The sequence below is a fragment of the Pantoea sp. M_9 genome, from assembly GCF_008631385.1.
GTDB classification, from domain to species: Bacteria; Pseudomonadota; Gammaproteobacteria; order Enterobacterales; family Enterobacteriaceae; genus Pantoea; species Pantoea eucrina.
Genome location: NZ_VWUF01000016.1, coordinates 1 through 57,671, shown reverse-complemented (window position 1 = coordinate 57,671; position 57,671 = coordinate 1). Strand labels below are relative to the sequence as shown.

The following is a 57,671-nucleotide window of genomic DNA, read 5'->3' as shown; positions in this document are numbered from 1 at the left end:
ACAGACAGCCAGGATGTTGGCTTAGAAGCAGCCATCATTTAAAGAAAGCGTAATAGCTCACTGGTCGAGTCGGCCTGCGCGGAAGATGTAACGGGGCTAAACCATGCACCGAAGCTGCGGCAGCGACGCTTGCGTCGCTGGGTAGGGGAGCGTTCTGTAAGCCGCAGAAGGNCGCTGGAGGTATCAGAAGTGCGAATGCTGACATAAGTAACGATAAAGCGGGTGAAAAGCCCGCTCGCCGGAAGACCAAGGGTTCCTGTCCAACGTTAATCGGGGCAGGGTGAGTCGACCCCTAAGGCGAGGCCGAAAGGCGTAGTCGATGGGAAGCAGGTTAATATTCCTGCACTTGGTGTTGCTGCGAAGGGGGGACGGAGAAGGCTAGGTTATCCGGGCGACGGTTGTCCCGGTTTAAGCGTGCAGGTGTGAAGACCAGGCAAATCCGGTCTTCTTTAACACTGAGGCGTGACGACGAGGCTCTACGGAGCTGAAGTAACTGATGCCCTGCTTCCAGGAAAAGCCTCTAAGCTCCAGGCAACACGAAATCGTACCCCAAACCGACACAGGTGGTCAGGTAGAGAATACCAAGGCGCTTGAGAGAACTCGGGTGAAGGAACTAGGCAAAATGGTGCCGTAACTTCGGGAGAAGGCACGCTGGCGCGTAGGTGAGGGGACTTGCTCCCGGAGCCGAGGCCAGTCGAAGATACCAGCTGGCTGCAACTGTTTATTAAAAACACAGCACTGTGCAAACACGAAAGTGGACGTATACGGTGTGACGCCTGCCCGGTGCCGGAAGGTTAATTGATGGGGTTATCCGCAAGGAGAAGCTCTTGATCGAAGCCCCGGTAAACGGCGGCCGTAACTATAACGGTCCTAAGGTAGCGAAATTCCTTGTCGGGTAAGTTCCGACCTGCACGAATGGCGTAATGATGGCCAGGCTGTCTCCACCCGAGACTCAGTGAAATTGAAATCGCTGTGAAGATGCAGTGTACCCGCGGCAAGACGGAAAGACCCCGTGAACCTTTACTACAGCTTGACACTGAACATTGAGCCTTGATGTGTAGGATAGGTGGGAGGCTTNCGCCAGTCCGCGTGGAGCCATCCTTGAAATACCACCCTTTAACGTTTGATGTTCTAACGTGGGCCCGTTATCCGGGCTGCGGACAGTGTCTGGTGGGTAGTTTGACTGGGGCGGTCTCCTCCCAAAGCGTAACGGAGGAGCACGAAGGTTGGCTAATCCTGGTCGGACATCAGGAGGTTAGTGCAATGGCATAAGCCAGCTTGACTGCGAGAGTGACGGCTCGAGCAGGTGCGAAAGCAGGTCATAGTGATCCGGTGGTTCTGAATGGAAGGGCCATCGCTCAACGGATAAAAGGTACTCCGGGGATAACAGGCTGATACCGCCCAAGAGTTCATATCGACGGCGGTGTTTGGCACCTCGATGTCGGCTCATCACATCCTGGGGCTGAAGTAGGTCCCAAGGGTACGGCTGTTCGCCGTTTAAAGTGGTACGCGAGCTGGGTTTAGAACGTCGTGAGACAGTTCGGTCCCTATCTGCCGTGGGCGCTGGAGAATTGAGGGGGGTTGCTCCTAGTACGAGAGGACCGGAGTGAACGCACCGCTGGTGTTCGGGTTGTCACGCCAGTGGCACTGCCCGGTAGCTAAGTGCGGAAAAGATAAGTGCTGAAAGCATCTAAGCACGAAACTTGCCCCGAGATGAGTTCTCCCTGGCTCCCTGAGAGCCCTGAAGGGACGTTGAAGACGACGACGTTGATAGGCCGGGTGTGTAAGCGCAGCGATGCGTTGAGCTAACCGGTACTAATGACCCGTGAGGCTTAACCTTACAACGCCAGAGGCGTTTTGAGAGACNAGAATTTGCCTGGCGGCCACAGCGCGGCGGTCCCACCTGACCCCATGCCGAACTCAGAAGTGAAACGCCGTAGCGCCGATGGTAGTGTGGGGCCTCCCCATGCGAGAGTAGGGAACTGCCAGGCATCCATCCAGTAAGAGAGCCCTGAACGTCTGTTCAGGGCTTTTTTACGTCTGCAGAAAATAACTTTTAGGTTTTCTCTCGAGTATTGCTGAAGCATCAGCATGCTATGCGTACTTTTTTCACCTCAAAAAACATCTTATCTTCCGGCATTTAGTGCCGGCGCATTTTTCTCTCTTCTCTGCCGCTGCCGGGTATGCCACATTAAGCTGAAACATTTTCATAAATGGCATGAAGTCTCGACATTCCGCGTATGCCAGGCTAATCTCGGGCATCTGGATGTCTAAACGTTTATATGGTTATCAGCAAGAGGTGAGCAGGTTATGCCAATCAGGGTGCCCGACGAATTACCGGCAGTGAATTTCTTACGTGATGAAAATGTGTTTGTGATGACCTCATCGCGCGCCCGTGTTCAGGAGATCCGCCCGTTAAAAGTACTGATCCTTAACCTGATGCCAAAGAAGATCGAGACTGAAAATCAGTTTTTACGTCTGCTCTCTAACTCACCGCTGCAAATTGATGTGCAACTATTGCGGATAGACAGCCGCGAATCACGTAATACCCCTAGTGAACATCTGAATAACTTTTACTGCAATTTCGAAGAGATACAGCACGATAACTTCGATGGCCTGATTGTGACAGGTGCGCCGCTGGGCCTGGTTGACTTCAACGACGTAGCCTACTGGCCGCAGATCCAGCGCGTGCTGCACTGGGCAAATGAGCATGTTACCTCTACGCTGTTTGTCTGCTGGGCGGTACAGGCTGCGCTGAACATTCTGTATGGTATTCCCAAGCAGACGCGGCAAAACAAACTGTCCGGCGTCTATGAACATCAGATTCTGCATCCGCATGCCTTACTGACGCGCGGCTTTGATGACAATTTTCTGGCGCCGCATTCGCGCTATGCGGATTTTCCCAGCCAGCTTATACGCGACTACACCGATCTCGAACTGTTTGCTGAATCTGAGGCAACCGGCGCCTATCTGATGGCGAGTAAAGACAAGCGGCTGGCCTTTGTAACCGGGCACCCGGAATATGACGCGCTGACCCTTGCAGGTGAGTTTCATCGTGACAATGACGCAGGCCTGCAGCCGGAAGTGCCGTTTAACTATTTCCCGCAGAACAATCCGGCCCTGCCGCCACGTGCGACCTGGCGCAGCCATGGTAACCTGCTGTTTTCTAACTGGCTGAACTACTATGTTTACCAGATCACGCCGTTTGATCTGCGCCATATGAATCCGACTCTCGACTGATCTCTTTTTAGCTTCTCTCCACCGCGATCGCCTTCGGGCCATCGTGGTTTTTTTTGCATTTTTTCTGTCAGAAATCATTGCCTTTATTTCGATACTTTAAATAACTGCATTTACAGTGAGTTAGTGTCTATTAAATAACAAAATGGAAATAGTTTTTGAAATAAAAATCAAAATGCATATGCTCTGATCCTGTCGGTTACCAAACATCCAGCATTCCGATCCCGGCAGTAAACCAGGATCGCTTCAGGAGAGAGCCAGCATGACAGACACGGTTATTCACTCTACGCTCACCTTCACTCAGCCCTTCTCAGACGCGGAAAAGCAACTGCTGACGCCGGCGGCTATCGATTTTCTGCAGGCGCTGGTCGTGCGCTTTGCCCCGGAACGCGATCGACTGCTTAAGGCGCGGCAGCAGCGCCAGCGGGACTACGATCGCGGAGCGCTACCTGACTTCAGTACGGAAACCACTTCCATTCGTGAAAATGAATGGCAGGTGCGCCCGCTGCCTGAGCTGCTGTGCGATCGCCGGGTTGAAATTACCGGGCCACCCGATCGCAAAATGACGATTAACGCCCTGAATGCCAATGTCAAAGTCTTCATGGCTGACTTTGAGGATTCGCTGGCCCCGTGCTGGAGCAAACTGATTGAAGGGCAGCAGGTGCTGCGTGAAGCGGTCGCCGGTACGCTGCGTTTTACCCGCGATGATGGCCGGATCTACCAGCTGCGCTCCGATCCTGCACTGCTGATGTGCCGGGTGCGCGGATTACATCTGGCTGAAAAACATGTGGAGTGGCGCGACAAAGCGATTCCGGCTGGCCTGTTTGATTTTGCTCTCTTTGTCTTCCATAACGTGCGGGCGCTGCAGGAAAAAGGGCATGCGCCGTGGTTTTATCTGCCTAAAACCGAGCACGCCAGTGAGGTAGCGTGGTGGCGTGAGATCTTCCGCTTCAGCGAAGATCGTTTTGATCTGCCGCGTGGCACGATCAAAGCCACGGTACTGATTGAAACGCTGCCCGCGGTGTTTCAGATGGATGAAATTCTGTGGGAGCTGCGCGACCACGCCGTGGCGCTTAACTGTGGCCGCTGGGATTACATCTTCAGCTACATCAAAACGCTGGGGCAGCACGGCGATCGCATTCTGCCCGATCGACAGCAGATCACCATGGATCAGCCATTTCTGGATACGTACTCCCGGCTGCTGATTAAAACCTGCCACCGGCGCGGCGTACTGGCGATGGGCGGCATGTCTGCACTTATCCCGGCGCAGGAAGAGACGCGCAATGCGTGGGTAAAAGAGAAAGTTGAGGAAGATAAAGCGCGCGAAGCGGGTAACGGCCATGACGGAACCTGGGTTGCGCATCCGGGTCTGGCAGATATTGCCATGAAGGTGTTTGATCGCCAGCTGGGCGACCGCGCCAATCAGCTGCACGTGACGCGTAATACCGATTCGCCGGTAACGGCTGAGCGGCTGCTGCGCCCCTGCCGTGGTTTACGTACTGAAGCGGGTATGCGCGCAAACATCCGCGTTGCGCTGCAGTATCTGGAAGCGTGGATTAGCGGTAACGGCTGCGTGCCGATTGAGGGACTGATGGAAGATGCGGCAACGGCTGAAATCGCCCGCGCCTCTATCTGGCAGTGGATCCGTCACAAACAGATCCTGAGTGATGGCCAGCTGGTCACCGCTGCCCTGTTTGAGCAGTTTCTTGACGAAGAGCTGGCCGCGCTGCGTCAGCGCTACGGCGATATACGTTTTCAGCAGGGACGCTTTGAAGATGCAGCCGCGCTGATGGCGCAAATCACCACGGATAACGAGCTGGTTCCATTTCTGACGCTGCCAGGCTATCGCCTGCTGCCCTGACCCCGGAGAGAGTGCTATGAATCGGACACAACAGATCACACAGCTGGAAATGAGCTGGCAGGATGCGCGCTGGAACGGTATCACGCGTCCCTATCGGGCGGAAGAGGTCATCAGCCTGCGCGGATCGGTGACGCCCGCCTGCACGCTGGCAGAGCGGGGCGCCGTCAGGCTCTGGTCGCTGCTTAACGGCGGCGCGGCAAAAGGTTATATCAATAGCCTCGGCGCATTAACCGGCGGTCAGGCGCTGCAGCAGGCGAAAGCGGGTATCGAAGCTATTTATCTCTCTGGCTGGCAGGTGGCGGCGGATGCGAACCTCGCCGGTCAGATGTATCCCGATCAGTCGCTCTATCCGGTTAACTCTGTACCGGAGGTGGTGCAGCGGATTAACCAGAGCTTTCAGCGCGCCGATCAGATCCAGTGGGCCAGCGGCCTGTCGCCGGAAGATGACGCGTATGTCGACTATTTTCTGCCGATAGTGGCCGATGCGGAGGCGGGATTTGGCGGCGTACTGAACGCTTTTGAGCTGATGAAATCGATGATTGTGGCCGGGGCTGGCGCCGTGCATTTTGAAGATCAGCTGGCGGCGGTAAAAAAATGCGGCCATATGGGCGGTAAGGTGCTGGTGCCAACGCAGGACGCGATTCAGAAACTGGTAGCCGCACGCCTCGCGGCTGATGTCATGAATGTGCCAACCGTGCTGATTGCGCGCACCGATGCGGATGCCGCTGACTTAATTACTTCTGACTGCGATCCGAACGACAGCGCGTTTATCACCGGTGAACGTACGCCGGAGGGATTCTTTCGCACCCGTGCCGGGATTGAGCAGGCGATCAGCCGCGGTATTGCCTATGCGCCCTATGCCGATGTTTTATGGTGTGAAACCTCCACGCCCGATCTGGCGCTGGCGCAGCGCTTTGCTGACGCGATACACGCGCGCTATCCCGGCAAACTGCTGGCTTATAACTGCTCGCCCTCATTTAACTGGAAGAAGAACCTCGACGATCGCACCATCGCCCGCTTTCAGCAGGCGCTGAGCGACATGGGCTATCGCTTTCAGTTTATTACGCTGGCCGGCATCCACAGCATGTGGTTCAGCATGTTTGACCTGGCGCACGCGTACGCGCAGGGCGAGGGGATGCGCCACTACGTTGAAAAAGTGCAGCAGCCGGAATTTGCGGCGCGCGACAAAGGCTACACCTTTTCATCGCATCAGCAGGAAGTGGGCACCGGTTACTTTGACCGCATCACCACGGTGATTCAGGGCGGCGCATCTTCTGTGACGGCCCTGACCGGCTCAACGGAAACCGCGCAGTTCTGATCGGCTCAGTAAGAGAGGCGCCGCTGGCGTACAGCGGCTCATGGCTACAGCTTATCGGAGGTAACGGATGTCACCCGGAGAATCCCTTATTGCCCATACCATCCTGCAGGGCTTTGATGCGCAGTACGGACGTTTTCTCGATATCACCGCCGGCGCGCAGCAGCGGTTTGAGCAGGCGGACTGGCCGGCGGCGCAGCGTGCCATGAAGGAGCGCATACATCTGTATGATCACCATGTCACCCTGGTAGTCAGTCAGTTGCGCGTGCTGAACGGGCAGGCGGAGTGGGATACCGCCTTCTGGCTGCGGGTAAAGGCGCACTATGAGACGCTGCTGCCGGGCTATCCGCGCCACGAAATTGCAGAGAGCTTTTTTAACTCCGTTTACTGCCGGCTGCAGGGGCACAGCCATCTGTTTCCGGAGCAGCTGTTTATTCACTCCTCGCAGGCGGGTCTGCAACAACCGGAAGCGCAGCGTCCGCTGTCGCGTCTCTATTTTCCCCGGCCGGACTGGCAGAGTGCGCTGCGGCAGCTGCTGGCCGATCTTCCCCTGCGGCTGACGTGGCAGGATCGGGCACGCGATATCCGCTGGATTGCGCGGCATCTGGAGGAGCAGTTCAGCACGGCGCAGCTGGCCGGTGCCGTGCTGGAGGTCGCCAGCGAACTTTTTTTTCGTAATAAAACCGCGTGGATTGTCGCGCGGCTGCAGTTCCGCAGCGGTGAGATCCTGCCCTGTCTGCTGCCGATCCAGCGCGACAGCGATGGAGAGCTGTGGATCGATACCTGCCTCACGGATCGCGATGAGGCGAGCATTGTATTTGGTTTCGCCCGCGCCAGCTTCATGGTTTACGCCCCGGTGCCCGCGGCGCTGGTGGCGTGGCTGCAGCCGCTGCTGCCAGGCAAAACCCTCGCCGAACGCTATATCGCCATCGGCTGCCAGAAGCACGGTAAAACGGAGAGCTACCGCGAATATCTGCACCATCTGGCACACCACGATGAGGCCTTTGCGCCTGCGCCTGGCGTACGCGGCATGGTAATGCTGGTGTTTACTCTGCCGGGCTACGATCGGGTATTCAAGGTCATTAAAGATCGTTTCGCGCCGCAAAAGGAGGTAACGGAAGCGCAGGTGCACGACTGTTACCGGCTGGTCAAAGAGCACGATCGCGTCGGACGCATGGCGGATACGCAGGAGTTTCGCTATTTTGCCCTGCCGCGCGCGCGGATCCCGGACGCGCTGATGGCGGAGTTTATGCGCGATATACCGGAAAAGATCACGCTGCGCGATGAGAGCGTGATCGTTCGTCACCTCTGGCTGGAGCGCCGCATGGAGCCGCTTAACCTCTGGCTGCAGCACGCCAGCGAGGCGCAGCGCCGGCATGCGCTGGAGGAGTATGGCAATGCCATCTGTCAGCTGGCGGCGGCTAACATTTTTCCCGGCGATATGCTGTTTAAAAATTTCGGTATGACGCGCCACGGGCGCGTGGTGTTTTATGACTACGATGAAATCCGCCTGATGACCGAGCTGATATTCCGTGACGTTCCGCCTGCGCGTTATGAAGAGCAGGAGCTGCAGGCAGAGCCCTGGTACAGCGTCGGGCCGGATGACATATTCCCGGAGACGTTCCGTTACGCGCTCTGCAGCGAACCCGCGACCGGCAGACTGCTGCAGGCGCTGCATCCGCAGCTGTTTGACCCCGGCTGGTGGCGGTCGCTGCAGGCGCAGATCCGCAATGGTCATGTTGAAGAGGCGATGGCGTGGCGTAACGCCCGGCGCTTCAGCGTGCGCTACGCCACGGTAGCGGTTTAACGCCCGGCATAAGCCTGCGTGACCGTTCGGGCGGCGCGGATCACCAGCGCACCCAGCTCAGTGATGCGATCGTCCGTCATACGGGCCAGCGGGCCTGAAATCGAGATCGCGGCAAACGCGTCGCCGTGCTCGTCATAAATAGGTGCCGCTACGCAGCGCAGCCCCAGCGCATGCTCCTCATCATCGTGCGAGAAGCCCATTTTGCGGATCAGCGCCAGATTCTCTTTCAGCGTATGCGGCGACATCAGCGTTTTAGGCGTATAGCCGTGCAGGCCTTTCTGATGCAGCAGTGCAGTTACCTGATCGTCATTCAGATGGGCCAGAAAAGCTTTCCCGGCGCCGGAAGCGTGCATCGGCAGCTTACCGCCAATCGGGGCTGACATACGCATCAGCTGCGTGCACTGCACCTGATCAACAATGACCGCCTGATAATCACTCAGGTCCAGCACCGCCAGATTCACCGTCTCGCCGGCTTCCTCCATCAGTCGCCGCAGCACCGGATGCACAATGGCCAGCAGATTGCGGCTCTGCAGAAAACTGCTGCCCACCACAAAGGCGTGGGCGCCAATCGTCCAGTAGCCCAGATCGCCCACCTGATGCACAAAGCCCTGCTGCTGCATCGTGGAGAGCAGACGATGCGTGGTTGAGTTTGGCAGGCCCGCCTGCTGCGCCAGCTCGGTCAGCGCCACGCTGCCGTGCGCGTCGGCAATCAACTCCAGCAGACGCAGGCCGCGCGTCAGCGACTGAACCTGACCGCCAGCCGGCGGCGTAGCCGCAGAGGGTGTGACGCGAGGTTTTTTCCCGCGTTTAGCCGGTACCGGGGTAGCCATAGTTGCTCCATTTCAGCGTTGTACGTGGAAACCATTTTCGTTTTAACCATTATGGAGGCAAATACAGCTGTGCTGGTCGGATCTGTGAGTAAAGAGGAAAGAAACCGTGCGAGGTCTGGCTGACGCCAGCGGGAGGAGAAGTGGAGTGCGTATCAGCACAGATAGAGTGCGCGGGTATTACCCCGCGCATGATCTTAATTAAACCGCGCGTCGCGATCGGCGGTCAGATCGTAGAGCTGATATTTACGACTCAGCATCTGGCCACCATCACGCGTCAGCGGCACCCAGTTCACCTGTGCACGGCCGCGCGTTGGCGTGACGGTAAACAGATCCATCGGAATCGAAATATAGAAGCCCTTGGTAAAGTCGCCTTCGCCATACGCTTCGGATGAAACATTGGTTTTGGTAGCGTAGAAGCCCACGGCAATACCGCTGTCGTAGCGTTTGGAGATATCCAGCGTGGCGCCTTTATCCTTCGCCAGGTATTGCCCCACGCTCGCTTTTACCAGCACATCCTGCATAAACCACGGACGCCAGTAGGCGGTCAGATGACCGGTTGGCGCTTTGTAGTCGCGGAACTGCATCATGTTGTCCCAGTCGCGCTGTTTGACATAGTTGGCGTCAACGCCCACCGCCCAGTTGCTGTCTACCGGGCGGTAGAGCACTTCAGCACCGGCGCCGCCATACATGGTCTCCAGATAGCCGCCATAAACCTGACCATAAATGTTGTTACCGAGGTAACGCATATAGTTGGCCTGCAGATCGTTGACGTAGACATTGTTCTTCACATAATCGCGGATATGGGTACGCACGCGCGGTAGCGTGGAGTCAGATGGCGCGCCGTTATAATTGAAGCGGTCATAGTTGTTCACGATATTGCCAAACAGGCTGCCGCCCACCAGCAGGTGATCGGTCAGCCAGTAATCCGCGTTTGCCATCGCGCCAACCTGATACATATAGAAGCTTTCCGGCCCACCAACTGACTGGTTGAGCACCGGTGACAGGCTGTAGTTCAGGCGATCTTTCCGCATAAACAGGCCCTGCTCGGTTGCGCCCGGATCGACCGGATTAACGCGCGACTGCTGCAGCGGCTGCTCATGCCCCAGCGGATAGCCGCTGAGCGTATTATGCAGGCTGGCCACCTGCGTGCGCGTCGTCACCTGCGGCATATTAAAGCGCGACTCCGTGACGGCAATCGTGTCAATGCCGGCCGGCAGATGATTCATCATAATACGATTGGCGCGATCAACGCCTTCGCGCGTATCGCGATATTTAATCTGCTCGCCGCTGACGTAAAGGGTAGCGCCTTTGGTCTGAATGCGCGGGCCATTGAATCCGGCGTCATACTTCAGTGCGCTGAGCTGGCTGGCGACCACGGCAGAATCCAGCAGATCGCCCTGCGGATGCGGGTCGTAAGCAGGCTTCGGCGTATCAATATGCGTCTGGCGCAGATCGTTGAAGTTGGTGCGAAGGGTGACGCCAAACATAAAGGTGTTGCCGCGCTCATAGCTGGCATTGATATCTGCCCAGTCAGTAAGGCGATAAATCGCACCGGCGTTGACTTTGCTGCGCTGCTCCAGTCGTCCGGCAAAGTCATCCTGATAGTCGTTGCCCTCATACTCCAGCTTAAGGCGCAGCGGCTGCCACGGCGTCTGATACTCCACGCCGCCAAACAGGGCGGCGGGGCCATGAAACAGCTGTGAGCCATTGACTGAACCAGCCGTGCCGCCACCGGTGCGGCTGCAATAGCTGTCGCTGTAAGAGCAAAACGGGTTTTTCACGGTGCCGCTGTTGCCGAGATAGCCCCAGCCAAGGCCCAGCGTAAAATCAAACGGCCCCCAGGCTTTAGACGCCACCAGATATTCGCTGTCAAACAGCCCGGTGCCGCCGAGGTCGCGCGAACCTATCGCCACCTCCGGCAGCCAGTAGCTCTCCTGCCAGAGGCGCAGTTTCAGATCGAACGCTTTGTCTTTATAGCTCTGGTTGCCGCTGAAATCTTCCACACCGCTGTAGCGACGGGTTCGCACATCGGTATAGCGTACGGTGGTTTCCAGCCACGACAGAAGCTGAAGCGAGGCGGAGTAGTAGCGATACTGATCGTTATCCCGCGCGTTAAGGCTGAATTCGCCCTCTTTCGCCATGCGGGCGGTAGGCGTCTGCAGCAGGCCAACGCCGCCGAAATCAGATTGTGAAGGACCCACCGGCTGTGGCCAGGTTTCAGCCTGCACCTGGCAGGCGGCAGAGACGGATGCAGCCAGCAGGCTGAGCAGTAGTTGTTTTTTCATTATTGCGGGATCCGGTGAGTCAGAACAGAAATCAGACGCGTATTTAAATCTGCCTGGCCCCACGGCAGGCTCCATGAGGTAAAGCCGAGCCAGATAAGGCTGCCGGGTTCGACTTCAGCATGGCGCTGATTCCAGTAGGCGACCGGCACCTGACGGACTTCGCCAGAGGGTGCAATAACGGTGACCACGCTGCGATCGCCGCCGGTCAGGCGTTCGTGTGCGGCGAGATAGTCGCGTACGCTGCGTCCGGGCTGCCAGCTCTCTGCGCCAGGCCGGGCGAGGGCGCCCATAATCAGTACCTGGTGCGGTTCCGGCAGGGTATAGAGGTCATAACTGCCCTGCAGCGCACGATCCGCTTCCGGATGCAGCCGCAGCCAGTCGATATCCAGCGAGGTAAACTGCCGGCCGGTAACCGGCAGCGCGTCGAGCTGCCGGATCACTGCACCGATGGTTGCGCCCAGTGCGGCATCGCTGCTGCTCTGCCAGGCGCGCAGATCGGCTAGCAGCTGGTGGCGCTGTTGCTGTACGGCAGCGGTGGCACCGCGCTCTGCTATGACGGTGCCAGGCCACCAGGTATTGAGGCCGGGATGCGTCAGCAGCTGGCTCAGACGCTGAAGGTCATCAATTTGCATACTGCTATCGCCTGTCGCAGCGTGCACGGTAATCTGGCCTGCGGCCAGCGCGTTGCCTGCCGCAGGCAGAGCCAGTGCAGCCAGCAGAGTGATTATTTTTTTCATGATTTAGCCGGCTTCAGAAGAGTGGTTACAACAGGAAACTGGTCAGCGGCAAGCATCTGCTGCGCCTGCAGCACCGTGCCGTCGCGGTTGTCGATCCAGAACGTGTTCTGCCAGGTGCGGTTCAGGCTCGCCATCGACACATTTTCCTGCCAGACGCGGCACGGTATCGCTTCTCCCGCCAGCGTCAGCACTTCATCGGTGCCACGCTCAAACTGCGAGACCGCCGTTACGGCGCGTACCCGATCCTGTTCACGCCACTGTACGACGCGTGTCCAGCTGGCACCGTTCTGCAGATGCAGCGCGTCAGCCAGCGGATCCCCGGCGAGGTTGCTGACCGCCTGCAGGTTGTCGCGCAGCCCCAGCGTTTTCACCAGGCGGCCATGCTGCATCACCAGCATGGCTTTATCCTGGGTCACCCACTTTTGCTGACCCGCTTCGAGATAGCCGAGCACCACAAAGATACGTGCGCCATTGTCGACGCGGGCGTACATACTGGCGTAAGGGAGTTTCTGAATCTGTTCGGCACTGACCGTCACGTCGTCGGGACCATTGACGGCAAGCATGACGGTCTGCTCAAGACCTTTTTGCGTCTGTGTGCAGGCCTGCAGCAACAGACAAAGCAGCAGCAAAGAGAGTTGGCGCACTGTGTGTATCCCTGTCTAAAAAACAAAAGCAAAAAATAACCACACGGCGGTGTGGTCAGGAGTCAAAGCGTATTATCAGCGGGTCGTGCCCGTTGTGGTTGTTGTTGTACCGGTATTTGCGCCATCACCGCCGCCGCCGCCAGCAGCGGCAAGGCCGAGACCCACCAGCGCGCCGAGCGCGCCAATCCCCACCGCGGTCGATGCGCCAGAAGAGATCGCGCCCGCCTGTGCGCCGGCTGCCGCACCGGTCTCTTCCGGTACGGCGTGGGCGGCAGAAGCGACCGCGAGATATAACAAGGCTGCACCGGCAGCCACGAGTTTTTTCATAACAGCGTTTCCTGCATTTAGAAAAAAATGAATGAAGGAGCTATCCTGGTTTCAGGCGCATTTACGTCAGAGCAATGAAATATCAGCCTGTAGCAGGCTAAAAAGCGCGCCCGTATCCGGCTGCTGTGGTATTGCAGTCAGAAAAAACCGGCGTGAATAGCTTTTTTCCGTGGCCCGTTTGCTGCTGTCTGAAGCGTAAATATGACGACATTATATACGGCAGGATTTTACACTTTTTTAGTAAAATTTGGCACGGAATAGGAATTATCGGATTTTCCTGATGGGTTGTAAATTTAAATCCGCATGGATTCAGAGGGGCTGGGCGCCTGCTGCACGCAATCAGATCCGGTAAAATCTGTGGTTTTTGCAGAGGCTTAGCGCAACATCAGATTTTGTGTAGCCAGCCGAAGGGATATTTCATCAGCAATCAATGGCCGTATTAAAACCGGCAAATAAGCGGAATAAAAAAGGCGGCCAGCGGCCGCCCTGATAACCCTAATGCAAATTAACGCCAGGATTTGTAGCGATTGATCAATCCATTGGTTGAGCTGTCGTGACTGGCAATATCTGCGTCATTTTCCAGTTCAGGCAAAATACGATTCGCCAGCTGTTTGCCCAGCTCCACGCCCCACTGATCGAACGTGTAAATATTCAGAATGGCACCCTGCGTGAAAATCTTGTGTTCATACAGCGCAATCAGCGCACCCAGGCTGTAAGGGGTAATTTCGCGCAGCAGAATGGAGTTAGTCGGACGGTTACCTTCAAACACTTTAAACGGCACAATGTGGGCCACCGACTCCGCCGATTTACCGGCATCGGTAAACTCTTTCTCTACCGTATCGCGTGACTTACCAAATGCCAGCGCCTCGGTCTGAGCAAAAAAGTTCGACAGCAGCTTCTGATGATGATCGGCCAGCGCGTTATGGGTAATGGCCGGTGCAATAAAGTCGCACGGCACCAGCTTGGTTCCCTGATGGAGCAGCTGATAAAACGCATGCTGACCATTGGTACCAGGCTCGCCCCAGATAATCGGGCCGGTCTGATAGTCGACCGGATTGCCTTCACGATCGACATACTTGCCGTTCGATTCCATGTTGCCCTGCTGGAAATAGGCAGCAAAGCGATGCATATACTGGTCATAAGGCAGAATCGCTTCGGTTTCGGCACCAAAAAAGTTGTTGTACCAGATACCAATCAGCGCCAGCAGCACCGGCAGGTTCTGCTCCGCCGGAGCGGTGGCAAAATGCTGATCCATCGCGTGTGCACCGCTGAGCAGCTGCGTGAAGTTATCAAAGCCGATGGAAAGAATAATAGAGAGGCCGATGGCCGACCAGAGCGAGTAGCGCCCGCCAACCCAGTCCCAGAACTCAAACATGTTGCTGGTATCAATACCAAACTCGCTGACCGCGTTGCCGTTGGTAGAGAGCGCGGCAAAATGTTTTGCCACGTGCTGCTGATCGCCCGCCGTTTTCAGGAACCAGTCGCGTGCGCTGTGCGCATTGGTCATGGTTTCCTGCGTGGTGAAGGTTTTTGAGGCCACCAGGAACAGCGTGGTTTCCGGATTCAGATCTTTCAGCGTCTCAGCAATATGCGTGCCGTCAACGTTAGAGACAAAGTGCATATTCAGATGGTTTTTATACGGGCGCAGCGCCTCAGTTACCATAAACGGACCGAGATCGGAGCCGCCAATGCCGATGTTGACCACATCGGTAATGGGCTTACCGGTGTATCCCTTCCATTCGCCGCTGATGATACGCTCAGAGAAGCCTTTCATCTTATCCAGCACGGCGTTGACTTCCGGCATCACATCTTTGCCATCAACCAGAATCGGCATATTGCTGCGGTTGCGCAGCGCCACGTGCAGCACGGCGCGCTCTTCCGTACGGTTGATCTTCTCTCCGGAGAACATCGATTTAATGGCACCCGCCAGGTCAGTCTCTTTAGCCAGCGCCTGTAATTTTGTGAGGGTTTCCTCAGTGATACGGTTTTTTGAGAAATCCACCAGCATCTGATCATCGAACGTAGCGGAGAATTTCGCAAAACGATCGGCATCCTGCTGAAAAAGATCGGCGATCTGCACTGATTTCATCTGTTCAAAATGCTGCTGCAGCGCTTGCCACGCTGCGGTTTGTGTCGGATTGATATTTTTCATGGCAACACTCTTGTTGATATAAGAACCGTCATTTCATCCGGGCGCGTTCCGCTGGCCCGGCATGCTTAGTTTCTCTTACGGCGCGCTGCTGATGCCCTGGTGTGCGCCTGTTTATCAGGAACATAACCGCGTCGGGTACAGTTGAACAGGCATCGCGCAAACGCATTTCAGTATGACCATAGTTGCGGGCGAAAGGAAAAATTTTGTGACCCTGGCCGCACGGTTTCAGTGAAATCCAGGCGCCAGTATGCCGCATGCGGAAAAGATAAATTCTGCGGCGCGTCAGTAAAAAGCCGCGTAAGCGGGCGCTTTTGTATCAGGGATCCCGCGCCGGGCGTGGCGCGTATTTACAGCGGGGCTGCACACGTTAAAAAATCATTTCTCCGGGTGCCACAAGGCTGGACAGCAGCACAATTTGTCGATAATTTATGCCCGCGACTTGCACCTCCGGGTGCAAGCCAGAAGAGGCGCGTCGCCCAGGCAGTGTGTTTGAGGATCCGTATCCGGCGAAAACACATCAGGGGGTGCGACGCCGAGATGGCACAACACGCGGAGTGTTGCGCTGTCGGCTGCAGGGGCTGAATCCTCTGGGTTGTCACCAGAAGCGTCCGCAGTCGGACGTTTCGCAAGGTGAAGTGCTTTTGGTGACTCATCTCCTGATCTTGTCTGTCCAATTCCGCTCTTCTCTTGTGCCAAGGCTGTTATCCCTGTCTTCTGAACCGAATTCCCGGCGGAAGATAACCTGACACGAGGTTTGTTACATGTCTCAACCGTTGATTGTGGCAAAATTTGGTGGCACCAGCGTTGCCGATTTCGATGCCATGAACCGCAGCGCAGACGTTGTGCTGTCCGATGCCCACACCCGTCTGGTCGTTCTCTCTGCGTCTGCTGGCGTGACGAATCTGCTGGTCGCGCTGGCCGAGGGCCAGGAGCAGGCAGAGCGTACCCAGATGCTGGATGAAATTCGCCGTATCCAGTACGCCATTATCGATCGCCTTGCTGCGCCGGATGTGATCCGTGAAGAAATTGACCGCGTGCTGGAAAACATCACCATGCTGTCAGATACCACGGCGCTGGCTAATTCTCTGGCTCTTACCGATGAGCTGGTCAGCCACGGCGAACTGATGTCAACGCTGCTGTTTGTCGAGATCCTGCGCGAGCGCGGTATCAATGCAGAGTGGTTTGACGTACGCAAAGTGATGCGCACCAGCGATCGTTTTGGCCGGGCAGAGCCGCAGGTGGCTGAGCTGCAGACGCTGGCAGCGGCGCAGCTGCAGCCGCGCATTGCCGAAGCGCTGGTGGTGACTCAGGGCTTTATCGGCAGCGAGAGCAAAGGGCGCACCACCACGCTGGGCCGCGGCGGCAGCGATTATACTGCTGCGCTGCTGGGCGAGGCGCTGCAGGCTGAGCGCATCGATATCTGGACCGACGTAGCAGGTATCTATACCACCGATCCCCGCGTGGTGCCGGCTGCGCGCCGTATCGAAGAGATCACCTTCGAAGAGGCGGCAGAGATGGCCATTTTTGGCGCGAAAGTGCTCCATCCCGCCACGCTGCTGCCGGCGGTACGCAGCGATATCCCGGTGTTTGTTGGCTCCAGTAAAGATCCGGCCGCCGGCGGCACGCGCGTCTGCAATGAAACGCGTAATCCGCCGCTGTTCCGCGCGCTGGCACTGCGTCGCAAGCAGACGCTGCTGACGCTGCACAGCCTGAACATGCTGCACGCGCACGGTTTTCTGGCTGAGGTGTTTGCGATTCTGGCGCGCCATAATGTTTCTGTGGATCTGGTTACCACTTCTGAAGTCAGCGTGGCGCTGACGCTGGATAACACCGGCTCCACCAGCAGCGTGGATAGCCTGCTGACGCAGGCGCTGCTTACCGAGCTCTCTTCGCTGTGCCGCGTGGAAGTTGAAGAGAATCTGGCGCTGGTCGCTATTATCGGTAACAACCTGTCGAAAGCCTGCGGCGTGGGCAAAGAGGTCTTTGGTGCGCTGGAGCCGTTTAATCTGCGCATGATCTGCTACGGTGCCAGCAGCTACAACCTCTGTTTCCTGGTGCCGACGCCAGATGCGGAAGCGGTGGTGCGCGCGCTGCATCACAACCTGTTTGGTGCCTGATCCCCCCTTTATGATGCTGATTAGCCGGACGCTGTCCGGCTTTTTTTTCGCTTAATCCCGTCATATCTGCTGGCGTTTGCCGCAAAGCGCAGTGTTATTTCCCGCCTCAGGGCGCAACAGGCAGCAGCTGATAGGCAATTGCCGCCGGCACCGTCGGCGGCGATAACGAAATGTTATGATCCCTGCCGATTGCAGCGGTCGTTCCCCGGGCAATCTTTCACCTGTGGCACATCATCTAAAACCTCTCCGGCTCGCTTTTATAGCGGACAAAGGTCTCTGAAAAAGGAAGTGTTTCATGCTCGCCAGTCTCACCCGCCTGTTTCCACTCTGGGCTGTACTGCTCTCAGTCGCCGCCTACTACTCGCCATCCACCTTTACCGGTATCGGTCCGTGGGTCTCTTATCTGCTGATGCTGATCATGTTTGGCATGGGCGTTACGCTAAATATTGACGATTTTAAACGCGTGCTGGTGCGTCCGGCTCCGGTGATTGCCGGCACCTTTCTGCACTATCTGGTGATGCCGCTGGCCGCATGGGCGCTGGCAAAGCTGTTTCAGATGCCGCCCGATCTGGCAGCCGGCATGATTCTGGTCGGCAGTGTCGCCAGCGGAACCGCGTCAAACGTAATGATTTATCTGGCGAAGGGCGATGTGGCGCTCTCGGTGACGATCTCTTCCGTCTCTGCGCTGGTGGGCGTGTTTGCCACGCCGCTGCTGACCCGTTTTTACGTTGATACGCATATTCAGGTCGACGTGGTGGGGATGCTGCTGAGCATAGTGAAAATTGTGGTGATCCCGATTTCACTCGGGCTGATTATTCATCACACCATGAACAGCGTAGTGCGCCGCGTTGAACCCTGGCTGCCGGCGTTTTCCATGCTCTGTATTTTGCTGATTATCAGCGCGGTGGTGGCGGGCAGTCAGAGCTTTATCGGCTCGGTGGGTCTGATGGTGATTCTGGCGGTGATCCTGCATAACGCCATTGGTCTGCTCGGCGGCTACTGGGGCGGCAAGCTGTTTGGTTTTGATGAGTCGACCTGCCGCACGCTGGCGCTGGAGGTGGGGATGCAGAATTCGGGGCTGGCGGCTACGCTCGGCAAACTCTATTTCTCACCGCTTGCTGCCCTGCCGGGTGCGCTCTTCTCGGTCTGGCACAACCTCTCCGGCTCACTGCTGGCAGGCTACTGGTCCGGTAAACCCATAAAGAAAAAATCCTGAATGGATGATGCGGGCGAGGCCAGTCGCCCGCAGCCATAGCGGGCGGTTACAGCTTCAGATACGCACGGATCCCATCCAGAAACATCTGCGTCGCCAGCATAATCAGGATCAGCCCCATTAGCCGCTCAAGCGCGTTAACGCCCTTGTCGCCCAGCAGGCGCAGAAACAGTCCCGACAGCAGCAGAATGATAACCGTAGCCCCCCAGGCGATCAGCAGCGCGCCGACCAGATGGCTCATCTGATGCGGATACTGGTGCGACAGCAGCATCAGCGTGGCGAGCAGTGAGGGACCCGCGACCAGCGGGATGGCCAGCGGCACCAGAAACGGCTCCTCGCCGGCCGGCAGGCCGCTGCTGCCGGTGTCGCCGGAGGGAAAAATCATGCGAATCGCGATCAGGAACAGAATAATGCCGCCGGAAATAGAGACCGTTTCGGTGCGCAGATTCAGGAACATCAGAATGCGTTCACCGGCAAACAGAAACAGCAGCATCAGACCGAGCGCAATCAGCATTTCGCGCATCAGCACCACGCGACGGCGTCTGGGTTCCAGATGTTTCAGCACCGACATAAAAATAGGCAGGTTGCCGAGAGGATCCATGATCAGCAGCAGCAGCACGGTCGCAGATATCATTTCAGTCATGGGCGGTAAACCACTCCTTTCTGTTGGTGTTCACTATTATTAGCTCTGTTGCTGAAAAAACAGGTGTAATCGAATTAATTCACTTGCCAGAAGTGCAGCATTTTGTAGAGTTGAAGGTCGCAGGTAAACCTGAATATTACGCAGGCTCGCGCACCTTATGCGCCGGGCCTGATACATGCACTATACAGGCCTCGGCCCGAGCTCCTGAGACGGACAGAAAATGAAGAATGTAGGTTTTATTGGTTGGCGTGGCATGGTCGGCTCTGTGCTGATGTCACGAATGAGCGAAGAGCGCGATTTTGACGTGATCAATCCGGTGTTCTTCTCTACGTCGCAGCTGGGTCAGGCTGCGCCCGCGTTTGGCGGTAAGTCAACCGGTGCGCTGCAGGATGCGTTTGATATCGACGCGCTGAAAGCGCTCGACATCATTATTACCTGCCAGGGCGGCGACTATACCAGTGAAGTCTATCCAAAGCTGCGCGAGAGCGGCTGGCAGGGCTACTGGATTGATGCAGCTTCTACGCTGCGCATGAAAGATGACGCCATCATTATTCTCGATCCGGTCAACCATCAGGTTATTCGCGACGGCCTGAACAACGGCATCAAAACCTTCGTCGGTGGCAACTGCACCGTCAGCCTGATGCTGATGTCGCTGGGCGGCCTGTTTGCGAACGATCTGGTGGAGTGGGCTTCGGTGGCGACTTACCAGGCGGCGTCCGGCGGCGGCGCGCGTCATATGCGCGAACTGCTGACGCAGATGGGTATGCTGCACGATCATGTCGCACCGGCACTGCAGGATCCCGCTTCCGCTATTCTGGAGATTGAGCGCAGCGTGACTGATTTTACCCGTTCCGGCACGCTGCCGACGGATAACTTTGGCGTGCCGCTGGCGGGCAGCCTGATTCCCTGGATTGACAAGCAGCTCGACAATGGCCAGAGCCGCGAAGAGTGGAAAGGGCAGGCCGAAACCAACAAGATTCTCAACACCGGCAACATCATTCCGGTCGACGGCCTCTGCGTGCGCGTGGGTGCGCTGCGCTGCCACAGCCAGGCGTTTACGCTGAAGCTGAAAAAAGATCTGCCGCTGGCAGAGATTGAGCAGCTGCTCGCGGCGCATAACGAGTGGGTAAAAGTGGTGCCAAACGATCGCGAGATCACGATGCGCGAGCTGACGCCCGCCGCGGTTACCGGTCGCCTGACCACGCCGGTTGGCCGCCTGCGCAAACTCAACATGGGACCGGAGTATCTTTCCGCTTTCACCGTTGGCGATCAGCTGCTGTGGGGTGCCGCAGAACCGCTGCGTCGCATGCTGCGTCTGCTTATCGACTAAGCGCAGCGACATCAGACAGGCCGGGGTTTTCCCGGCTTTTTTTTAATCAGCTGATGGGCAAAACATAAGGCAAATTGCCGCCAGCGAGTGATCGGCTTCCCTTTTTTGTTTTTCTGATAACAATTTTTCATGTTCCTCCCTGGCTTCTGCCAACCCCAAGCTATGATTTAACTGAGAAGTACCGATTGTTAACAGGTTGTACTTTGTAAGCGAATTAGTAGTGGTACCTGGCAACGAATTTTCCCATGGAGGGTGGCCTCTCTTGCCAGCGTACGTATGACTCAATGAAAAGCAGCGCACTTACAGCGGCACAGCTGCCTCTGCGGTCGCCTGCACAAAATCATAGGAAGAAAGTCATGTCAGAGTTTCCCGATCGCGATGCGATCAATGCGCTCTTTGCCGGGGATTACGCCGACCCCTTTTCTGTCCTGGGAATGCACCAGACCGTTCAGGGCCTTGAGGTCCGCGCGCTGCTGCCGGATGCGTCTGAAGTCTGGGTGATTGAAACCAAAACCGGCCGCAAATGTGGTCAGCTGAAGTGTCTGGACTCACGCGGCTTTTTCAGCGGAGTGATTCCGCGCCGCAAAAACATGTTTCGCTATCAGCTGGCGGTGAACTGGCATGGTCAGCAAAATCTGATTGATGACGCCTACCGTTTTGGCCCGCTGCTGGCCGATATGGACGCCTGGCTGCTGGCTGAAGGCACGCACCAGCGTCCATATGAAACCCTGGGGGCGCACGGCGCGACCATTGATGGCGTCAGCGGCACGCGCTTTGCCGTATGGGCACCGAATGCCCGGCGCGTCTCTGTGGTCGGGGATTTCAACTTCTGGGACGGCCGCCGTCATCCGATGCGCTTCCGGCGCGAACTCGGTATCTGGGAGCTGTTTGTGCCGGGTGCGGTAAACGGACAGCTCTATAAATATGAGATTATCGATTTACACGGGCAGATGCGTATCAAAGCTGACCCGTTTGCGTTTGAAGCGCAGATGCGCCCGCAGACAGCATCAATGATCTGCGGCCTGCCGCCGAAGGTTGAGATGCAGCCAGCGCGCAAAGCGGCGAACGGTTTTGATCAACCCATCTCTATTTATGAGGTGCACCTCGGCTCATGGCGACGCCACACCGATAACAACTTCTGGCTGAGCTACAAAGAGCTGGCTGAGCAGCTTATCCCTTATGTCAAAGAGATGGGCTTTACCCATATTGAGCTGCTGCCGATTAATGAGCATCCGTTTGACGGCAGCTGGGGTTATCAGCCGCTGGGCATGTATGCGCCGACGCGGCGCTTCGGCACGCGCGATGAGTTCCGTCAGTTTGTTGCAGCGGCACATGAAGCGGGCATCAACGTACTGCTGGACTGGGTACCGGGCCATTTTCCTGATGACGATTTTGGTCTGGCGAAATTTGACGGTACTGAACTCTATGAGCACAGCGATCCGCGTGAAGGGTACCATCAGGACTGGAATACGCTGATCTACAATTTTGGCCGGCGTGAAGTCAGCAACTATCTCTCCGGTAACGCGCTTTACTGGCTGGAGCGGTTTGGCATTGACGGCCTGCGCGTGGATGCGGTGGCTTCAATGATCTACCGCGACTACAGCCGTAAAGCGGGCGAGTGGATCCCGAATCATCTGGGCGGGCGCGAAAATCTGGAAGCGATTGCGTTTCTGCGTCATACCAACCAGACGCTGGGCACGGCGGTGCCTGGCAGCATCACCGTGGCGGAAGAGTCAACTGACTTCCCCGGCGTCACGCGTCCGGGCGAGAACGAAGGGCTGGGCTTCTGGTTTAAGTGGAACCTGGGCTGGATGCACGACACCCTCGACTACATGAAGCTCGACCCGGTACATCGCCGCTATCATCACAATCTGATGACATTTGGCATGGCCTACAACTACAGCGAAAACTTCGTGCTGCCGCTCTCCCATGACGAAGTGGTGCACGGCAAGCGCTCTATTCTCGATCGCATGCCGGGTGACGCCTGGCAGAAGTTCGCTAACCTGCGCGCCTACTACGGCTGGATGTGGGCGTTCCCGGGTAAAAAGCTGCAGTTTATGGGCAATGAGTTTGCTCAGGGGCGCGAGTGGAACCATGACGTCAGCCTCGACTGGCACCTGCTGGAAGGCGATGACAACTGGCATCACGGCGTGCAGCGTCTGGTACGCGATCTCAACCACACCTATCGGCACTATGCGCCACTTTATCAGCTCGACTTTGATCCGCAGGGCTTTGAGTGGCTGGTAGTGGATGACCACGATAACTCGGTGTTTGTCTTTGTACGCCGCGACCGCGAAGGCAATGAGATCATTGTTGCCAGCAACTTTACGCCGGTTACGCGCCAGGATTACCGTTTTGGCGTTAATCAGGCGGGCAGCTGGCGCGAAGTGCTGAATACCGATCAGCACGACTATCACGGCAGCGACGTGCGCAACCACAGCATTGCCCGCACCGACGAAATTGCCAGCCACGGCCGCGCGCAGTCGCTGAGTCTGACCCTGCCTCCGCTGTCGACCATCTGGCTGGTGCGGGAGGCGGACTGATGATCGAAGCGGGCCAGCCTGCGCCGCACGGGGCCCGCTATGATGGACGCGGCGTCAACTTCACGCTCTTCTCGCGTCACGCAGAGAAGGTGGAGCTCTGCCTGTTCAGCCGTGAAGGAGAGGAGCAGCGCCTGACGCTGCCCGCCCGCAGCGGCGATATCTGGCACGGCTATATCGCCGGGCTGAAGCCGGGCCAGCGCTACGGCTATCGCGTTTATGGCCCGTGGGATCCGCAGCGGGGACACCGTTTTAATCCGGCTAAACTGCTGGTGGACCCCTGCGCTAAAGCCGTCACCGGCAGCGTGGCGGATGACGCAGCGCTGTATGGCGGCATCGCGCAGCCTGACAGTCAGGACAGCGCTGGCTGCATGCCCAAATCGCTGGTTATCGCTGAAGACTTTGACTGGGAAGACGATCGGCCACCGCGTACGCCCTGGGGTAAAACGGTCATTTACGAAGCGCACGTGCGCGGTCTGACGCAGCTGCATCCGGAAATTCCTGAAACGCTGCGCGGGACGTATGCGGCGCTCGGCCACCCTGCTATGGTGAAGTACCTGCGTCACCTCGGCATTACCGCGCTGGAGCTGCTGCCGGTGGCGGCGTTTGCCAGCGAGCCGCGGCTGCAGCGGACAGGGCTGCAAAACTACTGGGGCTACAACCCCTATGCGCTCTGGGCGGTACACCCGGATTATGCGTCAGGAGAAGCGGGCGTCACGGCGCTGCAGGAGTTTCAGCAGGCGGTGAAGACGCTGCATGCAGCGGGGATTGAAGTGATCCTGGATGTGGTATTTAACCACTCCGCAGAGCTGGAAGAGATTGGCCCGACGCTGTCGCTGCGCGGAGTGGATAACGCCAGCTACTACTGGCTTGATGAGCAGGGGAACTATCAGAACTGGACCGGCTGCGGCAACACGCTGAATCTCAGCGATCCGCAGGTGGTAGCGTGGGCGCTGGAAGCGCTGCGCTATTGGGTACAGCACTGTCACGTTGATGGCTTTCGCTTTGATCTCGCCAGCGTGCTGGGACGTACGCCGGACTTTTGCGCTGAAGCACCGCTGCTGGCGGCGATTCGCGCCTGTCCGGTTCTGTCACAGGTCAAGCTGATTGCTGAGCCGTGGGATATTGGCGAAAACGGCTATCAGGTGGGCCGGTTTCCGCCAGGCTTTGCCGAATGGAACGACCATTTTCGCGACGCCGCACGCCGCTACTGGCTGTATGACGAACTGAACAACGGCGAGCTGGCGCGTCGGTTTGCCGCCTCAGCCGATCTGTTTCAGCAGGCAGGGCGCCGGCCGCACGCCAGCATTAATTTTATTACCGCGCATGATGGCTTCACGCTGCGCGACCTGGTGAGCTATAACCATAAACATAATCAGGCTAACGGCGAGGATAACCGCGACGGCAGCAGTGATAACTTCAGCCATAACCACGGGCATGAAGGGCTGAAAGCGAATCCGGATGTCCTGCAGCGGCGGCGGCACAGCGCGCATGCGCTGCTGACCACGCTGCTGCTGGCGCAGGGCACGCCGATGCTGCTGGCGGGCGATGAGCGCGGCCAGAGCCAGTACGGCAATAACAACGCCTACTGTCAGAATAACCTGCTGACGTGGCTTAACTGGCAGCAGGGTGATGAAGGACTGGTCGACTTTACTGCGGCACTGATCCAGCTGCGCCAGCGCATTCCGGCGCTGACGGCAGACTGCTGGTGGCAGGAGGGGGATGGTCAGGTGCAGTGGTTCAATGCCAGCGGCAAACCACTGGAACCAGAAGAGTGGGAGCGGGGTGCGCATCAGATGCAAATCCTGCTGTCGGACCGCTGGCTGATAACAATAAATGCAACAGATGCAATCAGTGACCTAGCCTTACCAGACGGAGAATGGCATGCCATACCTCCTTTCGCCGGGGAAGATAATCCCATTTTGACAACTGTCTGGCACGGGCCCGCACGCGGCGTGTGTGTGTTCCTAAAGCAATCATAAGGAGTCAGACATGGTGAAGTTAGACAGAAACGATCCTCTGATGCTGGCGCGTCAGCTCCCTACCCAGACAGTTGCCCTGATCCTTGCTGGCGGACGCGGTACGCGTCTGAAAGATCTGACCGCAAAACGCGCGAAGCCTGCCGTTCACTTTGGCGGCAAGTTTCGTATCATCGACTTTGCCCTTTCCAACTGCATCAACTCAGGCATCCGGCGCATCGGCGTCATTACTCAGTATCAGTCGCATACGCTGACGCAGCATATTCAGCGCGGCTGGTCACTGTTTAACGAAGAGATGAATGAGTTTGTCGATTTGCTGCCTGCTCAGCAGCGTGCCGCGACGGAGTACTGGTATCGCGGCACTGCCGATGCGGTGACGCAGAACCTCGACATTATCCGGCGCTATAACGCGCAGTACATCGTGATCCTTGCCGGCGATCACATCTACAAAATGGACTACTCGCGTATGCTGCTCGACCACGCTGAACGCGGCGCGAAGTGCACTATTGCCTGTCTGCCGGTTCCGCTGGCGGAAGCGACCGCCTTTGGCGTGATGGCGGTAGATGCTGAAAACAACGTGGTCGATTTTGTTGAAAAACCCGCGACGCCTCCCGCTATGCCTGGCGACGCAGATAAAGCGCTGGCAAGTATGGGTATCTATGTTTTCAATGCCGACTATCTTTATCAGTTACTGGAAGAAGATTTGCTGGCAGAGAACTCCAGCCACGACTTTGGCAAAGATCTGCTGCCAAAAATTGTGGCGAGCGGTGAGGCGTATGCACATTCATTCACGCTCTCCTGCGTGCAGAACGATGAGAATGCAGAACCCTACTGGCGTGATGTAGGTACGCTGGAGGCCTACTGGCGTGCGAATCTCGATCTGGCATCCGTGACGCCAGAGCTGGATATGTATGACCATGAATGGCCCATCCGGACCCATATGGAGCCACTGCCGCCGGCTAAATTTGTGCAGGATAGATCCGGCAGTCATGGCATGACCATGAACTCGCTGGTATCGGGCGGCTGTATTATTTCCGGCTCCGTAGTCGTGAATTCAGTGCTGTTTCCGCGCGTGCGCGTAAACTCATTTTGCAATATTGATTCAGCGGTGCTGCTACCGGATGTTGTGGTAGGCCGTTCGTGCCGGCTTCGCCGCTGTGTAATTGACCGTGCCTGCGCAATCCCGGAGGGCATGGTGATTGGAGAGAATCCGGATGAAGACAGCCGGCGTTTTTACCGATCGGAAGAGGGCATCGTACTGGTGACGCGCGCCATGCTGGCCAGGCTGGCCACCGCGGGTCAGTGAGTGGCGACAAGCATACAAAAAAACCGCCGCGTGGAACGCGCGCGATAACATAATAGGGGTTCAGGATGCAGGTTTTACATGTCTGTTCAGAGCTTTTTCCGCTGCTGAAAACGGGCGGGCTGGCTGATGTCGTCGGCGCATTACCGCAGGCGCAAATAGCCGATGGTACGGATACGCGGGTACTGATCCCGGCGTTTCCGGATCTGCGTAAAGGAATTCCTGATACTGACGTGGTGGCGGAGCTGCAAACTTTTGCCGGGCCCGTGCGCCTGCTGTTCGGGCAGTACAACGGTGTCGGTATTTATCTGATTGATGCGCCAGGACTGTATGACCGTCCCGGCAGCCCCTACCACGACACGTCGCAGTTCGCATACGTAGACAACTATCTGCGTTTCGCACTGCTGGGCTGGATGGGCGCCGAGCTGGCCAGCGGAGTAGATGGCCTGTGGCGTCCGCAAATCGTGCATGCGCATGACTGGCATGCCGGTCTGACCTGCGCCTATATCGCCGCGCGCGGTAATCCGGCTAAAACGGTCTTTACCGTGCACAACCTTGCCTACCAGGGGCTGTTTAATGCCCGGCATCTGGATGAGATTCAGATCCCGCGGGAATATTTTGGCATGCATGGCCTGGAGTTTTACGGCCAGATCTCCTACCTCAAGGCTGGCCTGTTCTTTGCCGATCACATCACGGCAGTCAGTCCGACCTATGCGCTGGAGATCACCCGCCCGGAGTTTGGCTATGGCATGGAAGCGCTGCTGGAGCAGCGTTTGCGTGAAGGTCGCCTGAGCGGCATTCTCAACGGCGTGGATCCGGGCATCTGGGATCCGGCTCATGACCTGCTGCTGACCGCCCGTTATGACCGCGAAACCCTGGAAAGCAAAGCGGAAAACAAACGTCAGCTGCAGATCGCTATGGGACTGAAGGTCGATGATAAAGTGCCGGTTTTCTGCGTCATCAGCCGGCTGACAAAACAGAAAGGGCTCGATCTGGTGCTGGAAGCGCTGCCGGGTCTGCTGGCACAGGGCGGGCAGCTGGTCCTGCTGGGTCAGGGCGACGCCGAACTGCAGCAGGGTTTTCTTGCAGCCGCGGCGGAGCATCCTGGCAGCGTGGGCGTACAGATTGGCTATCACGAAGCGTTCTCACACCGCATTGTTGGCGGTGCCGATGTGATTATGGTTCCCAGCCGCTTTGAACCCTGCGGGCTGACGCAGCTCTATGGCCTGAAATATGGCACGCTGCCGCTGGTGCGTCGTACCGGTGGCCTGGCTGATACCGTACAGGATAGCTCTCTGGAGAACCTGGCGGATGGCGTCGCCAGCGGCTTCAGTTTTGAAGACAGCAACGCCTGGTCACTGCTGCGGGCTATTCGTCGCGCCTTTGTACTCTGGTCACGGCCTTCACTGTGGCGCTATGTTCAGCGCCAGGCCATGGCGATGGATTTCAGCTGGCAGGTGGCTGCGCAGGCCTACCGCGATCTTTATCAACGTATGCTGTAATTGAAAGATTGGGAGTCCGGATATGAATGCACCTTTCACCTACGCCTCACCCACGCTGACGGTTGAAGCGCTGAAGCACTCAATCGCCTATAAGCTGATGTTTACGATTGGCAAAGATCCTTCAATCGCGAATAAGCATGAGTGGCTGAACGCCTCGCTGCTCGCGGTGCGCGACCGTATGGTGGAGCGCTGGCTGCGTTCCAGCCGTGCGCAGCTGTCGCAGGACGTGCGTCAGGTTTATTACCTGTCGATGGAGTTCCTGATGGGTCGCACGCTGGGCAATGCGCTGCTGGCGATGGGCATTTATGACGATCTCAATCAGGCGCTGGATGAGATGGGACTCAATCTCAGCGAACTGATGGAAGAGGAGAACGATCCCGGACTCGGCAACGGCGGCCTTGGTCGTCTGGCCGCCTGCTTTTTAGATTCGCTGGCAACGTTAGGCCTGCCGGGACGCGGTTACGGCATCCGCTATGACTACGGTATGTTCCGGCAGAACATTGTTGACGGCCAGCAGCGTGAGTCGCCGGACTACTGGCTGGAGTATGGCAATCCGTGGGAGTTTCAGCGCCATAATACCCGCTATAAAGTGCGTTTCGGCGGGCGTCTGCAGCATGAGGGCGCGCGCGTCCGCTGGATTGAAACGGAAGAGATCGTCGCGATGGCGTACGATCAAATCATTCCCGGTTTTGATACCGATGCCACCAATACCCTGCGGCTGTGGGGTGCGCAGGCGAGCAATGAGATCAATCTCGGCAAGTTTAATCAGGGCGACTACTTTGCGGCCGTCGAGGACAAAAATCACTCCGAGAACGTCTCACGCGTTCTCTATCCGGATGATTCAACCTACTCAGGACGCGAGCTGCGGCTGCGTCAGGAGTACTTTCTTGTCTCCTCGACGGTGCAGGATATTCTGCATCGCCACTGGAAAATGCATGAAACCTGGGACAACCTTGCTGACAAAGTCGCTATCCACCTGAACGACACGCATCCGGTTCTGGCGATCCCGGAGCTGATGCGGCTGCTGATTGATGAGTATAAATTCAGCTGGGATGACGCATTTGAAGTCACCTGTCAGATCTTCTCCTATACCAACCATACGCTGATGAGCGAGGCGCTGGAGACCTGGCCGGTGGATATGATCGGCAAAATTTTGCCGCGTCACCTGAGCATTATTTTTGAGATCAACGACTACTTCCTGAAGACGATTCAGGAGCACTATCCCGACGACTGGGATCTGATGTCGCGCATCTCGATTATCGATGAGAATGATGGCCGCCGCATCCGTATGGCGTGGCTGGCGGTGGTGGTCAGTCACAAAGTAAACGGCGTCTCTGAGCTGCACTCCAATCTGATGGTGCAGTCGCTGTTTGCCGACTTTGCCCGGCTTTTTCCGGGACGTTTCTGCAACAAGACAAACGGTGTGACGCCGCGTCGCTGGCTGGCGCTGGCGAATCCGGCACTCTCCGGCGTGCTGGATGAAACCATTGGTCGCAACTGGCGCACCGATCTGTCACAGCTCAGCGAGCTGCAGCCGCATATCGACTATCCGGCGTTTATTCGTCAGGTTGCCGATGCCAAATTTGCCAACAAGCAGCGGCTGGCGGCATGGGTCGCCAAAAATATGGATATCGTGCTCAATCCGCACGCGCTGTTCGATGTACAGATCAAGCGTATTCACGAATATAAACGGCAGCTGCTTAACGTGCTGCATGTGATCACCCGCTATAACCGGATCAAAGCCGATCCCGATGCCAGCTGGGTGCCGCGCGTAAATATTTTTGCCGGCAAAGCCGCCTCGGCCTACTACGTGGCAAAACATATTATTCATCTGATCAATGATGTGGCTGACGTGATCAACAACGATCCGCAGGTAAAGAACAAGCTGAAAGTGGTGTTTATCCCTAACTACGGCGTCAGCCTCGCGCAGATCATCATTCCGGCGGCCGATCTTTCTGAGCAGATCTCCACGGCGGGTACTGAGGCCTCCGGCACCAGCAACATGAAGTTTGCGCTAAACGGCGCGCTGACCATCGGCACGCTGGATGGGGCAAACGTGGAGATGCGCGAGCACGTAGGCGCAGAGAATATCTTTATCTTCGGTAACACCACTCCGCAGGTTGAGCAGCTGCGCAAAGAGGGCTACAACCCGCGCAAATACTTTGAGGAAGATGCTGAGCTGCATCAGGTGCTGACGCAGATTGCCACCGGCGTGTTCAGCCCGCAGGAGCCGGGACGTTATCGTAACCTGTTTGATGCGCTGGTGAACTTTGGTGACCACTATCAGCTGCTGGCGGATTACCGCAGCTATGTGGATACGCAGGATAAAGTGGATAAGCTTTACCGGCAGCCGGATGAGTGGCAGCGCCGTGCAGCGCTGAATATCGCCGGTATGGGCTACTTCTCGTCAGATCGCACCATTCAGGAGTATGCGGATGAGATCTGGCATATTTCGCCGGTAAGGTTATAAAAAAGGTCGCCATGAATGGCGACCCTGGAAAATATGGCCTGGTGCGCATCAATGCGCATCGGGTAACGGCTTACTTCAGCGTAATGCTCTTCACAATGCTGTCTGCATCGCTCTGCGCCTGCTGCTGATTCTCCGCCGGCAGGGTGATCTGCAGCGTCAAAAGCTGGTTATCGACTTTTGCCAGCACTACCGTTGACCACGATGTCTGATTGTTAGCGGAAATCACCGTATCCAGCTGCTGTGCCGGCTGGTCTTTCAGCGTTACCGCTTTATTCGACACCACCTGCAGCTGCGGATCGCGATTGCGCTGCTGCTGCTCCAGACGTTTTGAGAGCGTCTCAAGTGAGTCACTGGTCGGGTCGCCGGCGATCACAATAATGGCGCGCTGGCCGGTTTCATTAGCGTAGACGTGCATATTGGTGGATTCAGAGCCGAGTTTACCGCTCTTATCAGACATGCCTGCAGGCAGCGTAAAGCTCAGTTTCCCTTCCATCAGATTCACCGTCTGAGCGGACTGGCTGACGCTGGAGCCGCTATTGTCAGCAGCATCCTCTTTTTTCTGATCGCACGCCGCCAGGCCCAGCACCAGCAGGCCGATACCTGCATACTTCACTACGTTGCGCATTCTGTTCCCTTTTACAATTCCAGTCTGGCTTATACAAACGGAATCGGCGGTCAAAAGCAACCGCCGATGTGTCAGGAAATCTTAGCGCACCGCGCCATTTCGTCTATGGCACATTAGCCGAAATTGATCTGGCGCGCCTGATACCGTTCCGCCATGCGCTTCAGGGCGGCATTCAGCAGCAGGCCGTAGGCGGGCAGGAAGAAGATCAGGCAGATCAGCACTTTGAAGCTGTAGTCTACCAGCGCAATCTCGACCCAGTGCGCTGCCATGAAGGGATCCTGGCTCTTATAAAAAGCGATAAAGAAAAAGGCCAGCGTATCGCTGACGTTGCCGAGAAACATGGCGCAGGCTGGCGCTATCCACCACTGCGGCAGCTGGCGCAGACGGTTAAAGACGTGAACGTCGAGGATCTGACCCAGCGCATAGGCCATAAAGCTGGCGCAGGCGATACGGGCGACAAAGAGATTGACCTGCTGCAGCGACGCCCAGCCCTGCCATGCCCCCTGATAAAAGAGGCAGGAGATAGCGTAGGAGATAAACAGCGCCGGGATCATCACCGCGAGAATAATGCGCCGCGCAAGCGGAGCGCCGAAAATACGCACGGTCAGGTCGGTTGCGAGAAAAATAAAGGGAAAGCTGAACGCACCCCAGGTGGTATGAAAACCGAAAATAGCGACCGGCAGCTGAACCAGATAATTGCTGGAGGTGATCACCAGCAGATGAAACAGCGACAGCCAGAAAAGGGCGTGCATGCGCTGACGCGCAGAAAAAGCGATCATAGTGAGCCTTTTTTAACAATGGGGTGAGGGAACCCATCCCTTCATCGTTCGCATTTTTGCTGCGCTGACTGCGCGTGCCAAAAGGCGTAGGATTTTGGGGACTAAGCAACGGTATTGAAAAATCGGACGGCATCTTAACCCGTTGCGCAATTTATGCAACGGTTAATTTTAACGCAATCGTTGTCGCCTTGCGCTGCGGAAATGGCGAGCTAGAATGAGCATCCCTGTTACTGACCGATAAGAGAATCATGAGCGATCCTTTCTCCGCACCCGACCATACGCTGGATGCGCTGGGCCTGCGCTGCCCTGAACCCGTGATGATGGTACGCAAGACGGTACGCACGATGCAGGCGGGTGAAACGCTGCTGATTATTGCCGACGATCCGGCGACCACGCGCGATATCCCCGGTTTCTGCCGCTTTATGGATCACGATTTACTGGCACAGCAGACGGAAGCGCTGCCGTACCAGTATCTGATCAGGAAAGGCGCGGAGGCCTGACGGGGGGCTGGCGCAGCAGACGCAGAGCGTTTGCGGTCACCAGCGCCGTAGCACCCGAATCGGCCAGCACCGCCAGCCACAAGCCGGTTAAGCCGAGCAGCGTCGTGAGCAGAAACAGCGCCTTCAGCCCCAGCGCCAGCGTAATATTCTGCAGCACGATGGCGCGGGCGCGCCGCGCCAGCGCGACAGTCTGCGGCAGAAGGGTCAGGCGATTCTGCGTCAGCGCAGCGTCAGCCGTTTCCAGCGCCACGTCGGTGCCGCTGCCCATAGCAATCCCGATAGCCGCCGCTTTCATCGCTGGCGCATCGTTAATGCCGTCACCCACCATCGCCAGCGGCTGCTGCTGGCTCAGCGCGCGTACGGCACTGACTTTGTCTGCCGGCAGCAAACCCGCCCGATATTCAATATTAAGTTCTGCCGCTATGGCGGCGGCCGCACGCGGGTTATCACCGGTCAGCATGACGCTGGCGATCCCCGCGGCTCTGAGCTGATCGATAGCCGCCGCAGCCTCTTCACGCAGCCGATCCTGCAGCGCCAGCAGCCCCAGCGGCCGATCTGCCTGCAGCAGGATCACCACCGTGTTGCCCTCGCGCTCGTACTCCATCACCCGCTGCCGCTGCTGCTCGCTTAATCCCGGCGCGGCACGCGGTGTCAGCAGCTGATAACGAACGCCGTCGATGCTCGCGCGAATGCCGCTGCCCGCCAGCGTCTGCTGCTGTTGCGCTTCCGGCAGAGTCAGCTGCCGTTTCGCAGCTTCTGCGACAATCGCCTGCGCCAGCGGGTGCCCGGACCCGCGCTCTGCCGCCGCCGCGAGGCGCAGCAGCGCCGCTTCGTCAGCCTGACCAAAAGCGTGGATCGCCGTAACCTGCGGTTTACCCAGGGTCAGCGTGCCGGTTTTGTCGAAGGCGATAACCTGCACGCGGCTCAGCTGCTCCAGCGCGGCGCCGCCTTTGAGCAGCACGCCCTGACGCGCGGCGGAGGCCAGCGCTGAAGTCACCGCCGCCGGCGTTGAGATCACCAGCGCGCAGGGGCAGCCAATCAGCAGCAGCGTCAGCCCTTTATAGATCCACGGCTGCCACTCTCCCAGGCCAGAGAGCGGCGGGATCACCATCACCAGTAGCGCCAGCAGCATAATGGCCGGCGTATAGATGCGGCTGAAGCGATCGATAAAGCGTTCTGCCGGTGCGCGATGGCTTTCCGCTTCATCAATCAGCTGCAGAATACGATCGATAGCGCTCTCTCCCGGCAGGGAGGTCACTTTTATCTGCACCAGCCGATCAACGCTGGTGGCGCCCGCCATCAGCCGATCGCCGGGCTGATGGCTCACCGGCAGGGACTCACCGGTCAATGCGCTTTCATCAAAGCTGGCGCTGGACTGCAGCAGCTCGCCATCAACCGGCAGGCGGCCGCCGGCGGCAATTTCAATAATGTCGCCCGGCTGCAGCGCCGCCAGCGGGACCGTAACGCGCTGCGCGCCCTGCAGCCGTGTCGCACGCTCCGGACGCAGCGCCATCAGAGCGGTCACACCGCGTCGCGCCTGCGCTGCGGCCCAGGCCTCAAGCCGCTCACCGATTAAAAACAGCAGCAGCACCATCGCAGCTTCGGCATGAGCGCCCGTTACCAGCGCGCCGGCTGCAGCCGCCGTCATCAGCGTTTCGATTGAGAAAGGCGAGCCGCTGCGGATCCGCTGCCAGGCGCTGTTCGCGACCGGCAGGAGACCGGCCAGCGCGGTCGCGACAAACAGGCGATCGCCCCAGATCGGTGACTGCTGACTTATCAGCCAGCTCGTCAGCATCAGCAGTGCCAGCAGCAGCAGCGCAGCGCGATCGCGCCAGTGTGAAGCCGCAGGCGGGAGAGCGGGGGCATCAGCGGCGTGCAGCCTGAAGCCCGCCTGTTTTACCGCCTGTTCTATGGCAGCCTGCATGGCGACGGGAGCGCAGACTTCCAGCTTTTCACTGGCAAAAATCACGCGCGCCTGCGTGACCTGCGGCAGCTTTTGTACGGCGGTTTCGATAGTGCATGCGCAGCCCGGGCAGTCCATCCCGGTGATTCGCCAGCGCAGTGCAGGCTGCACGCTGGCAGAGTCTCTGTTTGCATCCGCGTCAGCTGACGTCGCGCATCCGGCACAGCAGGCGGTGCTGGCGGGCGTGGTCAGACGGGTGAAGCGGGCCGCGGGCAGGGGACGCACGGCAGCGTGTGGCTGCAGTTTGCTGCCCGGCCGGTCACAGCCGCAGGGGGAAATCTGTTGATGCATGAAGCCTCCGGTATCAGTAACGGGCAGCTGCCCGTTACTGAAGGCTACACTCTGGAGTCAGCTCCAGAGTCAAGCCCGGAATGGCCGGTTTATCAGGAGAGCCAGAGTGAACGCACAATCATAAAATGACCGGCAAAATAGCAGGCGGCGACAATGGCGCTGTCAGCGCTGAAGCGGCGGCGATAGTGGGTGATAAACCAGATAATATTGGCCAGCAGCAGCAGGCCCGCACCAATCAGCAGCGAGAAGCTGTAGTCGGTCGGACGGAAAAAGTAGTTTTCAGCCGCCATCCAGTTCATCACCAGCGTCATGCCAATCAGGGTACAGATCGGCCAGCGCAGCTCCTCCAGCCGCGTCCAGAGCAGCGCAATGACCACAACGCCGATAATCAGGAACGTCAGCGGAATGGGCCAGTAGAAGCTCATGGTCATATGGGCGGTAAAACTGATGGTGTAGAGCAGATGCGAAAGGAAAAACGCGCCCAGCGCATAAAGCATTTGCTGCCGGGGCAGCAGCATCAGCGCATCGCCTGCCAGCGTGGCAATCAGTCCGGCAAGGATCAGATAGTCAGTGGTGTTTACGGCAGGTGCCTGCCAGGCCCAGGCAACCAGCAGCAGCAGGGTAACAGGTTTAAACAGCCAGCGTTGCCACTGCGGACCGCGATAGGAGGCATCCACATAGAGCCAGCCGGAAAAAAGTACTGCAAGGAAAGACCAAAGCATTTTTTCTCCCTTTTGTAGACGAGATGTCCACACTGTTGAAATATCCCAGACTCTCTTTGAGTTTAAGTTACCGCTGGCAAATGTGACAATCGGGCAACTCTGGTTGTATGCTTTAGCTTCTTTTTAAATGATCAAATGAAGTGAAGTGCGAGCAAAAACATGAGCAAACCACCGCTAATCTTTTTTATCGTCCTGGCGATTATCGCCATTCTGGCGACCCGGCAGTTTATCAAGCAACGGCGGGAAGCTGCGGTTAACGACGCCTCACCGGTACGATCGCTGACCGTACAGGTAAAAACCAAGCGTGAGTATCCGGCACCGAATCGCCGTTCGCGTCAGCGCGAAGAGATTGCCGGTGAAGAGATGAAATATGAAGCCTGGTTTCATCCGCTGAACGGGGCGAGCGACATTAAAACCGCGGTCAGCGCCAGCGATTACCACCAGATGGACAAAGGCGTAAAAGGCGAGCTGAAGATGCAGGGCAGCCGCTTTGTCAGCTTTACCCCCGCGCGCTGAAACCGGAGCGCCGGTAAAGGTGCCCCGGTTAGCGCCGGATCACATCTTCGGATAGTGCTTTTTCTGCCAGGCGAGCAGCTCAAATACCCCGAAAAAGAAAATCTTAGCCTGCGTGGCGCCGCTCAGCTTCGGCGCCTCTTTAGGCTGGGTAGCGCGCAGCAGCACCAGCTGCAGTCCATGCATAATCACCATGAAAAACAGGGCGACATGCACAAAATAGCGCAGCGGTGTGGGGAAAGGGTGCACCAGGTTAAGCAGCAGAAAAGCCCAGACGCAAATCATCAGTAACCGTCCCAGATTAAGCCACATCGTGCGCCTCCTGTTGGCGTTGATAGAGTCGATAGGCGACCTGACCGGCGATCTTTTCCCGGTAAAGCTGCCAGCTGGCGGGCACGTCAGGCGCCCCCTGTTCCACTTCACTTTCCACGTAAATCAGCGCGTCTGCGCTCAGCCACTGATTACGCTCCAGCAGCGCCAGCGTCTCCGCCAGCAGCCCTTTGCGAAAGGGCGGATCGACAAATACGATATCAAAAGCTTCGCCAGGCTGAGCCAGCCACTGCAGCGCGCTGGTCTGCACCACCGTCGCCTGCGTGGCGCGCAGCGTGTCGACGTTGCGCGCCAGCTGCTGCGCTACGCTGCGCTCCAGCTCCAGCAGCGTGACTGAATCTGCATAGCGCGACAGCGCTTCGAGACCCAGCGCGCCGCTGCCGGCGAAGCAGTCGAGGCAGCGTGCCTGCGCAAGATAAGGCGCCAGCCAGTTAAAGAGGGTTTCACGTACGCGATCGGTCGTGGGACGCAGGCCTGCGCTATCCGGCACCGGAAGTTTACGGCCGCGCCACTGGCCGCCGATGATGCGGATCTGGCCAGCGCCGCCGCTGCTGCGGGATGATTTACTCATTTTGCTCACAACTCGTCATAATTTGTTGCGTAGTTTAACGGGCGCGACAGGCAGAAGAAACGTAAAAAAGGGTGCTGTGGTGCGCTGGCCGGAAAGTGTTAGACTATTGAACGATACAAGCGTGCGTAATTCGCTGATTTTACGCCGCAGAAAGTTAAAAAACTGAATTTATATCCCCTGGGGACAGCGTGCTACCGGGAATAAGCCATCGAGGAGTGTAGTTACACAATGGCAAAAGAGAAAAAACGCGGCTTTTTTTCCTGGCTGGGATTTGGCAAGGAAGAGCAGGCACCCGCCCCGGCTGAAGAGCAGGTAAAAGAGCAGCCTGCAGAGGAGGTTCAGCCCGCTGCCGCTGAAGAGAGTGCGTCAGAGCGTGCCGAAGCGCAGGCAGCAGAAACCGTTGCGCTGACGGAGCAACTGGCGAAAGAGCAGGCCGCAGCAGAGCAGGCAGCCCCGCATGCGCTGCCCTCTGAAGAGGCCATCATCACCGCTCAGCCGGAGGAGATCCTGCCGGAAGAGGAGCCTGAGCTGGCGCCGCTGCCGGTCAATGAAGAGATCCTGCCGGAAGAGGAGCCTGAGCTGACCCCGCTGCCGGCCGATGAAGAGATTGTACCGGAAGAGGAGCCTGAGCTGGCGCCGCTGCCGGAAGAGATGCCGGCGGCCGTTGCGGAGGAGCCACCGCTGACAGCCGCCGTCGCGCCGGAGCCGGTTCTGCCCGGCGATGAAAGCCAGCTGGCGGAAGCGGAACCTCTGGCTGATGAGGATGCGCCGCTCAGCGATGAAGAGCTGGAGGCACTGGCGCTGGCGGAGACCTACGCTGAAGACGCCGCTGCAGACTCTGCAGACACCGTAAGCGATCTTCCGCTGGCGGCAGCGCCCATTGTGGCGCAGGAGCAGGAGCGCCCGACCAAAGAGGGCTTTTTTGCGCGTCTCAAGCGCAGCCTGGTTAAAACGCGCACCAACCTTGGCTCCGGTTTTATCAGCCTGTTTCGCGGTAAAAAGATTGATGACGACCTGTTTGACGAGCTGGAAGAGCAACTGCTGATTGCGGATGTGGGCGTGGAAACCACTCGCCGGATTATTACCAGCCTGACTCAGCAGGCAAGCCGCAAACAGCTGCGCGATGCTGAAGCGCTCTATGGGCTGCTGAAAGCGGAAATGGCCGGCATTCTCAATAAAGTCGATGCGCCGCTGGATGTCAGTGGCAAAACGCCGTTTGTGATCCTGATGGTGGGCGTAAACGGCGTCGGCAAAACCACCACTATCGGTAAACTGGCGCGTCAGTATCAGGCGGAAGGCAAATCGGTGATGCTGGCTGCCGGCGATACCTTCCGTGCCGCTGCGGTCGAGCAGCTGCAGGTGTGGGGCGAGCGCAATCATATTCCGGTTGTGGCACAGCATACCGGTGCGGATTCCGCCTCGGTGATTTTCGATGCTATTCAGGCGGCGAAGTCGCGCAATGTGGATGTGTTAATTGCCGATACAGCCGGTCGCCTGCAGAACAAATCGCACCTGATGGAAGAGCTGAAAAAAATCACCCGCGTGATGAAGAAGCTGGATGAGGATGCGCCGCATGAAGTGATGCTGACGTTGGATGCCAGCACCGGACAGAATGCGGTCAGCCAGGCAAAACTGTTTAATGAAGCGGTAGGGCTGACAGGTATCGCCCTGACCAAACTGGACGGCACGGCGAAAGGGGGCGTTATCTTCTCCATTGCCGATCAGTTCGGCATTCCTATTCGCTATATCGGTGTCGGAGAAGGCATCGAAGATTTACGGCCATTCAAGGCCGAAGACTTTATTGAGGCACTGTTTGCCCGAGAGGAATGATTGGCATGATTCGCTTTGAAGAAGTCAGTAAGGCTTATCTGGGAGGGCGCCAGGCGCTGCAGGGCGTTGATTTTCATCTGCGTCCCGGCGAGATGTCCTTCCTGACCGGACACTCCGGCGCGGGTAAAAGTACCCTGCTGAAGCTGATTTGCGGCATTGAGCGTCCGAGCGCCGGACAGATCTGGTTCAGCGGGCACGATATCTCCCGCCTGCGTCACAGCGAAGTGCCGTTTCTGCGGCGCCAGATTGGCATGATTTTCCAGGATCACCATCTGCTGATGGATCGCTCTGTCTATGACAATGTGGCTATCCCGCTGATTATTTCCGGCGCCAGCGGCGAAGATATCCGCCGTCGTGTTTCAGCGGCACTGGATAAAGTCGGCCTGCTCGACAAAGCGAAAAGTTACCCGATTCAGCTCTCCGGCGGTGAACAGCAGCGCGTGGGTATTGCGCGCGCGGTGGTTAATAAACCCGCCGTCCTGCTGGCAGATGAACCCACCGGTAACCTCGATAATGCGCTGTCAGAAGATATCCTGCGCCTGTTTGAAGAGTTTAACCGGGTCGGGGTAACGGTACTGATGGCAACCCACGATCTGGGGCTAATCGCGCGGCGTAACTACCGCGTGATGACGCTGAATCAGGGACGTCTGCACGGAGGCCACGATGGTCAATAAACGCAACAAGCGCCCGGCGGCGGCCAGAGCGGCAAAGCAGCCTAAAACGCCGTCAAAGCGCAAAGCGCTGAAAGGTGGCTGGCAGGAGCAGTGGCACTACGCCCTGCGCGGTACCCTGTCCGATATGTGGCGCCAGCCGCTGGCAACGCTGCTAACCGTTATGGTTATCGCGATTTCACTGACGCTGCCCAGCGTCTGTTACATGGTGTGGAAAAACGTCAGCCAGGCGGCCACCCAGTGGTATCCGGCGCCGCAGCTAACGGTCTATCTCGACAAGACGCTGGACGACACTGCGGCAGAAAACGTCACCGCACAGCTTAAGCAGCTGGAAGGTGTCGACAGTGTGAACTACCTGACGCGTGACGAAGCGCAGAGTGAGTTTCGCAACTGGTCTGGTTTTGGCGGCGCGATGGATCTGCTGGAGCAGAATCCGCTGCCGGCGGTGGCCATTATCACGCCGAAGCTTAATTTCCAGAACTCTGACACCATGGCAAGCCTGCGCGATCGCGTGGCAAAAGTGCAGGGCGTGGATGAAGTACGGATGGATGACAGCTGGTTTGCCCGTCTGGCAGCGCTGACCGGCCTGGTCGGGCAGGTGGCCTCCATGATCGGTCTGCTGATGATTGTGGCAGTGTTCCTGGTGATTGGTAACAGCGTCCGGCTCAGCATCTTTGCCCGGCGCGACACCATCAACGTCCAGAAGCTGATTGGCGCAACGGATGGCTTTATCCTGCGGCCGTTCCTCTATGGCGGTGCGCTGCTCGGTTTTGCCGGTGCGCTACTGTCGCTGGTGCTCTCTGAAGTACTGGTGCTGCGACTGCAGTCGGTGGTGGCGCAGGTCGCGTCGGTATTTGGCACCGCCTTTACGCTGGAAGGTTTTGCATGGGATGAGGGCCTGCTGCTGCTGCTGGTTGCCGCCATTATTGGCTGGATTGCTGCATGGCTTGCCACTGTGCAACATTTACGCCGATTTACGCCGCAGTAACCCATGGCAACGATTTTTTGATATACTCTTCCTCTGCTGCCAGCGATGCGGGCGCAGAGGAATGCTCCGATTTTCCCCGCTGTCACCTGTGTGTAAAATATTCACTGCTATAATTGAACTTGTGGATAACCCTGGCGTCTAATTAGCACAGATTGCTGTTGGTTTTCGCCTGACGTTGACATACTGTAGCGTCTGCGTAAGGACACGCGCAGCAACTCCATTGAATTTGTGAGGGTTTGAATGACCAAAGAAATGCAAACTTTAGCGATTGCTCCTCTGGGCAACCTGGAATCTTACGTTCGGGCTGCCAACAACTGGCCGGTATTGACGGCAGAAGAGGAAAAAGCACTGGCTGAGCGGCTGCATTACCAGGGCGATCTGGATGCAGCGAAAACGCTGATCCTGTCACACCTGCGCTTTGTTGTTCACATCGCACGTAACTATGCAGGTTATGGTCTGCCACAGGCGGATCTGATTCAGGAAGGCAACATCGGCCTGATGAAAGCGGTGCGCCGTTTTAATCCGGAAGTCGGCGTGCGTCTGGTTTCATTCGCAGTGCACTGGATCAAAGCAGAGATCCACGAATATGTGCTGCGTAACTGGCGCATTGTCAAAGTCGCCACCACCAAAGCGCAGCGTAAGCTGTTCTTTAACCTGCGTAAAACCAAGCAGCGTCTGGGCTGGTTTAATCAGGATGAAGTCGACATGGTGGCGCGTGAACTCGGCGTCAGCACGAAGGATGTGCTGGAGATGGAGTCGCGTATGGCGGCACAGGACATGACCTTTGATATGTCCTCTGACGATGAAGCGGGCGACGGCAAGCCAATGGCTCCCGTGCTCTACCTGCAGGATAAAACGTCAGATTTCGCTGACGGTATCGAAGAGGATAACTGGGACGCCCACGCAGCGGATAAGCTGAGTGATGCGATGCTCAGCCTGGATGAACGCAGTCAGCATATCATTCGTGCCCGCTGGCTGGATGATGACAATAAAACCACGCTGCAGGAGCTGGCCGACCGCTATGGCGTCTCAGCGGAGCGCGTGCGTCAGCTGGAAAAGAATGCGATGAAAAAGCTGCGCATGGCGATTGAAGCCTGACAGTTCGCAGACGGTAATAAGGGCAACCTCAGGGTTGCCCTTTTTTATGTCCGCCATCCGGCCGCGCAACGCTACTCTGCCACTTTTACCCAGCCGTCTGCCTGCGCGCGAAAGCCACACGCCTGCATAAACGCTGCCCGAATCCCCTGGTCAGCATAGCCATCATCCGCAATCCACCAGTGATCCTGCGAACCATTCTGCGCCAGTGTCTCCTCCAGTAAGTAACGCCCGACGCCGCGCCGGCGCGTAGCCTCACGGACTTCAAAGTGCGTGATTTTGCCGTGGGTACCACGGATTTCCAGCTGCAGCGCGCCCAGCAGCCGATCGTTAAACCGCGCTGCATAGAGCCGCTGCGTATCACTTAGTGTGTTTTCCAGCTGCGCAATATCCTGCTGCGGCCAGATTTTAGCGAGGTCGATGCGATCCTGCGGCGTAAGTGAAACGATACGCTGAATAGTGAGTTTCATAACCCGTACCTGTACTGGCAGAAAGGGCATAGTGTAGCGAATTTATACAGTCAGAGCGCTGTCACTTTTTTGCGATAAAAACAGGTCAAATGGCAGACACTTTGCCAGGATTGTGGAGTAAGCCCGCAACGATTGCCGAATAAGCCAGCATAACGCGCTACCCTGGTGCGCAAATTACGGCCATAACCTCCAGAGTATTATGCTGTTCAGGCCGCTCATTACTGAATATGTCAGTTGATTTACAGCAGAAAATTCCTGTTTAATAACCTGAAAATAAAGCTGTTTTAACAAAAAAAGCCAGATAAGAACGCTAACTCCTTCTATCTGAATCAGTTTCCTCTTTCACTGGCTGAAATAAAACCAATCACAACAGACACGACATAACAGATGGGGAAGTACGCATGAAGATGAGTAAAGGACGCGCGTTACTGGCGGGCTGCGTTGCACTGGCAATGAGCCATGCCGCGCTGGCTGCCGATATCAAAATCGCTATCGTAGGTGCAGCAACCGGCCCGGTCGCGCAATATGGTGATATGCAGTTCACGGGTGCAGCGCAGGCAATCGAAGATATTAATGCCAAAGGCGGCGTAAACGGCGACAAACTGGTTGGCGTGGAGTATGACGACGCGTGTGACCCGAAACAGGCAGTTGCGGTAGCGAACAAAGTGGTTAACGACGGCATTAAATATGTTATCGGCCATCTCTGCTCCTCTTCTACGCAGCCTGCATCTGACATCTATAACGATGAAGGCATTCTGATGATTACGCCGGCCGCCACTGCTCCTGAGCTGACCGCGCGTGGCTATGCTGACGTTATGCGTACCACCGGCCTCGATTCCGATCAGGGCCCGACGGCAGCAACCTATATTCTGGAGCAGATCAAGCCGAAGCGTATTGCTGTCGTGCATGATAAGCAGCAGTACGGTCAGGGTCTGGCGGAGTCCGTGCAGAAAACCCTGAAGGCCAAAGGTGGTAACGTGGTGCTGTTTGAGGGTATCACCGCCGGCGATAAAGATTTCTCCACGCTGATTGCCCGCCTGAAGAAAGAGAACGTCGATTTTGTTTACTACGGCGGCTACTACCCGGAGCTGGGGCAGATCCTGCGCCAGGCAAAAACGGCCGGCCTGAAAGCGGGCTTTATGGGACCCGAGGGCGTGGGTAACGCCTCACTCTCCAACATTGCTGGCGATGCGTCAGAAGGCCTGTACGTTACGCTGCCAAAGCGTTATGACCAGCTGCCGGAGAACAAAGCGATCGTTGATGCCATTAAGGGCAACAGCGCTTCAAACCGCAAAGATCCGACCGGCCCGTTTGTCTGGACCACCTATGCCGCAATTCAGTCGCTGGTGGCGGGCATTGAGCGCAGCAAAAGCGATGAGCCCGATGAGATTGCAAAAAACCTGAAAGCGGGCGCGCCGGTGCCGACCGTAATGGGCGACCTGAGCTGGGATCAGAAAGGCGATCTGAAAGGGTTCGAGTTCGGCGTGTTCAAATGGCACAAAGATGGCTCATCAACCGCAGTGAAATAAGCGCTGTTAACCGGTTCTACCGCATAGCGTAACTATCTCCCCCTCCCGTGCGCGGGCGGGGGCAGGGAGCTGGCAGACGCGCCGTGAGCGGTTTGCTGCCCTGACCCTTTCTTACCCCAGAGAGGGAATCTCTGATCCACTTGCAGGTCCTCATTATGTCCGAGCAGTTTCTCTATTTTATTCAGCAGATGTTCAACGGGGTAACCCTCGGGAGCACCTATGCGCTGATCGCGATTGGCTACACCATGGTGTATGGCATCATCGGCATGATCAACTTCGCCCACGGCGAGGTTTACATGATCGGCAGCTATGTCTCTTTTATTGTCATTGCCGCCCTGATGATGATGGGCATTGATACCTCGTGGCTGATGATCGCCGCCGGTTTTATCATGGCAGTGATCATCTCCAGCGCTTACGGCTGGAGTATTGAACGCGTTGCCTATAAGCCGGTGCGCGCTTCCAAGCGGCTGATTGCGCTTATCTCCGCCATCGGGATGTCTATTTTCCTGCAAAACTACGTCAGCCTGACCCAGGGCTCGCGCGATCTGGCGCTGCCGAGTCTGATCACCGGCCAGTGGACATTGGGTGAAAGCAACGGTTTCGCCGCCACGCTCACGACCATGCAGCTGGTGATCTGGGTAGTGACGTTTCTGGCAATGCTGGCGCTGACGCTGTTTATCCGCTATTCGCGTATGGGCCGCGCCTGTCGCGCCTGTGCGGAAGATCTGAAAATGGCCAGCCTGCTGGGCATCAATACCGATCGCGTTATTTCGCTGACCTTCGTGATTGGCGCGGCGATGGCAGCGGTCGCGGGTGTATTGCTGGGGCAGTTCTACGGCTCAATCAACCCGTTTATTGGTTTTATGGCCGGCATGAAAGCGTTCACCGCAGCGGTTCTGGGCGGTATCGGCAGTATTCCGGGCGCTATGATTGGCGGGCTGGTGCTCGGCATTGCGGAAGCGCTGACGTCAGCTTACCTTTCGACAGAATATAAAGATGTGGTCTCTTTTGCGCTGCTGATTGTGGTCCTGCTGGTGATGCCAACCGGTATTCTGGGCCGCCCGGAGGTAGAGAAAGTATGAAGCGTCTCGGTCTGCTTAACGCCGTGCTCTCTGCGGCAATGCTGCTGGTGCTGGCCAGCTTCTTTATGGGCATGCGTCTCGACCTGGATGGCACCCGGCTGATTGTGGTCAGCGCGGGCGAGGTTCGCTGGAACTGGATCTTCGCGGGCTGCGCGGTGGTCTTTATCTTTCAGCTGCTGCGTCCGCTATTTTCAGGCCGGCTTCGCCGCAGCGGTAAAGCCTTTGTGCTGCCAGCGTTTGATGGATCTACCGCGAAGCAGAAACTGCTGATGACGCTGCTGATCGTCGCTGCCGTTGCGTGGCCGCTGTTTGCCTCACGCGGCAGCATCGACATTGCTACGCTGACGCTGATCTACGTCATGCTGGGACTGGGGCTTAACGTGGTGGTTGGCCTCTCCGGACTGCTGGTGCTGGGCTACGGCGGTTTTTATGCCATTGGCGCCTATACCTTTGCGCTGCTGAACCACTACTACGGTTTTGGCTTCTGGGAGAGCCTGCCGCTGGCGGGCATCGTAGCGGGCGCCTTTGGCCTGATGCTGGGATTTCCGGTGCTGCGCCTGCGCGGCGACTATCTGGCGATTGTCACGCTCGGTTTTGGTGAAATCGTGCGTATTCTGCTGCTGAACAGTACGTCGATTACCGGCGGGCCGAACGGTATTGCGCAGATCCCCAAGCCCGGCCTGTTTGGCATTGAGTTTGGCCGCCGCGTCAGCGAAGGGGGCTGGACGACATTCCACGACCTGACCGGGCTTGCCTACAACCCTAATCACCGTGTGATTTTCCTCTATCTGGTCGCGCTGCTGCTGGTGGTACTGACGCTGTTTGTGATCAATCGCCTGCTGCGTATGCCGCTGGGGCGCGCATGGGAAGCGCTGCGCGAAGATGAGATCGCCTGCCGCTCGCTGGGTTTAAGTCCGACGCGCATCAAGCTGACCGCCTTTACCATCAGCGCCGTATTTGCCGGTTTTGCCGGGACGCTGTTTGCGGCGCGCCAGGGCTTTGTCAGCCCGGAATCATTTACGTTTGTCGAATCCGCGTTTGTGCTGGCTATCGTGGTACTGGGCGGCATGGGGTCTCAGCTGGCGGTGATCCTCGCGGCGATCCTGCTGGTGGTATCGCGTGAACTGATGCGCGATCTTAATGAGTACAGCATGCTGGTGCTGGGCGGCCTGATGGTGCTGATGATGATCTGGCGTCCGCAGGGGTTACTGCCGATGAAGCGTCCGCATCTGAAACTGAAAAAGAGCAAACAGGGAGAGCAGGCATGAGTCAGCCTTTATTAGCCGTTGAAGGCCTGATGATGCGTTTTGGCGGCCTGCTGGCCGTCAACAATGTGGCACTGGCGCTGCATCCGCAGGAGATTGTTTCGCTTATCGGACCTAACGGTGCCGGTAAAACGACCGTGTTCAACTGCCTGACCGGCTTCTATAAGCCAACCGGCGGCACCATTAAATTGCGCGATCGGCCGCTACAGGGTCTGCCGGGGCAGAAAATCGCGCGCATGGGTATCGTGCGCACGTTTCAGCATGTGCGGCTGTTCCGTGAGATGACGGTGATTGAAAATCTGCTGGTGGCGCAGCATCAGCATCTGAAAAGCGGCGTCTTTTCCGGCCTGTTAAAAACTCCGGCGTTTCGCCGCGGTGAGAGCGAGGCGCTCGATCGCGCAGCCATCTGGCTGGAGCGTATCGGCCTGCTGGAGCTGGCAAACCGCCAGGCGGGCAATCTGGCTTACGGCCAGCAGCGCCGGCTGGAAATTGCCCGCTGCATGGTCACGCGCCCGGAGATCCTGATGCTGGACGAACCGGCCGCGGGCCTCAACCCGCGTGAAACGCATGAGCTGGATGCGCTGATCGCCGAGCTGCGCAGCGAGCACAAGGTATCAGTGCTGCTGATTGAACACGATATGAAGCTGGTGATGGGCATTTCCGACCGCATCTACGTGGTCAATCAGGGAACGCCGCTGGCGAACGGTACACCGGAACAGATCCGCAACAACCCGGACGTGATCCGGGCTTATTTAGGTGAGGCGTAAGATGGCAAACCCGATGTTAACGCTGCAGGGTGTAAGCGCCCACTACGGCCCGATTCAGGCGCTGCACAATATTAATCTGCATATCAGTCAGGGAGAGATCGTCACGCTGATTGGTGCCAACGGCGCCGGTAAAACCACGCTGCTGGGTACGCTGTGCGGCGAGCCGCGCGCCAGCAGCGGCACCATTGTGTTTGACGGAAAAACCATCACCGACTGGCAGACGGCAAAAATCATGCGGGAGGCGATCGCGATCGTGCCGGAAGGGCGTCGGGTGTTTTCCCGCATGACGGTGGAGGAGAATCTGGCGATGGGCGGTTTCTTTGCCAGCCGGCATGAGTATCAGACGCGAATTGAGCGGGTTTACCAGCTGTTTCCCCGGCTGGCAGAACGCAAAGTGCAGCGTGCCGGTACCATGTCCGGCGGCGAACAGCAGATGCTGGCGATTGGTCGTGCGCTGATGAGCCAGCCGCGTCTGCTGCTGCTGGATGAACCCTCGCTCGGGCTGGCACCTATCATCATCCAGCAGATTTTTGACACCATCGAGCAGCTGCGTAAAGAGGGGATGACCATCTTTCTGGTTGAGCAAAACGCCAATCAGGCGCTGAAGCTTGCCGATCGCGGTTACGTGCTGGAGAACGGTCACGTAGTGCTGGAGGACAGCGGCGAGGCGCTGCTCTCTAACGAAGCGGTACGCAGCGCCTATCTCGGCGCCTGATCGGCCTGCGGCCCGGTATCCTGCCGGGCCGCCTTTCTCCTGCCTGCCGCTTTTTTTGCTGAAAAATGTGCACGACGTTCACGTTTTGCCGCCTGGCTGGCGCGTTTCTGTGTGTCATATCTCTGTCATATTTCGGTTATTTTTCTATCATCTTCCCGTGTCATGTTACTCCGCGAACAAAAAATGCGTGATATTGCGCGTACCTAACAGCACAGGAAAACTTTATGACCGCTTTAACGCTTCGTCCCCGTCTGATGAGTGTGTTGCTTGGTCTGGCGCTCAGCGGTAACGCGCTGGCTGCGACCGAAATCCCTTTCTGGCACTCAATGGAAGGGGAGTTAGGCAAAGAAGTTGACTCTCTGGCACAGCGTTTTAACCAGGCGCATCCCGATTACAAAATTGTGCCCACTTACAAAGGTAACTACGAGCAGAGCCTGGCGGCGGGGATTGCAGCGGTACGCACCGGTAAAGCGCCTGCGCTGCTGCAGGTCTATGAAGTCGGTACGGCAACCATGATGGCCTCGAAAGCGATTGTGCCGGTGCATGACGTGTTCAGCCAGGCTGGCGTGCAGATGGATGCGAAGCAGTTTGTGCCGGCCGTGGCGGGTTACTACAGCGACAGCAGCGGTCAGCTGATCTCTCAGCCGTTTAACAGCTCAACGCCGGTGCTCTACTACAACAAGGATGCCTTTAAAAAAGCGGGGCTCGATCCGGAGCAGCCGCCAAAAACCTGGCAGGAGCTGGCAAAAGACGCCGCTGCGCTGCGTAAAGCCGGCATGAGCTGCGGCTATGCCAGCGGCTGGCAGGGCTGGATCCAGATTGAAAACTTCAGCGCGTGGCATGCGCTGCCGGTAGCCAGTAAAAACAACGGCTTCGACGGCACCGATGCGGTGCTGGAGTTCAACAAACCGGTGCAGGTGCGGCATATCCAGATGCTCGAAGAGATGAACAAAAAAGGTGATTTCACCTACTTTGGACGCAAGGATGAGCCGACCGCCAAGTTTTATAACGGCGACTGCGGGATCACGACCGCCTCTTCCGGTTCGCTGGCGGATATCAAGCACTACGCCAAATTTAACTTCGGCGTTGGCATGATGCCGTATGACGATACCGTGCCTGAAGCTCCACAGAACGCCATCATCGGCGGCGCCAGCCTGTGGGTGATGAAAGGCAAAGATGCGGCTACCTATAAAGGGGCGGCGGAGTTTATGAAGTTCCTCGCGCAGCCGGAGATTGCCGCCGAATGGCATCAGAAAACCGGCTACCTGCCGATCACTACCGCCGCCTACGAGCTGACCAGAAAGCAGGGTTTCTATGAGAAAAACCCGGGCGCGGATATCGCTACCCGGCAGATGCTCAACAAAGATCCGCTGCCGTACACCAAAGGGATGCGCCTCGGCAATATGCCGCAAATCCGCACGGTGGTAGATGAAGAGCTGGAAGGCGTCTGGACCGGCAAGCAGACGCCGCAGGCAGCGCTGGATAACGCGGTTAAGCGCGGTAACGCACTGCTGCGCCGCTTTGAACAGCAGGTGAAATAAATCCGATCCACCGGGAGCGACGCTGGGTCGCTCCCGCTTTCAGCGTGAGTTCGCTATGCCCTCATCGTCTCGTCCGGTCTTTCGTGCCCGGCTGCTGCCCTATTTGCTGATGGCACCGCAGCTGATTATCACCGCTATCTTCTTTCTCTGGCCTGCCGGAGAGGCCCTCTGGTATTCGCTGCAGAGCATCGATCCATTTGGCATCTCCAGCACTTTTGTCGGGCTGGAGAACTTCAGTCGTCTGTTCAGCGATCCCTACTATCTCGACTCCTTCTGGACCACCATAGTGTTCAGCCTGCTGGTCACGGTGCTGGGGATGCTGTTCTCGCTCCTGCTGGCCGCGCTGGTTGACTATGTTGTGCGTCTGCAGAAGCTCTATCAGACCCTGCTGCTGCTGCCGTACGCGGTGGCGCCGGTGGTCGCCGCAGTGCTGTGGATGTTCCTCTTTAATCCGGGGCTTGGGCTGCTCAGCCATCTGCTCAATCAGATGGACTATAACTGGAACTATGCGCAGAACAGCGGTCAGGCAATGTTTCTGGTCGTGCTCGCCTCTATCTGGCAGCAGATGAGCTACAACTTTCTGTTTTTCTTCGCGGCGCTGCAGTCGATTCCGAAGTCGCTGACTGAGGCGGCCGCTATCGACGGAGCCGGGCCGGTACGGCGCTTTTTCCATCTTTCTCTGCCGCTGATTACGCCGGTAAGCTTCTTTCTGCTGGTGGTCAACCTGGTCTACGCCTTCTTTGACACTTTCCCGGTCATTGATGCCGCTACCGGTGGCGGGCCGGTACAGTCCACCACCACGCTTATCTACAAAATTTATCGGGAAGGATTCACCGGTCTCGATCTCTCCTCATCTGCCGCGCAGTCGGTCGTGCTGATGCTGCTGGTGATTGGCCTCACTATTCTGCAGTTCCGCTTTGTTGAGCGTAAGGTGCAATATCAATGATTGAGAACCGACGCGGGCTGGATATTTTCAGCCACACGCTGCTGATTCTGGGCGTGCTGACCATTCTTTTTCCGCTCTATGTCGCCTTTGTCGCCGCCACGCTGGATAACACTGCAGTTTATCAGGTGCCGATGACGCTGTTGCCCGGCACGCATCTGTGGGAGAACATTTCGCGTATCTGGACGCAGGGCGTTAACGGCAGCGCGGCATTTGGCATGATGTTGCTGAACAGCTTTATCATGGCGCTGGCGATTACGATCGGCAAAATCAGCGTTTCTATGCTCTCAGCTTTTGCGCTGGTCTGGTTTCGCTTTCCGCTGCGCACGCTCTTTTTCTGGCTGATTTTCATTACGCTGATGCTGCCGGTTGAAGTCCGTATCTTTCCGACGGTCGAGGTGATCGCCACGCTTAACCTGCTCGACAGCTACAGCGGGCTGACGCTGCCGCTGATGGCGTCGGCAACGGCTACCTTTCTGTTTCGCCAGTTCTTCCTGTCGCTGCCGGACGAGCTGATTGAAGCCGCGCGCATTGACGGCGCCGGGCCGATGCGCTTCTTTTGGGACATTGTTCTGCCGCTGTCCAAAACCAACCTTGCCGCGCTGTTTGTGATCACGTTTATCTACGGCTGGAATCAGTATCTCTGGCCGCTGCTGATTATTAATGATGCCAGCCTGAGCACCGCCGTGGCGGGAGTAAAAAGCATGATCAACACCAGCGGCGGTCCGACGCAGTGGAATGAAGTGATGGCGGCGATGTTATTAACCCTGATCCCACCGGTTGTGGTGGTTCTTGTAATGCAGCGCGCGTTTGTGCGTGGCCTGGTGGAGAATGAGAAATAAATGGCAGGCGTAACTTTACAGAGCGTGACGAAATCGTATGACGGCAAAAATGCGGTGATCCAGCCGCTGACCATCACCATCAACGAGGGCGAGTTTATGGTGATGGTGGGGCCATCCGGCTGCGGTAAATCGACGCTGCTGCGCATGGTGGCCGGACTGGAGCGCGTCAGCTCCGGCGACATTTTTATTGCTGAGCAGCGGGTCACGGAGATGGAGCCGAAAGATCGCGGCATCGCGATGGTGTTTCAGAACTACGCGCTCTACCCGCATATGACGGTAGGCGAAAACATGGGCTATGGCCTGAAAATCCGCGGTATGGGCAAAGCGCAGATCGCCCAGCGCGTGCTGGAGACCGCGCGCAGTCTGGAGCTTGACCACCTGCTGAACCGGCGACCGCGGGAACTCTCGGGCGGGCAGCGGCAGCGTGTGGCGATGGGACGCGCTATCGTGCGTGAACCGGCTGTCTTCCTGTTCGATGAACCACTCTCCAACCTTGATGCGCGCCTGCGCGTGCAGATGCGTCTTGAACTGCAGCAGCTGCACCGCCGCCTGAAAACCACCAGCCTTTACGTCACGCACGATCAGGTTGAGGCGATGACGCTGGCGGAGCGGGTGATGGTGATGAACAAAGGGATTGTGGAGCAGGTTGGCACGCCGGTAGAGGTCTATGAGCGCCCGGCCAGCCAGTTTGTTGCCGCCTTTATCGGTTCCCCGGCGATGAACCTGCTGCCAGGAGAGATCAGCCGCGACGGCCTGCACTTTACGCTGGATGCGCTGAACAGCCTGCCGCTGGGCGAGAGACGGCCGCAGTGGGCTAACAGGCCGCTGACGCTCGGCATCCGTCCTGAGCATATTCATCTCTCTTCACGTGAAGCAGGCGGCGTGCCGCTGGTGGTCGATACGCTGGAGATCCTCGGCGCGGACAACCTGGCACACGGCCATCTTGGTCAGGCGCGGCTGGTGGTACGGCTGCCGCACAGCGAACGTCCGCAGGCGGGCAGCACGCTGTGGCTGCATCTGCCGCCGGATGCGTTACACTTCTTCGATGCTGTTCATGGAAAACGTCTGGAATGAGTAACAACAACTGGCCCTACCCGAAAATTGTGGCCCATCGCGGCGGCGGTAAACTCGCCCCGGAAAACACGCTGGCGGCGATCGATACCGGCGCGCGTTACGGCCATACCATGATTGAGTTTGATGCCAAACTCTCGCAGGATAAACAGATCTTTCTGCTGCACGATGACACACTCGATCGCACCAGCAGCGGCTGGGGCGTGGCGGGCGAACAGGCGTGGGCGCAGCTGGCACAGCTCGATGCCGGCGACTGGTTCAGCGGGGCGTTTACGGGCGAGCCGCTGGCGCTGCTGACGGATGTGGCGGCGCGCTGTCGTCAGCACCGGATGATGGCGAACATCGAAATCAAACCCACTACCGGCACCGACGCGGAGACGGGCGCTGCCGTGGCGCTCGCCGCCTGTCAGCTCTGGCAGGAGCAGACACCTCCGCTGCTCTCCTCGTTCTCACCTGAAGCGCTGGCGGCGGCACAGCAGGCTGCGCCAGAGCTGCCGCGCGGTCTGCTGCTGGATGAGTGGGATGACGCATGGCAGGCGCTGACCAGCCAGCTGGAGTGCGTGTCGATTCACCTGAATTACCGGCTGCTCGATGCGGAGCGCACCACACTGCTGAAGGCAGCCGGGTTGCATATCCTGGCCTATACGGTTAACCAGCCCGCGCGTGCCCGCGAGCTGCTGAGCTGGGGTGTGGATGCCATCTGCACCGATCGCATCGATATTATCGGTCCCGATTTCAGTTAGTTGTTATTCGGCATGGTGCCGTTCTGCTGCGTATTCTGACCCGGCTGCGACTGCAGTACCTGCTGCCGGGTACTGTCGCGTTTTTCCTGCAGCTGCCGCTGCATATTTTGCGTCTGCCGCTGCTGATCCTGATGCAGCAGGCGCTGCTGCTGCTGCTGCTGGGTCTGCATCTGGGTCTGCATACGCTGCTGGCTTGGGTTATAGCCGGGCTGATTCACATTATTGTTATTCAGCGTATTTGCCATACCGCTCAGCGGCAGCAGGGCTGCCAGCGCAATAAGCCATGTTTTCATTATTCCCTCCGATCGTCTGATCTGCTGTGTAAACAGGCGGCCCGCAGGCCGCCTGCCTCTTATTCATAAGTTTATGCGATATCACAAAGCCTGAAATCGGGCGTGCGTGCAATTTGCGTTAAGTGTTATGTTTTTACTGCTTTAGCAAACACTTGCATCGATAAATAACAAATGTAAACAACTGAAAAGGATGGTGGCAGGATGAGGACAGCAGGCAGGTTGCGCCAGTTGAGCTGGGCGATGTTAATGAGTTTTACCGTGGTGCAGGGGGCCGCTGCGGCGCCGGCAAGCGCGCCACCAATCTCCTATGGCGTTGACAGCGACACCTTTCATCCGGTGAAAGCGCAGCACGGCATGGTCGCCTCGGTGGATGCGATGGCAACGCAGGTGGGCGTGGATATTCTCAGACAGGGCGGCAATGCGGTGGATGCGGCGATCGCCGTGGGCTTTGCGCTGGCCGTTACCCATCCGCAGGCGGGTAATCTCGGCGGCGGCGGCTTTATGCTGCTGCGCACGGCGTCCGGGCGTGCTGCTGCTATCGACTTTCGTGAAATGGCGCCGGCGCGCGCCTCGCGCGATATGTTCCTTGATAAGCAGGGTAATGCGGATAGTAAGTTATCACTTACTTCTCACCTGGCGTCTGGCACACCCGGTACGGTCGCGGGATTTGCGCTGGCGGCAAAGAAGTATGGCACGCTGCCACTGCGCACGCTGCTGTCCCCGGCTATAAAGCTGGCGCGTGACGGCATTATCGTCAACGATGCGCTGGCGGACGATCTCGCCACCTATGGCAAAGAGAACCTGATCAATCACGCAAACAGCCGGGCAATCTTCTACAAAGCGGATGGTAAACCTTATCAGAAAGGCGATCGGCTGGTGCAGAAGAACCTGGCGCGCAGCCTGCAGCTGATTGCGCAGCAGGGAGCCGATGCGTTCTATACCGGTCGCATTGCTGATGAGATCGCCGGCGAAATGGCACAGCACGGCGGGCTGATTGGCAAAGCGGATCTCGCCGCTTACCGTGCCGTGGAGCGTAAACCGGTCAGCGGCACCTACCGCGGCTATGAAGTGTTCTCCATGCCACCACCCTCATCGGGCGGGATCCACATTGTGCAGATCCTGAATATTCTGGAGAACTTCGATCTGGCGAAGTGGGGCTTCGGCAGCGCAGACGCCATGCAGGTCATGGCAGAAGCGGAGAAGTACGCTTACGCCGATCGCTCCGAGTATCTTGGCGATCCCGATTTCGTCAAAGTGCCGCAGCAGGCGCTGACCAGCAAAGCCTATGCCAGAACTCTGGCGCAGCAGATCGACGTCAGCAAAGCGCGGCCGTCGTCAGAGATCAAACCGGGTAAGCTGGCACCGTACGAGAGCAATCAGACCACCCACTTCTCGGTGGTGGATAAAGCGGGCAACGCTGTGGCGGTGACCTATACCCTCAACACCTACTTTGGCAGCGGGATCGTGGCGGGCAACAGCGGCATCCTGATGAACAACGAAATGGATGATTTCTCCGCGAAGCCGGGTACGCCAAACGTTTACGGTCTGGTCGGCGGCGAGGCGAATGCGATTCAGCCGGCGAAGCGTCCGCTCTCCTCCATGTCACCGACAATTGTAGCCAAAGAGGGGAAAACCTGGCTGGTCACCGGCAGTCCGGGCGGCAGCCGGATCATCACGACCGTGCTGCAGATGGTGGTTAACAGCATCGATTTTGGAATGAACGTGGCGGAAGCGACTAACGCGCCGCGTTTTCATCATCAGTGGCTGCCCGATCAGCTGCGCGTGGAGAAAGGCTTCAGTCCCGATACGCTGCGCCTGCTGGAAGCGAAAGGTCAGCACGTGAAGGTGCTGCCGGCAATGGGCAGTACGCAGAGCATCATGATCGGTCCGGATGGCATGCGCTACGGCGCGTCCGATCCGCGCTCGGTTGACGATCTCAGCGCCGGTTATTAATCGCCGGTAAGCCCGACACTGCTTCCGGTATTGTTTAGCCAGCCTGCGTGCTGGCTTTTTTATCGCCGTTCGACCCATCCGGCGTGCGGGCAGGCATCAGACGCGGAAGCGGTAAAAATAGTGATAAACTCAGCGTATCTCTGGCCCCAGGTGCATACGATGAAGAAGAAAAGACCGGTATTACAGGACGTCGCCGATCGCGTCGGCATCACCAAAATGACCGTCAGTCGCTATCTGCGCGACCCGGAGCGGGTCTCCGCCGCGCTGCGTGACAAAATTGCCGTCGCGCTGGATGAGCTGGGTTATATCCCTAATCGTGCACCCGATATGCTCTCAAACGCCACCAGCCGCGCCATTGGCGTGCTGCTGCCCTCCCTGACCAACCAGGTCTTTGCTGACGTGCTGCGCGGAATTGAAACCGTGACCGATGAGGCGGGATATCAGACGCTGGTCGCGCACTTTGGCTACAATCCGGAAAAAGAGGAGCGGCAGCTGCGCTCGCTGCTGGGCTGGAATATTGACGGCGTGATCTTAACCGAACGTACCCATACCACCGGTACGCTGCGCATGCTGGAGGTGGCCGGGATCCCGGTCATTGAGATCATGGACAGCGTTACGCCGTGTCTGGATATGGCGGTGGGATTTGATAATGTCGAAGCGGCGCGACAGATGACGCAGGCTATCCTGAAGAAAGGGCATCGCCATACGGTCTACCTGGGGGCGCGGCTTGATGAGCGTACGCTGCAGAAGCAGCAGGGGTATGAACAGGCGATGCGCGAGGCGGGACTGACGCCGCACAGCGTGATGATGGAAGACGCCTCTTCCTTCAGCGCCGGCGCACAGCTGCTGTGCGAGGCGCAAAAGCGCTATCCGGCAACCGACAGTCTGTTCTGTACTAACGATGACCTGGCCGTAGGTGCCATGTTTGAATGCCAGCGTCAGGGGCTGCGCGTGCCGGAGCAGATGGCGATCGCGGGCTTTCACGGCCACGATATTACGCAGGTCGTGACGCCACGGCTGGCCACCGTGCTGACGCCGCGTGAACGGATGGGGAGCGAGGCGGCTGCCATGCTGCTGGCGCGCATTGGTGGCGATCGTTCATTTAGCGGCCCGCTCGATATCGGCTTTGAGATTGCTGAAGGTGACAGCATCTGATTATGGCGAATGTATGAGCCACTTCACACTTTTACGCTTTTCCGGCTGACGAGGGTTGTCAGCATCGGGACGCACTCCGACAATGAATGACAGATTTGTTATCGGTAACATTGGCAGAATAAGCTGCCGGAGCGCAAAACTATGATCACGCCATCTTCATCACATCACGTTTTTATCCTGATGGGTGTATCCGGCAGCGGAAAGTCTGTCGTTGCTAATCGGGTATCACACGAACTGAATACCGCTTTTCTGGATGGAGATTTCCTTCATCCACGCAGCAACATCATGAAAATGGCGGAAGGCCACCCGCTGGATGATAACGATCGCCAGCCGTGGCTGCAGGCGCTGAACGACGCGGCTTTTGCCATGCAGCGCACTCAGGCGGTATCGATTATCGTCTGCTCGGCGCTGAAAAAGTCCTATCGCGACATTTTGCGCCAGGGCAATCACAACCTGAAATTTATCTATCTGAAAGGCGATTTCGAAACCATTGAAACCCGCCTCAAAGCCCGTAAGGGTCACTTCTTCAAGCCACAGATGCTGGTAACGCAGTTTGCCACGCTGCAGGAACCTGGCACAGATGAGGCTGATGTCCTGATGGTGGATATCAACCACTCGCTGGATGACGTTGTTGCAGCTACGGTTGCGACCATCAGGGATGCAATCAACAAGGGCGAGTAATGAGTACCGCAACGCTGGTGTTAACCGCAGCAGGCTCTGTCCTGCTGCTGCTGTTTCTGGTAATGAAAGCGCGGATGCACGCCTTTGTCGCCCTGATGCTGGTTTCTATTGGTGCCGGGCTTTTCTCCGGTATGCCACTCGATCAGATTGCCGATACGATGCAGAAAGGCATGGGCGGCACGCTGGGCTTTCTTGCCATCGTCGTAGCGCTTGGCGCAATGTTCGGCAAAATTCTGCATGAAACCGGTGCGGTGGATCAGATCGCTATCCGGATGCTGAAAACCTTTGGCGAGAGCCGGGCGCACTATGCGATGGGGATCGCCGGGCTGATCTGCGCGCTGCCGCTGTTTTTTGAAGTCGCGGTGGTGCTGCTGATCAGCATCGCCTTTGCGGTGGCGCGCCGCACGCACGACAACCTGGTGAAGCTGGTGATCCCGCTGTTTGCCGGCGTAGCGGCGGCGGCGGCGTTTCTGCTGCCGGGACCTGCGCCGATGCTGCTGGCGGCACAAATGCACGCTGATTTTGGCTGGATGATCCTGCTGGGACTCTGCGCGGCCATTCCGGGGATGCTGATCGCCGGGCCGCTGTTTGGCAGCCTGATCGCCCGTCACGTCAGCTTCAGCGCGCCGCCGGAAGATCATCAGCCGGATGTGGACGAGGGCAGGCTGCCCTCATTTGGTTTCAGCCTCTCTCTGATCCTGTTTCCGCTGCTGCTGGTCGGGCTGAAAACCATCGGTGCGCGCTTTACCACGCCGGATACCCGGCTCTACGAATGGCTGGAATTTATTGGCCATCCGTTTACCGCGATTCTGCTGGCGCTGCTGGTGGCGATCTATGGTCTGGCGTACCGGCAGGGCATGGATAAAGAGAAGGTGATGCAGGTGTGCGGCAGCGCGCTGCAGCCCGCCGGCATTATTCTGCTGGTTATCGGTGCCGGCGGCGTCTTTAAGCAGGTGCTGGTTGACTCCGGCGTGGGGCCGGTGCTGGGTCACGCGCTGACCGGCGCCGGTATGCCGATCGCGCTGGCCTGCTTTATTCTGGCGGGTGCTATCCGGGTTATTCAGGGCTCTGCAACCGTGGCCTGTCTGACCACCGTAGGGCTGGTGATGCCGGTGATCGAACCGCTGCACTACAGCGGCGCACAGCTCGCGGCGCTCTCAATCTGTATCGGCGGTGGCTCAATTATTATCAGCCACGTCAACGATGCCGGCTTCTGGCTATTTGGCCGCTTTACCGGTGCCACCGAGGGCGAGACGCTAAAGACCTGGACGCTGATGGAGACCATCCTCGGCACCACCGGCGCCATCGTCGGCATGATTGCGTTTAGTTTGTTATCGTAAATAACCCAGGGGCGCATAAATGCGCCCCCTACATTACCCCCCGCAGGGGCGTCATTAATGACGCCCTGGCCGATACCCGCATCAAACCAGGGGCGCATAAATGCGCCCCCT

At 57.6% G+C, this 57,671-nt stretch carries 47 protein-coding genes, 2 rRNA genes and 1 riboswitch (1 of these 50 running past the window's edge); of the genes, 34 read left to right on the top strand and 15 right to left on the bottom strand.

Going from position 1 to position 57,671, the window contains the following annotated elements; all coding sequences use genetic code 11:
- The 6 genes from F3I15_RS16680 to aceK all read left to right on the top strand — a co-directional run.
- Positions 1-1,840, top strand: a 23S ribosomal RNA gene (locus tag F3I15_RS16680); its annotated part reaches 295 nt to the left of the window's first position; the annotation flags it as partial.
- A 35-nt stretch (positions 1,841-1,875) separates the two neighbouring features.
- Positions 1,876-1,991, top strand: a 5S ribosomal RNA gene (gene rrf, locus F3I15_RS16675).
- Positions 1,992-2,310: 319 nt separating this feature from the next.
- Positions 2,311-3,240 (top strand): homoserine O-succinyltransferase, encoded by a 930-nt coding sequence (gene metA, locus F3I15_RS16670; RefSeq protein WP_071668471.1) that lies wholly within the window; start codon positions 2,311-2,313, stop codon positions 3,238-3,240.
- Between the two features lie 259 nt (positions 3,241-3,499).
- Complete coding sequence (gene aceB, locus F3I15_RS16665) at positions 3,500-5,098, top strand: malate synthase A (RefSeq protein ID WP_150018673.1); 1,599 nt, start codon at positions 3,500-3,502, stop codon at positions 5,096-5,098.
- A 16-nt stretch (positions 5,099-5,114) separates the two neighbouring features.
- On the top strand, positions 5,115-6,416 hold the full coding sequence (gene aceA / locus F3I15_RS16660; RefSeq protein ID WP_150018672.1) for an isocitrate lyase: 1,302 nt from the start codon (positions 5,115-5,117) through the stop codon (positions 6,414-6,416).
- Positions 6,417-6,483: 67 nt separating this feature from the next.
- On the top strand, positions 6,484-8,220 hold the full coding sequence (aceK, locus tag F3I15_RS16655) for a bifunctional isocitrate dehydrogenase kinase/phosphatase (RefSeq protein WP_150018671.1): 1,737 nt from the start codon (positions 6,484-6,486) through the stop codon (positions 8,218-8,220).
- On the opposite strand, the gene iclR is transcribed toward aceK, so the two are convergent.
- The 6 genes from iclR to pgi form a co-directional block, all read right to left on the bottom strand.
- Positions 8,217-9,050, bottom strand: coding sequence for a glyoxylate bypass operon transcriptional repressor IclR (gene iclR / locus F3I15_RS16650; protein WP_150018670.1), 834 nt, complete (start codon positions 9,048-9,050; stop codon positions 8,217-8,219). The two genes, aceK and iclR, sit on opposite strands and share 4 nt — an antisense overlap.
- Positions 9,051-9,244: 194 nt before the next feature.
- Positions 9,245-11,335 (bottom strand): YjbH domain-containing protein, encoded by a 2,091-nt coding sequence (locus F3I15_RS16645; RefSeq protein ID WP_150018669.1) that lies wholly within the window; start codon positions 11,333-11,335, stop codon positions 9,245-9,247.
- Entirely contained in the window at positions 11,335-12,072 is a 738-nt protein-coding gene (locus F3I15_RS16640; protein ID WP_150018668.1) for a capsule biosynthesis GfcC family protein, read from the bottom strand. The genes F3I15_RS16645 and F3I15_RS16640 overlap by 1 nt, the downstream gene beginning before the upstream one ends.
- On the bottom strand, positions 12,069-12,716 hold the full coding sequence (locus F3I15_RS16635; protein ID WP_150018667.1) for a YjbF family lipoprotein: 648 nt from the start codon (positions 12,714-12,716) through the stop codon (positions 12,069-12,071). The genes F3I15_RS16640 and F3I15_RS16635 overlap by 4 nt, the downstream gene beginning before the upstream one ends.
- 75 nt (positions 12,717-12,791) lie before the next feature.
- On the bottom strand, positions 12,792-13,043 hold the full coding sequence (yjbE, locus tag F3I15_RS16630; protein ID WP_113655588.1) for an exopolysaccharide production protein YjbE: 252 nt from the start codon (positions 13,041-13,043) through the stop codon (positions 12,792-12,794).
- 505 nt (positions 13,044-13,548) lie between these two features.
- Positions 13,549-15,195, bottom strand: coding sequence for a glucose-6-phosphate isomerase (gene pgi / locus F3I15_RS16625; protein ID WP_150018666.1), 1,647 nt, complete (start codon positions 15,193-15,195; stop codon positions 13,549-13,551).
- Positions 15,196-15,649: 454 nt separating this feature from the next.
- Positions 15,650-15,844: riboswitch (Lysine riboswitch) on the top strand.
- Between the two features lie 112 nt (positions 15,845-15,956).
- Between pgi and lysC the strand changes: the two genes are divergently transcribed.
- Together lysC and panS are read left to right on the top strand one after the other, a co-directional pair.
- Complete coding sequence (gene lysC / locus F3I15_RS16620) at positions 15,957-17,312, top strand: lysine-sensitive aspartokinase 3 (protein ID WP_150018665.1); 1,356 nt, start codon at positions 15,957-15,959, stop codon at positions 17,310-17,312.
- Between the two features lie 295 nt (positions 17,313-17,607).
- Positions 17,608-18,528, top strand: coding sequence for a ketopantoate/pantoate/pantothenate transporter PanS (panS, locus tag F3I15_RS16615; protein ID WP_039381880.1), 921 nt, complete (start codon positions 17,608-17,610; stop codon positions 18,526-18,528).
- A 46-nt stretch (positions 18,529-18,574) separates the two neighbouring features.
- On the opposite strand, the gene F3I15_RS16610 is transcribed toward panS, so the two are convergent.
- Positions 18,575-19,168: a YhgN family NAAT transporter gene (locus F3I15_RS16610; protein ID WP_039381881.1), complete on the bottom strand. Its 594-nt coding sequence runs from the start codon at positions 19,166-19,168 to the stop codon at positions 18,575-18,577.
- Between the two features lie 220 nt (positions 19,169-19,388).
- Between F3I15_RS16610 and asd the strand changes: the two genes are divergently transcribed.
- The 6 genes from asd (at position 19,389) to glgP (ending at position 30,292) form a co-directional block, all read left to right on the top strand.
- Complete coding sequence (asd, locus tag F3I15_RS16605; protein ID WP_071668465.1) at positions 19,389-20,498, top strand: aspartate-semialdehyde dehydrogenase; 1,110 nt, start codon at positions 19,389-19,391, stop codon at positions 20,496-20,498.
- Between the two features lie 356 nt (positions 20,499-20,854).
- Positions 20,855-23,041 (top strand): 1,4-alpha-glucan branching enzyme, encoded by a 2,187-nt coding sequence (gene glgB, locus F3I15_RS16600; RefSeq protein ID WP_150018664.1) that lies wholly within the window; start codon positions 20,855-20,857, stop codon positions 23,039-23,041.
- Positions 23,041-25,020 (top strand): glycogen debranching protein GlgX, encoded by a 1,980-nt coding sequence (gene glgX / locus F3I15_RS16595; RefSeq protein WP_150018663.1) that lies wholly within the window; start codon positions 23,041-23,043, stop codon positions 25,018-25,020. The genes glgB and glgX overlap by 1 nt, the downstream gene beginning before the upstream one ends.
- Before the next feature lie 10 nt (positions 25,021-25,030).
- Positions 25,031-26,323, top strand: coding sequence for a glucose-1-phosphate adenylyltransferase (gene glgC, locus F3I15_RS16590; RefSeq protein WP_150018662.1), 1,293 nt, complete (start codon positions 25,031-25,033; stop codon positions 26,321-26,323).
- Positions 26,324-26,388: 65 nt separating this feature from the next.
- A complete protein-coding gene (glgA, locus tag F3I15_RS16585; RefSeq protein WP_094112166.1) occupies positions 26,389-27,822 on the top strand; it encodes a glycogen synthase GlgA in 1,434 nt (477 codons plus the stop codon).
- A 22-nt stretch (positions 27,823-27,844) separates the two neighbouring features.
- Positions 27,845-30,292 (top strand): glycogen phosphorylase, encoded by a 2,448-nt coding sequence (gene glgP, locus F3I15_RS16580; RefSeq protein WP_150018661.1) that lies wholly within the window; start codon positions 27,845-27,847, stop codon positions 30,290-30,292.
- Between the two features lie 70 nt (positions 30,293-30,362).
- Here the strand turns inward: glgP and F3I15_RS16575 are convergent, their stop codons facing one another.
- Positions 30,363-30,917: a DcrB family lipoprotein gene (locus F3I15_RS16575; protein WP_150018660.1), complete on the bottom strand. Its 555-nt coding sequence runs from the start codon at positions 30,915-30,917 to the stop codon at positions 30,363-30,365.
- A gap of 113 nt (positions 30,918-31,030) precedes the next feature.
- Complete coding sequence (locus F3I15_RS16570) at positions 31,031-31,696, bottom strand: 7-cyano-7-deazaguanine/7-aminomethyl-7-deazaguanine transporter (RefSeq protein ID WP_150018659.1); 666 nt, start codon at positions 31,694-31,696, stop codon at positions 31,031-31,033.
- A 248-nt stretch (positions 31,697-31,944) separates the two neighbouring features.
- Between F3I15_RS16570 and tusA the strand changes: the two genes are divergently transcribed.
- Positions 31,945-32,196, top strand: a complete 252-nt coding sequence (tusA, locus tag F3I15_RS16565) for a sulfurtransferase TusA (RefSeq protein ID WP_039381895.1) — start codon at positions 31,945-31,947, stop codon at positions 32,194-32,196.
- Here the strand turns inward: tusA and F3I15_RS16560 are convergent.
- Together F3I15_RS16560 and F3I15_RS16555 are read right to left on the bottom strand one after the other, a co-directional pair.
- Positions 32,174-34,450 (bottom strand): zinc/cadmium/mercury/lead-transporting ATPase, encoded by a 2,277-nt coding sequence (locus F3I15_RS16560; protein WP_150018658.1) that lies wholly within the window; start codon positions 34,448-34,450, stop codon positions 32,174-32,176. The genes tusA and F3I15_RS16560 overlap by 23 nt on opposite strands.
- A gap of 92 nt (positions 34,451-34,542) precedes the next feature.
- Complete coding sequence (locus F3I15_RS16555) at positions 34,543-35,172, bottom strand: lysoplasmalogenase (RefSeq protein WP_150018657.1); 630 nt, start codon at positions 35,170-35,172, stop codon at positions 34,543-34,545.
- 159 nt (positions 35,173-35,331) lie between these two features.
- On the opposite strand from F3I15_RS16555, the gene F3I15_RS16550 reads away from it, so the two are divergent.
- Positions 35,332-35,688, top strand: a complete 357-nt coding sequence (locus F3I15_RS16550; protein ID WP_039381903.1) for a DUF2500 domain-containing protein — start codon at positions 35,332-35,334, stop codon at positions 35,686-35,688.
- Positions 35,689-35,727: 39 nt separating this feature from the next.
- Here the strand turns inward: F3I15_RS16550 and F3I15_RS16545 are convergent, their stop codons facing one another.
- Together F3I15_RS16545 and rsmD are read right to left on the bottom strand one after the other, a co-directional pair.
- Entirely contained in the window at positions 35,728-35,997 is a 270-nt protein-coding gene (locus F3I15_RS16545) for a DUF1145 family protein (RefSeq protein WP_039331733.1), read from the bottom strand.
- On the bottom strand, positions 35,987-36,586 hold the full coding sequence (gene rsmD / locus F3I15_RS16540) for a 16S rRNA (guanine(966)-N(2))-methyltransferase (RefSeq protein ID WP_150018656.1): 600 nt from the start codon (positions 36,584-36,586) through the stop codon (positions 35,987-35,989). The genes F3I15_RS16545 and rsmD overlap by 11 nt, the downstream gene beginning before the upstream one ends.
- Positions 36,587-36,814: 228 nt before the next feature.
- On the opposite strand from rsmD, the gene ftsY reads away from it, so the two are divergent.
- The 4 genes from ftsY (at position 36,815) to rpoH (ending at position 41,173) form a co-directional block, all read left to right on the top strand.
- Entirely contained in the window at positions 36,815-38,416 is a 1,602-nt protein-coding gene (gene ftsY, locus F3I15_RS16535) for a signal recognition particle-docking protein FtsY (protein WP_150018655.1), read from the top strand.
- A gap of 5 nt (positions 38,417-38,421) precedes the next feature.
- Positions 38,422-39,090, top strand: a complete 669-nt coding sequence (gene ftsE / locus F3I15_RS16530) for a cell division ATP-binding protein FtsE (protein WP_065650521.1) — start codon at positions 38,422-38,424, stop codon at positions 39,088-39,090.
- Positions 39,080-40,075 (top strand): permease-like cell division protein FtsX, encoded by a 996-nt coding sequence (gene ftsX / locus F3I15_RS16525; protein ID WP_150018654.1) that lies wholly within the window; start codon positions 39,080-39,082, stop codon positions 40,073-40,075. Before ftsE ends, ftsX begins: the two co-directional genes overlap by 11 nt.
- Positions 40,076-40,315: 240 nt before the next feature.
- Positions 40,316-41,173 carry an RNA polymerase sigma factor RpoH gene (gene rpoH, locus F3I15_RS16520; protein ID WP_039381911.1) on the top strand — a complete coding sequence of 286 codons (858 nt, stop codon included), beginning with the start codon at positions 40,316-40,318 and terminating at the stop codon, positions 41,171-41,173.
- 71 nt (positions 41,174-41,244) lie between these two features.
- On the opposite strand, the gene panM is transcribed toward rpoH, so the two are convergent.
- On the bottom strand, positions 41,245-41,640 hold the full coding sequence (gene panM / locus F3I15_RS16515) for an aspartate 1-decarboxylase autocleavage activator PanM (RefSeq protein WP_150018653.1): 396 nt from the start codon (positions 41,638-41,640) through the stop codon (positions 41,245-41,247).
- Positions 41,641-42,041: 401 nt separating this feature from the next.
- On the opposite strand from panM, the gene F3I15_RS16510 reads away from it, so the two are divergent.
- From F3I15_RS16510 to ugpQ, 10 genes are all read left to right on the top strand, one after another.
- Positions 42,042-43,169 carry a branched-chain amino acid ABC transporter substrate-binding protein gene (locus F3I15_RS16510; protein ID WP_150018652.1) on the top strand — a complete coding sequence of 376 codons (1,128 nt, stop codon included), beginning with the start codon at positions 42,042-42,044 and terminating at the stop codon, positions 43,167-43,169.
- Between the two features lie 155 nt (positions 43,170-43,324).
- The gene (gene livH / locus F3I15_RS16505; protein WP_039381919.1) at positions 43,325-44,251 is read left to right on the top strand and encodes a high-affinity branched-chain amino acid ABC transporter permease LivH; all 927 of its coding nucleotides are present in this window, start codon (positions 43,325-43,327) and stop codon (positions 44,249-44,251) included.
- Positions 44,248-45,519 (top strand): high-affinity branched-chain amino acid ABC transporter permease LivM, encoded by a 1,272-nt coding sequence (locus F3I15_RS16500; RefSeq protein ID WP_150018651.1) that lies wholly within the window; start codon positions 44,248-44,250, stop codon positions 45,517-45,519. The genes livH and F3I15_RS16500 overlap by 4 nt, the downstream gene beginning before the upstream one ends.
- Positions 45,516-46,283 carry a high-affinity branched-chain amino acid ABC transporter ATP-binding protein LivG gene (livG, locus tag F3I15_RS16495; RefSeq protein ID WP_039381923.1) on the top strand — a complete coding sequence of 256 codons (768 nt, stop codon included), beginning with the start codon at positions 45,516-45,518 and terminating at the stop codon, positions 46,281-46,283. The genes F3I15_RS16500 and livG overlap by 4 nt, the downstream gene beginning before the upstream one ends.
- Before the next feature lies 1 nt (position 46,284).
- Positions 46,285-46,998: a high-affinity branched-chain amino acid ABC transporter ATP-binding protein LivF gene (gene livF, locus F3I15_RS16490; protein ID WP_094111290.1), complete on the top strand. Its 714-nt coding sequence runs from the start codon at positions 46,285-46,287 to the stop codon at positions 46,996-46,998.
- 224 nt (positions 46,999-47,222) lie between these two features.
- Positions 47,223-48,539, top strand: coding sequence for a sn-glycerol-3-phosphate ABC transporter substrate-binding protein UgpB (gene ugpB / locus F3I15_RS16485; protein WP_150018650.1), 1,317 nt, complete (start codon positions 47,223-47,225; stop codon positions 48,537-48,539).
- A gap of 55 nt (positions 48,540-48,594) precedes the next feature.
- Positions 48,595-49,485: a sn-glycerol-3-phosphate ABC transporter permease UgpA gene (gene ugpA, locus F3I15_RS16480; protein ID WP_150018649.1), complete on the top strand. Its 891-nt coding sequence runs from the start codon at positions 48,595-48,597 to the stop codon at positions 49,483-49,485.
- Positions 49,482-50,324 (top strand): sn-glycerol-3-phosphate ABC transporter permease UgpE, encoded by an 843-nt coding sequence (gene ugpE, locus F3I15_RS16475; protein WP_094111291.1) that lies wholly within the window; start codon positions 49,482-49,484, stop codon positions 50,322-50,324. The genes ugpA and ugpE overlap by 4 nt, the downstream gene beginning before the upstream one ends.
- Positions 50,325-51,398 (top strand): sn-glycerol-3-phosphate import ATP-binding protein UgpC, encoded by a 1,074-nt coding sequence (locus tag F3I15_RS16470; protein WP_039381936.1) that lies wholly within the window; start codon positions 50,325-50,327, stop codon positions 51,396-51,398. It begins immediately after the preceding gene.
- On the top strand, positions 51,395-52,138 hold the full coding sequence (gene ugpQ / locus F3I15_RS16465) for a glycerophosphodiester phosphodiesterase (RefSeq protein ID WP_150018648.1): 744 nt from the start codon (positions 51,395-51,397) through the stop codon (positions 52,136-52,138). The genes F3I15_RS16470 and ugpQ overlap by 4 nt, the downstream gene beginning before the upstream one ends.
- Here the strand turns inward: ugpQ and F3I15_RS16460 are convergent.
- Positions 52,135-52,431, bottom strand: coding sequence for a DUF2756 domain-containing protein (locus F3I15_RS16460; RefSeq protein ID WP_039381941.1), 297 nt, complete (start codon positions 52,429-52,431; stop codon positions 52,135-52,137). The genes ugpQ and F3I15_RS16460 overlap by 4 nt on opposite strands.
- A gap of 201 nt (positions 52,432-52,632) precedes the next feature.
- Here F3I15_RS16460 and ggt point away from each other — a divergent pair, with 201 nt between their 5' ends.
- The 4 genes from ggt to gntU all read left to right on the top strand — a co-directional run bounded on the left by ggt (position 52,633) and on the right by gntU (position 57,560).
- Positions 52,633-54,384 (top strand): gamma-glutamyltransferase, encoded by a 1,752-nt coding sequence (ggt, locus tag F3I15_RS16455; protein WP_150018647.1) that lies wholly within the window; start codon positions 52,633-52,635, stop codon positions 54,382-54,384.
- A 159-nt stretch (positions 54,385-54,543) separates the two neighbouring features.
- On the top strand, positions 54,544-55,539 hold the full coding sequence (gene gntR / locus F3I15_RS16450; RefSeq protein ID WP_039381945.1) for a gluconate operon transcriptional repressor GntR: 996 nt from the start codon (positions 54,544-54,546) through the stop codon (positions 55,537-55,539).
- A gap of 141 nt (positions 55,540-55,680) precedes the next feature.
- On the top strand, positions 55,681-56,220 hold the full coding sequence (gntK, locus tag F3I15_RS16445) for a gluconokinase (protein ID WP_039381948.1): 540 nt from the start codon (positions 55,681-55,683) through the stop codon (positions 56,218-56,220).
- A complete protein-coding gene (gntU, locus tag F3I15_RS16440) occupies positions 56,220-57,560 on the top strand; it encodes a gluconate transporter (RefSeq protein ID WP_039381950.1) in 1,341 nt (446 codons plus the stop codon). The genes gntK and gntU overlap by 1 nt, the downstream gene beginning before the upstream one ends.
- The last annotated feature ends 111 nt before the right edge of the window (positions 57,561-57,671 follow it).

Excerpts from the sequence above, each read along its gene's own strand:
- metA (WP_071668471.1), top strand. The coding sequence starts at position 2,311 with ATGCCAATCAGGGTGCCCGACGAATTACCGGCAGTGAATTTCTTACGT.
- aceB (WP_150018673.1), top strand. The coding sequence starts at position 3,500 with ATGACAGACACGGTTATTCACTCTACGCTCACCTTCACTCAGCCCTTC.
- aceA (WP_150018672.1), top strand. The coding sequence starts at position 5,115 with ATGAATCGGACACAACAGATCACACAGCTGGAAATGAGCTGGCAGGAT.
- aceK (WP_150018671.1), top strand. The coding sequence starts at position 6,484 with ATGTCACCCGGAGAATCCCTTATTGCCCATACCATCCTGCAGGGCTTT.
- iclR (WP_150018670.1), bottom strand. The coding sequence starts at position 9,050 with ATGGCTACCCCGGTACCGGCTAAACGCGGGAAAAAACCTCGCGTCACA.
- F3I15_RS16645 (WP_150018669.1), bottom strand. The coding sequence starts at position 11,335 with ATGAAAAAACAACTACTGCTCAGCCTGCTGGCTGCATCCGTCTCTGCC.
- F3I15_RS16640 (WP_150018668.1), bottom strand. The coding sequence starts at position 12,072 with ATGAAAAAAATAATCACTCTGCTGGCTGCACTGGCTCTGCCTGCGGCA.
- yjbE (WP_113655588.1), bottom strand. The coding sequence starts at position 13,043 with ATGAAAAAACTCGTGGCTGCCGGTGCAGCCTTGTTATATCTCGCGGTC.
- pgi (WP_150018666.1), bottom strand. The coding sequence starts at position 15,195 with ATGAAAAATATCAATCCGACACAAACCGCAGCGTGGCAAGCGCTGCAG.
- lysC (WP_150018665.1), top strand. The coding sequence starts at position 15,957 with ATGTCTCAACCGTTGATTGTGGCAAAATTTGGTGGCACCAGCGTTGCC.
- panS (WP_039381880.1), top strand. The coding sequence starts at position 17,608 with ATGCTCGCCAGTCTCACCCGCCTGTTTCCACTCTGGGCTGTACTGCTC.
- F3I15_RS16610 (WP_039381881.1), bottom strand. The coding sequence starts at position 19,168 with ATGACTGAAATGATATCTGCGACCGTGCTGCTGCTGCTGATCATGGAT.
- asd (WP_071668465.1), top strand. The coding sequence starts at position 19,389 with ATGAAGAATGTAGGTTTTATTGGTTGGCGTGGCATGGTCGGCTCTGTG.
- glgB (WP_150018664.1), top strand. The coding sequence starts at position 20,855 with ATGTCAGAGTTTCCCGATCGCGATGCGATCAATGCGCTCTTTGCCGGG.
- glgX (WP_150018663.1), top strand. The coding sequence starts at position 23,041 with ATGATCGAAGCGGGCCAGCCTGCGCCGCACGGGGCCCGCTATGATGGA.
- glgC (WP_150018662.1), top strand. The coding sequence starts at position 25,031 with ATGGTGAAGTTAGACAGAAACGATCCTCTGATGCTGGCGCGTCAGCTC.
- glgA (WP_094112166.1), top strand. The coding sequence starts at position 26,389 with ATGCAGGTTTTACATGTCTGTTCAGAGCTTTTTCCGCTGCTGAAAACG.
- glgP (WP_150018661.1), top strand. The coding sequence starts at position 27,845 with ATGAATGCACCTTTCACCTACGCCTCACCCACGCTGACGGTTGAAGCG.
- F3I15_RS16575 (WP_150018660.1), bottom strand. The coding sequence starts at position 30,917 with ATGCGCAACGTAGTGAAGTATGCAGGTATCGGCCTGCTGGTGCTGGGC.
- F3I15_RS16570 (WP_150018659.1), bottom strand. The coding sequence starts at position 31,696 with ATGATCGCTTTTTCTGCGCGTCAGCGCATGCACGCCCTTTTCTGGCTG.
- tusA (WP_039381895.1), top strand. The coding sequence starts at position 31,945 with ATGAGCGATCCTTTCTCCGCACCCGACCATACGCTGGATGCGCTGGGC.
- F3I15_RS16560 (WP_150018658.1), bottom strand. The coding sequence starts at position 34,450 with ATGCATCAACAGATTTCCCCCTGCGGCTGTGACCGGCCGGGCAGCAAA.
- F3I15_RS16555 (WP_150018657.1), bottom strand. The coding sequence starts at position 35,172 with ATGCTTTGGTCTTTCCTTGCAGTACTTTTTTCCGGCTGGCTCTATGTG.
- F3I15_RS16550 (WP_039381903.1), top strand. The coding sequence starts at position 35,332 with ATGAGCAAACCACCGCTAATCTTTTTTATCGTCCTGGCGATTATCGCC.
- F3I15_RS16545 (WP_039331733.1), bottom strand. The coding sequence starts at position 35,997 with ATGTGGCTTAATCTGGGACGGTTACTGATGATTTGCGTCTGGGCTTTT.
- rsmD (WP_150018656.1), bottom strand. The coding sequence starts at position 36,586 with ATGAGTAAATCATCCCGCAGCAGCGGCGGCGCTGGCCAGATCCGCATC.
- ftsY (WP_150018655.1), top strand. The coding sequence starts at position 36,815 with ATGGCAAAAGAGAAAAAACGCGGCTTTTTTTCCTGGCTGGGATTTGGC.
- ftsE (WP_065650521.1), top strand. The coding sequence starts at position 38,422 with ATGATTCGCTTTGAAGAAGTCAGTAAGGCTTATCTGGGAGGGCGCCAG.
- ftsX (WP_150018654.1), top strand. The coding sequence starts at position 39,080 with ATGGTCAATAAACGCAACAAGCGCCCGGCGGCGGCCAGAGCGGCAAAG.
- rpoH (WP_039381911.1), top strand. The coding sequence starts at position 40,316 with ATGACCAAAGAAATGCAAACTTTAGCGATTGCTCCTCTGGGCAACCTG.
- panM (WP_150018653.1), bottom strand. The coding sequence starts at position 41,640 with ATGAAACTCACTATTCAGCGTATCGTTTCACTTACGCCGCAGGATCGC.
- F3I15_RS16510 (WP_150018652.1), top strand. The coding sequence starts at position 42,042 with ATGAAGATGAGTAAAGGACGCGCGTTACTGGCGGGCTGCGTTGCACTG.
- livH (WP_039381919.1), top strand. The coding sequence starts at position 43,325 with ATGTCCGAGCAGTTTCTCTATTTTATTCAGCAGATGTTCAACGGGGTA.
- F3I15_RS16500 (WP_150018651.1), top strand. The coding sequence starts at position 44,248 with ATGAAGCGTCTCGGTCTGCTTAACGCCGTGCTCTCTGCGGCAATGCTG.
- livG (WP_039381923.1), top strand. The coding sequence starts at position 45,516 with ATGAGTCAGCCTTTATTAGCCGTTGAAGGCCTGATGATGCGTTTTGGC.
- livF (WP_094111290.1), top strand. The coding sequence starts at position 46,285 with ATGGCAAACCCGATGTTAACGCTGCAGGGTGTAAGCGCCCACTACGGC.
- ugpB (WP_150018650.1), top strand. The coding sequence starts at position 47,223 with ATGACCGCTTTAACGCTTCGTCCCCGTCTGATGAGTGTGTTGCTTGGT.
- ugpA (WP_150018649.1), top strand. The coding sequence starts at position 48,595 with ATGCCCTCATCGTCTCGTCCGGTCTTTCGTGCCCGGCTGCTGCCCTAT.
- ugpE (WP_094111291.1), top strand. The coding sequence starts at position 49,482 with ATGATTGAGAACCGACGCGGGCTGGATATTTTCAGCCACACGCTGCTG.
- F3I15_RS16470 (WP_039381936.1), top strand. The coding sequence starts at position 50,325 with ATGGCAGGCGTAACTTTACAGAGCGTGACGAAATCGTATGACGGCAAA.
- ugpQ (WP_150018648.1), top strand. The coding sequence starts at position 51,395 with ATGAGTAACAACAACTGGCCCTACCCGAAAATTGTGGCCCATCGCGGC.
- F3I15_RS16460 (WP_039381941.1), bottom strand. The coding sequence starts at position 52,431 with ATGAAAACATGGCTTATTGCGCTGGCAGCCCTGCTGCCGCTGAGCGGT.
- ggt (WP_150018647.1), top strand. The coding sequence starts at position 52,633 with ATGAGGACAGCAGGCAGGTTGCGCCAGTTGAGCTGGGCGATGTTAATG.
- gntR (WP_039381945.1), top strand. The coding sequence starts at position 54,544 with ATGAAGAAGAAAAGACCGGTATTACAGGACGTCGCCGATCGCGTCGGC.
- gntK (WP_039381948.1), top strand. The coding sequence starts at position 55,681 with ATGATCACGCCATCTTCATCACATCACGTTTTTATCCTGATGGGTGTA.
- gntU (WP_039381950.1), top strand. The coding sequence starts at position 56,220 with ATGAGTACCGCAACGCTGGTGTTAACCGCAGCAGGCTCTGTCCTGCTG.